The organism is Streptomyces niveiscabiei (genome assembly GCF_033794345.1).
Lineage (GTDB): Bacteria > Actinomycetota > Actinomycetes > Streptomycetales > Streptomycetaceae > Streptomyces > Streptomyces niveiscabiei.
In genome coordinates, this window is record NZ_JARAYJ010000018.1 from 29,677 (window position 1) to 84,164 (window position 54,488).

Genomic DNA, 54,488 nt, shown 5'->3' on the forward strand with positions numbered 1-54,488 from the left:
GGGAGAAGATCAGGGGCGGACCCGGGACCCCGCGGGGGGTCAGCCTCGCAGGACGCGGCCCTGCTTGTCCGTGCGGTCGTTGCTGACGAGGAAGATGATCCCGTCGATCAGGGCCCAGAGGCCGAGGCCGCCGCAGGTCAGGAGCTGGGCGATGCCGACGCCGACGTTGCCGACGTAGAACCGGCCGACGCCGAAGCCGCCAAGGAAGATCTGAAGGATGCCGGCGACGATCTTCGACTTGTCGGAGTACGGGCGGCCCTGCGGGTCGTAGCCGTACGGGGCCTCGGTCTTGGGGGCGGGGACGGTCATAGGAACTGCTCTCCTGACGGGGACTGCTCGGAATGCGAGAAGCCGGGGAGCGCGCACGTCAGCCCATGCCTCGGCCGTCCCCCCGGGTGAGCGCCGAGCGTAGGCAGGGGCGGGCGCCCAAAGGCAGCCCTGTCGAACTATCGTTCCCCGAACGTGACAAAACTCGCGCCAACTTCCGGCTGGTTCCGGCCACTTCCGGGGTCCGGCTCAACCCGTGCGCGGCACCGGGCGTGGCGTCGGTCGCGTCAGTGAAGGTTGCGGACGACGGTCCAGGCGACGGCGATCCCGAGGATCAACGCCTGTGTACGCACGCCGACTTGAGGCCGCCAGCGGCGCCCCCGCCCGATCCCCTCCCACATCCACCGCCCCAGCAGCGCGAGCGCGAACGGGGAGGCGAGCAGCAGCGCCCGGTTGTCGAGCCACGCCGCGTCCAGACGGCCGTGCATCAGGTCGTACACCATGCGGGTGCCGCCGCACGCGGGGCAGAGCAGGCCGGTGACGAGCCGGAAGGGGCACTGGGGGAGAAGGTGGCCCGGTTGGTGCGGGTCGGTGCCGTACAGGTACGCCGCCCCCGCGCCCCCGGCGACGAGCACCGCGAGGGGGGCTGTCGCCGGGCGCCGGAGGAAGGAGGCGAACGTGACGGGGTACGCGGGTGCGTCCCCGGTCGGCGCGGGTGGCGTTTCAGCCACGGAGGACGCGGCCCTGGCTGTCCGTCGTGCTGTCGCTGGTCAGCAGGATGATGCCGTCGATCAGGGCCCAGATGCCGAAGCCGCCGCAGGTGAAGAGCTGGGCGAGGCCGAGGCCGACGTGTCCGATGTAGAACCGGCCGACGCCGAGGGTGCCGAGGAAGAGCTGGAGGATCCCCGCGACGATCTTCGACTTGTCGGAGTAGGGGCGGCCGTAGGCGTCGTAGCCGTAGGGGGCGTACGGGTCGCCGGTGTACGTCCCGGGCGGCGGCTGGTAACCGACGCCGGGCGGCATCTGGCCGGCGGGGTAGCCGTAGCCCTGCGGGGGAGGCGGGTAGCCCGGTCCCGGCTGGCCCTGCGGCGGCGGGTAGCCCGGACCCGGCTGGCCCTGCGGGGGCGGCGGCGGGTAGCCCTGGCCCTGCGGCGGCTGCTGGTACCCGTACCCCGGCTGCTGCGGCTGGCTGTAGGGGTTGTTGCCCGGGTACCCGTACCCCGGCGGCTCGTAGGGCTGCTTCGGCTGTTCCGTCACGGTGGTGCTCCCCCAAGGTCTGACGATCGGATGCCGCCATCTTGCCCGACTCCCCTGTGCCGGAGCACACGGGTGGGGGCAGCGGCCTGGCACCGCCGCGCGCACTCCCTCACCCCGCCAGCACCCCCCGCAGCACCTTTGCCGTCCCCCTGTGCGTCACCGACCCCTCCAGCCGGCGGAGTTCCTCGACCGCCCCCGTCCGCCCCAGCGCCAGCACCCCCGCGTTGGCGACCTTCGCCCCCCGGGGCCCGACGCCCGGCACCTGGTCCAGGGACGTCTCCACCAGGGCGACGAGCGCACGGACCGTCGCGGTGTCCGGCGGCAGCAGGGACAGCAGCCACGCGAGCCCGCGCAGGGCGACGGCGTTGTGGGGGTCGTAGGTGCTGTCGGCGTCCGGTTCGAAGGGGGCGTACTCCAGGGGGAGCGTGCGCGGACGGCCCACCTGCGTGAACCAGGTGTGGACGGCCGCCCGGATGCGGTCCGCGCCGAGCGTCTCGATCAGCGAGCGCGCCTCCGTGTCCCACTTCGCGGTCGGCCGGGACCCCTTCGCCCTGAGCGCGTGGACGAGGACCGGCCGCAGCCCGGCGTCGGCCATCGCGGACTCCGCCCACTGCTCCCCGACGTCGAGGACGGGGTCCGTCAGCCCGGCGACCAGGCGCCCCGGCTGCTCCTCGCCCGGAGCGTCCAGCGCGGTGCGCCGCAGGACCGCGACGACGGCCGGTGCGAGGGCGCGCCCCGCGGAGAGTTCCGCCTCGGCGAGGAGGTCGTAGCGCGCCCAGGGGCGGTAGGCGCGGCGCCGGGCGAGGTCGGCGAGGGCGGGTGCGCGCGCGGGGGCGAGGGGGTCGGGGAGGTCGGCGCCGGCCACCCGCAGGCTCAGGACGAGCACCCCGCACCGGATCTCCGTACGGGCCCCGATCACCCCCGGCCCGAGCCGGTTCGGCCCGTCCAGTTCCGGATACCGCTCCGCCAGCGCCCGCAGCAGGTCCCGCCGCCGGTCGGCGGGCAGCGCGGCGAGCCGGTCCGGGATCTCTGCCCACGCCGCGTGCCACACCCCCCGGCTCACGACGGCCGCCCGCAACACCTCCTCCACCACTCCTTCCACCGCGCCGGCGGCGGCGCGGTGGGCGATGCGGTCCGAGTACGAGCGAGGTGTGCGCATGCGTTCGACTCTACGAGCCACCACTGACAATCATCCGATCCAGCCCGTATCACACCTATTGTGACGTTATGTCTGATGACGAGTCGTACGAGCTGCTCGGGTTCGACAACGTGCTGCTGCCGGTCGGGGATCTGGCCGAGGCGGTGGGTTTCTACGAGCGCGCCGGGTTCACGGTGGGGTTCAGGTTCGACGAGGGCGGGCTCGCCTCGCTGAAGGTGGGCCGGGAGACGCCGGGCATCCTGCTGCGGGAGGAGGAGGCGCTGGGCCACCGCCCGCCGCCGTGGGGCTGCGCGCGCGTGTGGGTGGAGGTCCCGGACGCGCGCGCGGCGGCGCGCAGGCTCGCGGCGGCGGGTGTCGCCGCGATCGACGAACCGGCGTCCGTGGCGACGGGCTGGACGGTGGAGATCGCCGACCCCTGGGGCAACGTCGTCGGCTTCACGGACTACACGAAGCGCCCGGAGCTGGCGAGGCGCTGAACCCGGCGGAACCCCCAGCCGCCGAGCCATGTTGAACGTGTTCAAAAACAGGTCTACAGTCATCCACGACAGCGTTTTGAACGCGTTCAAGAAAGTGGTGGGGACATGGACCGCACAGTCATCGCATACGTCGTCTACCTGGCCGTCAGCATCGCGCTGACCGTCTGGGTCGCCCGGACCCTCAGCCGCAACGGCCGGGTCTTCCTCGCGGACGTGCTGCGCGGCGACGAGAAGCTCGCCGACGCGGTGAACCACCTCCTGGTGGTCGGCTTCTACCTCGTGAACCTGGGCTTCGTCGCCCTCTACCTGAGCGGCGACGAAGCCCTGTCGAACACACGGGAGATCTTCGAGGCCCTGTCGACGAAGCTCGGCGTGGTCCTGCTGGTCCTCGGCGCGATGCACCTGGGCAACGTGTACGTCCTGAGCCGCATCCGGCGCCGGGGCATGCTGGAGCGCGAGGACGTGCCGCCGGTCGCCCCGCGCGCGTGGGTCGCGCCGACGAAGCCGGCCCAGGCGTGAGCACCGAACCGGACACCGGCCGCACGGCCACCGCCGACCGGGACGCCGCGCGCGTCCCGGTCCGCCGGCTGACCGTCCTGTACGACGCGGAGTGCGGCCTGTGCCGCGCGCTCAGCGGCTGGCTGGCCCGCCAGCCCCAGCTCGTCCCGCTGGACCTCGTGCCGGCCGCCTCCGACGCCGCCCGCGCCCTCTTCCCCGGCCTCGACCACGGGCTCACGCTCACCGAGATCACCGTCGTCGGCGACAGCGGCCAGCTCTACCGGGGCGCCGACGCCTGGGTCGTCGTCCTGTGGGCGCTGCGCGAGCACCGGCCCCTCGCGCACCGGCTCAGCACGCCGTCGGGGCGGCGGCTGGCCCGCAAGGCGGTGCTGGTCGCCGCGCGGCTGCGGGAGCGGGGGTGGGGGGACCCGGCGTACGAGCGGGGCGAGGAGTGGGGCGGCGGGGCGTACGACGGTGCCGGCGGGTGGGTGTACCGCCCCTCCCTGGGCTGGATGTATGTCTGTGACAGCGACTCCTGCCCCACTGACTAGGCTCGCGACCGTGTCCGCGAACAACGACGGCCCCGCCGCAGCCCCCAGCAAGTCCGAACAGACCCGTGCGCTCATCCTGGAGACCGCCATGCGGCTCTTCCAGGAGCGCGGGTACGACAAGACGACCATGCGGGCCATCGCCCAGGAGGCGGGGGTCTCCGTCGGCAACGCGTACTACTACTTCGCCGGCAAGGAACACCTCATCCAGGGGTTCTACGACCGGCTCGCCGCCGAGCACCGCGCCGCCGTCCGCCCCCTCCTCGCCCGCGAGACCGACTTCGAGGCCCGCCTCGCCGGGGTCCTGCGCCTGTGGCTCGACCTCGCGACGCCGTACCACGAGTTCGCGGTCCAGTTCTTCAAGAACGCGGCGGATCCCGACAGCCCCCTCAGCCCCTTCTCCCCCGAATCGGAGCACGCGCGCGAGGAGGCGATCTCGGTCCACCGGGAAATCCTGCGGGGCGCCACGAAGACGAAGGTCGCGGACGACCTGAAGGACGTCCTCCCCGAGCTGATGTGGCTCTCCCAGATGGGCCTGGTCCTCTACTGGATCTTCGACCGCACCCCGAACAGAGAACGCAGCTACCGCCTGGCGGAACGGGGAGCCCGCCTGACCGCACGCGGAGTGGCGTTGTCCCGCTTCCGGGTCCTGCGCCCGCTGGTGCGCGAGGTGCACGAACTGTTCACGGACTTCCTGCCGGGGATGACGAGAATGCTGCCGGACCCGGGACCGAAGGGGAGCGACAAATGATCACTTTTGATCAAGTAACTCATTCGGACATCGGGGACGCCGTCTGTCTACGATGATGCCCTCGACACCAGCCCATGGGAGGCACGTGATGTCCGCAGCATCCGTCGAGCAGCCTTTCGACGACGAGTTCTTCTCGACCGTCCCCGAAAAGCCGTTCTCCCTCGTCACCATCGCCGACGAGATCATGGAACGCCATCCGGGCTACCGCGTCGAGATCCTCGGAGGCCATCTCCTCGTGACACCTTCACCGGATGCTGCTCATTCGCGCGCGCTGACCAAGTTGATGCGTCCGTTCATCGCAGCCGGACTGGACGACGGCGACTCGGAAGTTCACCAGGGCATCAGTCTCTGGCTACCCGCCGCCGAGGACTACGTCATCCCGGATCTGGCGGTCGTGGACGCCGGCATCGACGACCACCTCATCGAGAGGAACGCGTACGACCCGGTCTGCTTCCGCCTCGTCCTGGAGGTCACCTCCGGAAACTGGAAGAACGACCTCAAGGCCAAGGTCGGCGCCTACGCCGAGGCCAGGGTGCCCGTGTACGTCGTCGTCGACCGCAAGCACCAGCGGCTCCACGTCCTGACCGAGCCGTCCGAGGGCGGGTACGGCGTCCACCGCGTACACGCCCCCGGCGAGACGGTCACGCTGCCCGACTCGATCGGCGCCGAAGTCACCCTCGACGTCGGCCAGATCATCGAAGCCGGGCAGCCCAAGGGCTAACTGACCGCGTCCACCTCCCCCTCCCGCAGCTCCACGTCCTGCACCACCGGCCCCTCCCCCACGTTCACGTGCCGCGCGGTCGAGCCGTACGCGGGCGCGGTGACCGCCAGGAGGTAGGTGCCCGGTGCCGGGACGGCGAGGACGTAGGAGCCGTCGGCCAGGGTGGTGACGTGGTCGAGCTGGCGGCCTCCTCCTGAGGAGAGGAGGGTGACCGCGGCGCCGGCGACGGGGGCGCCCTCCGGGTCGCGGACGAAGCCGTGGACGACGGAGGCGGGGCCGTCCGGGGCGACCGCCGGCGAGGACTCCTGGGGCTCGACCGCGAGGTGCGGCAGGCGCTTCTCCAGCCACGCCGGGAGCCACCAGTTCGACGTACCCAGCAGGTGCATCGCCGCGGGGACCAGTGCCGTGCGCAGGACGAACGCGTCGAGGGCGACGGCGACCGCGAGGCCGACGCCCGCCATCGCGGCCCCGGCGTCCCCGCTGAGGACGAACGCGAGGAACACGCACACCATGATGAGCGCGGCGGAGTTGATGACGCGGGAGGTCTCGGCGAGGCCGACGCGTACCGCGCGCGCGTTGTCGCGGGTGTTGACCCACTCCTCGTGCATACGGCTGACGAGGAAGACCTGGTAGTCCATGGAGAGGCCGAAGAGCAGGGACAGCATGATGACGGGGAGGAAGGCGTTGATGGGCCCTTCCTTGCCGAGGCCCAGCAGTTCGAGGCCCCAGCCCCACTGGAAGATCGCCACCAGGACGCCGAACGAGGCCGCGGCGGCGATGAGGTTCATGACGGCCGCCGTGAGCGGCACGACCAGCGACCGGAACGCCACCAGGAGCAGCAGGAACCCGAGCCCGATGATCGTGGCGACGAACAGCGGCAGCCGGTCGCCGGTGACGGTCGCGAAGTCCTTGGAGACGGCCGTGACACCGCCCACGTGCGCCTGCGCGCCCGCCTGCGGGATGACGCGGTCGCGCAGGGTGTCGATCAGCTCGTCGGTCTCCCGGGACTGCGGGGAGGTCGTCGGCACGACCTGGACGACGGTGACGCCGCCGGCCGGCGGCAGCGCGGCGACCCGCGCGACACCCTCCGTGGACGAGATGCCCCGCACGAGCGCGGCCGTGTCCCCGCCCTCGGCGACGACCTGGAGCGGCCCGTTGAACCCGGGCCCGAAGCCCTCGGCGAGGAGGTCGTAGGCCTGGCGGGTCGTCGTGGTCGTGTCGTCGTTGCCCTGGTCGGTGGCGCCGAGCCGCAGCGACAGCACCGGCAGCGCGAGGACGACCATGACGGCGAGGGCGAGGGCCGCGATGGACCGGGGCCGCCGCTGGACCTGCGTGGACCAGCGCGCGGCGGGCCCGCTCGTCACCTCCGGCTCGGGTCCGGAGGCCGCGAGCCGGCGCCGCTGCTTGCGGCTGAGCACACGCGTCCCGAGGAACCCGAGGAGCGCGGGCAGCAGGGTCGTCGCCGCGAGGACGCTGAGGACGACCGTCAGGGACGTGCCGATGACGACGCCGTCGAGGAAGCGCAGGTTGGTGACGAGCATCCCGGCCAGCGCGATGCAGACGGTGCCGCCCGCGAACAGGACGGCGCGCCCCGAGGTGTTGAGGGCGGTGACCGCCGACTCCTCGGGGTCGAGGCCGCGCAGGACGCCCTTGCGGTGGCGGGTGACGATGAACAGGGCGTAGTCGATGCCGACGCCGAGGCCGATCAGGGAGGCCAGCAGGGGCGCCAGGTCGGGGATGTTCGTGGTGTGGCTGAGGAGCTGCGTGCCGAACAGGCCCATGCCGACGCCGAAGACCGCGATGGCGATCGGCAGGAGCATCGCGAAGAACGAGCCGAACGCGAGGAACAGGACGATGGCCGCGGCGGCGAGCCCGACCATCTCGGCGAGGCCCGTGGGCGGCTCCTGGACACGCTGGATGGCCTGGCCCCCCAGCTCGACCTTCAGGCCGCCCTGTTCGGCCTTCTGAGCGGCGTCCACGACCTTCTCGATGAGCTCCTTGGGCACCTCGTTGGCCTGCTTGGTGAACGTCACCTGCGCGTAGGCGATCCTCCCGTCGCGGCTGATCTGCGCCGCCCCGCCCGCGCCCGCGTACGGCCCGGCGACGTCACCGACGCCGTCCATCGCCGCGATCTCCTTCAGCGCGGGCTCGATCCGCTGCCGTACGGCGTCGTCGCGGACGCTGCCGCTGTCGGTCTTCCACACGACGGTGTCGGTGTCGCCCGCGCGCGCGGGGAACGCCTTCTCCATCAGGTCGTACGCCTTCTTGGAGTCCGTGTCCGGTAGCGAGAAGACGTTCGCGTAATCGGTTCCGGCGGCCGACGCCGTGAACCCCATGCCGAACAGTGCCCCCACCCACAGCAACAGGACCACCAGCCGGTGCCGGTAGCACCAGCGTGCCAATGCCGCCACGCTTCAACTCCTCTTCGATGTCGGTCGGTTCGGTCGGTCCCCCAGGTCCTGACCGACAGCATCGACAGGAGCACGCGCGGCTGGACATCCACTGGCCATGACTCTCAAGGAACTCCAAAGAGAAACCCCGCGCGGCGGCCAAGTCGCCGTCGATACTGGGGACATGACGACGGCCCCTGGCACCGTGCTGGTCGTGGAGGACGAGCCGAGCATCGCGGACGTCCTCGCCATCGCCCTGCGCTTCCACGGCTTCGAGGTGATGGTCGCGGGCACGGTCCGCGAGGCGCTCGCCCTCGCCGGCCGCACCCGCCCCGACGTGGCGCTCCTGGACGTGATCCTCCCGGACGGCGACGGCCGCGCCCTGGGCCGCGAACTGCGCGCCCGCCGCGCCGACCTGGCGATCGTGTTCCTGACGGCGCGGGACTCGCCCGCCGAGATCGTGGGCGCGCTCGGCTTCGGCGACGACTACATCACCAAGCCGTTCGACATCGACGTCGTCGTCGCGCGCATCGGCGCGGTGCTACGGCGCACGCGCGCGGCCGACGTCCTCCAGCAGCGTCCGCCCCTGCGCTACGGCGACCTGGAGCTCGACGAGACGACGTACAGCGTGCACCGCGCGGGGCGCACGGTGGAGCTGACGCCGACGGAGTACGCGCTGCTGCGGTTCCTGGTGCGCAACGGCGGCCGGGTCGTCCCCAAGGAGCAACTCCTGCGCCACGTCTGGCAGTACGAGCACACGCCGCCCGAATCGACGGTCGTCGAGACGTACATCAGCTATCTGCGGCGCAAACTGGCCGCCCTGGGCCCGCCGGTGATCACCACGCGGCGCGGCGTCGGCTACGGGCTGGCGTGATGGGCCTCCCGCGCGCGTGGGCGATGCGTTCCCTGCGGGTGAAGCTGACGCTGGCGAACGTCGCGCTGCTCGCCCTCGGGATCACGGCGGCGACGGCCGTCAGCCTGATGGCGATGCGGCACTACCTGATCGGCCAGATCGACTCCGGGCTGACCAAGACGCGCTCCTCGCTGGAGAGTTCGCGGCTCACCCTGCGGGACGTCGACTCGCTGACCGTGCTGGCGTTCATCAGCGACCAGGTGCTGCCCGAGGCGGAGCGCGAACAGGCCACGCCGGACTCGGTGTTCGCCGCCGTCGACGCCGGGGGGAGCGCGCTGCCGCTGTTCGGCATCCAGCCGACCGAGGCGCAGAAGGGGATCGCGAAGGCGGTCGGCGCGCCCGCCGGGCTCGTCCGGCACAGCTCCCCGCAGGACGTCGACCTGCACGGCGCCCCCTACCGGGCGACGGCGACGCGCCTGCGGGACGGCACGTACGTCCTGATGGCGACCTCCACCGACGGCCTCCACAAGGGCATGGCGAAGGCGCTGAAGGCCGATCTCGCCGTCGGGACGCTGCTGCTGGCGCTGCTGGCGTGTCTGACCCTGTTCAACGTGCGGCGGCGGATGCGGCCCCTGGAGGACATGGTGGAGACGTCGTCGGCGATAGCGGAGGGCGATCTGACGCGCCGGGTGCCGTCCAGCTGCGATGCCACGCAGGAGGTCGAACAGCTGCGCCTCGCCCTCAACTCGATGCTGCACCAGGTGGAGACCGCGTACCGCACGCGCGAGCGCAGCGCCGCCCAGCTCCGGTCGTTCGTCGCGGACGCCTCGCACGAGCTGCGCACCCCGCTCGCGGCGATCCGGGGGTACCTCCAGCTGTACGACAAGGGGATGCTGCGCGAGGAGGAGGAGCGGCGGCGCTCCTGGGACCGGATGAACGCCGAGGTCGACCGGATGGGCCGCCTCGTGGACGAGCTCCTCACGCTGGCCCGCCTCGACCAGCACCCGGAGCTGCGGCTGCGGCCCGTCGACGTGACGCGCCTGGTGCGGGACGCGGCGCAGGACCTGCGCGCCCAGCAGCCGGCGCGCCCGGTGACCGTGGACGCCTCGGGCACCCTGCTGCTCCAGGCGGACGAGTCGGGGCTGCGGCAGATCCTCGGCAACCTCGTCGCCAACGTGCGCACCCATACGCCCGCCGACGTGCCCGTGCACCTCTCGGCGCGGCGCTCGGGCGACCGGATCACCCTGACCGTCGCCGACCAGGGGCCTGGCCTGTCCGCGGAGAACGCCGCCCGCGTCTTCGACCGCTTCTTCCGCACCGGCAGCGCGGCGGGCAGCGGCCTCGGGCTCGCGATCGTCCAGCGGGCGGTGGAGTCCCACGACGGCACGATCAGCGTCCGCACGGCGCCCGGTGAGGGGCTGACGGCGACGGTGGAGCTGCCCGAGCGTCCGGCCTGCTCCTGAAACGGACGACGGCACCCCGGAGTTCCCGGGGTGCCGTACGGAATGCCGCTGAGGCTAGATCCAGTTGAGGCTCCACAGCCGGAACACGCCGTTGCCGTCCGCAAGGTACTGGCTGCCGCCGACGTCCTCGGTGGCGACGACGTACTCCTTGCGCTGCCACAGCGGGATGACGGGCGCGTCCTGGGCGACGTCGTCCTGGAGGCGGCGGAAGTCGTCGGAGACGCGGCTGCGGTCGGCGTACTGCTGGCTGTCGAGGATGAGCTTGTCGACGGCCTTGCTGCTGTAGCCGGTGTTCATGGTGGAGTCGCTGCCGACGAGGGGCGCGGCGAAGGTGTCGGCGTCCGGGTAGTCGGCGACCCAGCCGACGGGGTACGCGTCGAGCTTGCCGGTGGCCCACTGCTTCTGGAAGTCGGTCCACTCGTACGCCTTGACGTCCACCTTGAACAGGCCGCCCGCCTCCAGCTGGGCCTTCACCGCGGCGGTCTCCTGCTCGGCGACGCCCCGCTTGCCGTAGCCGTAGGTGATCGTGACGGGCGTGGAGACGCCGGCGGCCCGCAGGAGGGCCTTGGCCTTGTCGACGTCCGGCTTGGGGTAGGCGTCGAAGAACGACGTGGCGTGGCCGGTGATGCCGGTCGGGATCAGCGAGTACAGCGGGTCGACGGTGCCGTCGTACACGGTCGTCGCGAGCTGTTCGCGGTCGATCAGCCAGGCGGCGGCCCTGCGCACGCGCGCGTCGTGCAGCGGGGAGCCGGCGCGGGTGTTGAAGTACAGGTTGCGCGTCTCGGAGCTCTCCGCCTCGGTGACCCGCTGGTCGGGGTCGCTGGCGTTGAGGGAGGCGAGCATCTTCGGCGGGAGCTGCCGGGTGGCGACGGAGACGTCCTTCGCCTTCCAGGCGCTCTCCAGCTGCGCGGAGTCCTTGTAGTACTTCAGCTCGACGGGTTCGCCGGTCTTGAAGGCGCCCTTGTAGTCGGGGTTGGGCTTGAGGTCGATCCGCTCGTCCTTGGTGTACCCGGTGATCGTGTACGGGCCGGTGCCGTCGATGGCGTCGTCCGTGCGGAGCTTGTTCTCGGGGTACTTGGTGCTGTCGACGATCGAGCCGACGCCGGTCGCCAGCTTGAACGGGAACGTCGCGTCGGCGGACGACAGGTGGAAGGTGACGGTGTCGTCGTCCGCGTCGACCGACTTGAGGGTCGACAGCAAGGGCGCGGGACCGACCTCGGAGTTGATCTTCTTGATGCGGTCGATCGAGTACTTGACGTCCTTCGGCGTGACCTTGCGCCCGCTCGGGAACTTCAGGTCGTCGCGCAGCTCGCACGCGTACGTCGTCAGCCCGCCGCCCTGGAAGGCGCAGCTCTTGGCCGCGTCCGGGACGGGCTGGACGCCGCCCGGCGCGAAGGTCAGCAGCGACTGGTAGATGTTGCTGTACAGCGCCCAGGAGCCCGAGTCGTACGAGCCCGCCGGGTCGAGGGACGTGATCGAGTCGGTCGTGCCGACCACGATGGCGTCGCCGTCGCCGCTGCCCGACGACGGCAGCAGCTGCCAGCCGCCCACGCCGACAGCGGCCAGTACGGCGAGCGCCGCGATGATCCGCATGCGAACAGATCGCATGGTGGTGCCCTGCCTCCCCAGGCCCGGTGAACGGGCCCAGCCTTACGAAAAAGAGGCCACTCCCCTGAATGGCCGGCTCACCTAATCACACACGGTTTCGCCCAGGGAAGGCTAATCGGATGAGATGAGAGAGAACTTACCCGAACAGTTGTTTCGGTCCGGTTTCACAGTTCCCTCACAGATGTGGGGTGGTTCAGGCCCTGAGGGACGCCAGTTCGATCACCGTGACGTCGGACTGCGCGCCCACGCGCGTGGGCATGCCCCAGGCGCCCGCGCCGTTGGACACGTACAGCTGCGTGTCGTCGTAGCGCTCCAGGCCGGAGACCGTGGGGTTGGCCAGCGCGGCGACGTACTTGCCCGGCCAGAGCTGGCCGCCGTGCGTGTGGCCCGAGAGCTGGAGGTCCACGCCGTGGTCCACCGCGTCGTGGATCTGCACGGGCTGGTGGGCGAGGAGGACGGCGGTGCGCGCGGTGTCGCGGTCGCCGAGCGCCTTCGCGAAGTCCGGGCCCTGGCCCTCGCTCTCGCCCGCGAGGTCGTTGACCCCGGCGAGGTCGAACCAGGGGAGTTCGGTGCGCTCGTTCAGCAGGGGGCGGATGCCGAGGCGGCGGACCTCCTCGATCCACTGCTCGGCGCCGGAGAAGTACTCGTGGTTGCCCGTGACGAAGAAGCTGCCGTGCCTGGCCTTCAGTTGGGCCAGGGGGGCGGCTGCCGGGCCGAGGTCCTTGACGCTGCCGTCCACCAGGTCGCCGACCACCGCGATCAGGTCGGGCTGGGTGCCGTTGATCGTGTCGACGACCTTCTGCGCGAAGCCCCGGCCCAGGACCGGGCCGAGGTGGATGTCGCTCACGACCGCGATGCGGTAGCCGTGCGCGGCGCGCGGGAGCTTCGCCAGAGGGACCGTGACGCGTTTCACCTTCGGGCCCCGCAGGACGCCGTAGGTGCCGTGGCCGACGGTGCCGACGGCGGCGGTGGCGGCGGCACCGGCGACGACGCGGGAGACGAAGAGGCGGCGGGTGGGGCCGGACGCGGCGGGTTCAGGGGTGTCGGCGGTTCCCTCGGGTGCCGAAGTCGCCGGTGCGGCCTCAGGGCCCTTCGGGGTGTCCGGTGAGGCCGGGACCTCGGAGAGGGTCCGCGCGGGCTCCTGAGGGGCCTTCAGGGGCTCGGGGGCGGCATCCGCGAGCCGCCTCGCCGCCCGCCGGTCCAGGAACAGCCGCAGCAGCGGGCGTACGGCCTCCCCCGCCAGGACCGCCAGCAGCAGGTACATCGCCACCGCCAGCCACAGGAAACCCGGCCAGGCCAGGACCTGTTGCAGCCGGAACGGCGCCCCCGCGCGCTCGGCGGCCAGAGCCGTGATCGCGAGGACCCAGCCGCCCACGACGAGGACGGCGCCCGCGCGGCGCACCCAGCCGGGGCCGCGCGTCGTGTCGCGGAACAGCCGGCGCCACAGGTACCAGTTGCCGGTCACCAGGACGGCCAGCGCGAGCGCGCCGAAGACGATCACCATGACGGTCGTAAACCCCTTGCTCCGCAGGCCACTTGCCCGGCTCGATCCGCTACGACGTGGCGCGCAGCGCGCGCAGGGAACGCAACCCGATGAGCCCGATGGCCGTCCCCAATACGAAGGACACCACCGCGAGCGTCAGGTGCACCCAGAAGTACGCCGTGGGATGTCCGTCGTCGAACGCCAGGCCGCTGCCGTCTTTGATCAGATTCTTCACGAAAGTGACCCAGATGACCCACGACCAGACCCCGAAGGCGAGCAGGAACCACGACAGGGGGCGGGTGAGCTTCATGCGCCCAGTATCGCCGTCGGGTGTCCGGTTCCCGGAGGCGGGTGGGGAGCGCGGTGGGACTTCCGCGGGACCGGCGGGTACGTTCGGCGTCGTGCCCGCACCCATGAAACGGGCCGTCAGGCGAACCCTGACGGTCACCGCCGCCACGCTCGCGACCGCCTCGCTCACCGCGCCCTTCGGTCACGCCGCGCCCAGTCCCTCGCCGGCCCCCTCCGTGACGCCGCCCGCGCGCATGTCCACCGTCGGGGGTGCGCGCCTGGGGCTGCCGGGGACCCAGGCCGATCTCGCGGGCGGGGCGCCCGTGCTGCCCAAGGACATCACCGCGCGGTCCTGGATCGTCGCCGACGCGGAGTCGGGGGACGTGCTCGCGGCGCACAACGCGCACTGGCGGCTGCCGCCGGCCAGCACGATGAAGATGCTGTTCGCGGACACGGTGCTGCCGCGGTTCCCCAGGACGACCCAGCACAAGGTGGCACCGGCCGAGCTGTCCGGCATGGGCGCCGGTTCCAGCACCGTCGGCATAAAGGAGAACGAGACCTACACCGTCCACGACCTGTGGCTCGGGGTGTTCCTGCGCTCCGGGAACGACGCGGTACGCGTCCTGTCCGCGATGAACGGCGGCATCCCCGCGACGGTGGCCGAGATGAACGCGCACGCGGAGGAGCTCCAGGCACTCGACACGCACGTCGTCTCTCCGGACGGGTACGACTCCCCCGGCCAGGTCTCCTCCGCCTACGACCTCACCCTCATCGCCCGCTCCGGCCTCCAGAAGAAGGACTTCCGGGAGTACGCGTCGACGGTCAAGGCGAAGTTCCCCGGCGAGACGAAGAAGGACGCGAAGACGGGCAAGGTGACCCGCACCCCCTTCGAGATCCAGAACACGAACCGTCTCCTCAGCGGCGACCGGGACCTCCCCCAGTACCCGGGCATCGCGGGCGTCAAGAACGGCAACACGACGAACGCGGGCGCGACCTTCACGGGCGTGGCGGAACGGGCGGGCAGGGTCCTCCTGGTCACCGTGATGAACCCCTCGAAGGAAGCCCACAACGAGGTCTACAAGGAGACCGCCGCCCTCCTGGACTGGGGTTTCCAGGCGGCCGGCAAGACCCGCCCCATCGGCGAACTGGTCCCCCCGAAGAACGCCGCCCCCCAGCAGGGCTCAGCGAACGGGTCGCCCTCCCCCGAGGCGACGGGCCAGGCGGGAGGCGCGGGAGACGCGTCGGGTTCCCCGGTCGCCGCGAAGACGGCCGCGGACGCCTCCGGCGGCATGGGGACGGCGATGGCCATCGCGGGCGGGGTCCTGGTCCTGCTCGCGGGGGGTGTGTTTCTGGTCAACCGCAAGTGGCCTTCGCGGAGGGCCTCGCGCGCGGGCGCCGAAGCCGAGGAGACGCCGGGTTCCTCCTGAGGGGTTCGCCCCTCAGGCCCCCTCCGTCTTCTCCGCCCCCTGCGCCCCTTGCGTCTCCTCCGGCTCCTGCGCGCCCGCGCTCGGTGTCGCCGTCCACGCCGCGCAGTACAGGACCAGCTTCGCCGTCAGGTTGATCCACAGCAGGAGGGCCACGGGGACGCCGAAGGCGCCGTACATCGTCTTCGTGGCGACGCCCTGGAGGTAGCCGCTCAGGAGGAGCTTGAGGAGTTCGAAGCCGAGGGCGCCGATCAGCGCCGCCTGGAGGAGGCGGCGGCGCGGGGGGTCGGCGCCCGGGAGGAGGGTCAGGACGTAGAGGAGGAGCAGGAAGTCCGCCAGGACCGCCACCGCGAACGCGGCCACGCGCAGGAGGGCACTGCCCCAGCCGTGTTCGTCCAGGCCCAGGGCGTCCGCGAGGGCGCCGACGGCCCAGGTGGCGACCGTGGACGCGGCGAAGGTCACCAGGACCGCGCCGCCGAAGCCCACGAGGACTCCCGCGTCCTTGGCCTTGATCAGGACGGGGTTGCCGTCGTCGTCGGGGAGTTCCCAGACCGCGCGCAGGCAGTCCCGTATCTGGGTGACCCAGCCGAGGCCGGTGAAGAGCAGGACCGCGCCCGCGATGAGGCCGACCGTGCCGGCGTTCTGGACGAGGGACGCGACGTCGAGCTGTCCGGAGATGCCGGGTACCTGGTCGGCGATGCGGTCTTCGAGGCGCTTCTGCTGGTCGTCGCTGAGGGCGGCGGCCGTGACGGCGGCGGCCAGCGTCAGCAGCGGGAACAGCGAGACGAAGCTGACGAACGTCATCGCGGCGGCGAGCCGCGTCCACTTCACCTTGTCGAGCCGCTCGTACGACCGCCACGCGTGCGTGGCCGCCAGCCGCACGGCGAGCGGCCCGACGACGGGGAGCCTCTTCAGCCAGTCCATGATCGGAACTCTGCCTCACCGGGGGACGGACATCCCCGTCCGGGTTCCCCGGAACCGGGGTTCGTCACCACTGGGCCACCGCGAGCCCGTACATGGCGACCCACGCGACGCCGATCAGCGCGAGCGCGCGGTCCCCGAGGACGACCTCCTCGGGCTCCCCGGCGCTCCCCCGGTCCGCGAAGACGGCGTACCGCAGCACCGCCAGGGTGAAGGCGACCATGGACAGTTGACGCCACGGCAGGGCGCTGGCGCCGCTCTCGCCCTCCAGCGCCCACAGGCAGTACCCGAGGACGGCGACCCCGGCGGCGAGCTGCCACACGAACCGCAGGTAGCCGGTCGTGTACTCGCTCAGCAGCGCGCGCGTGGCCCCCGCCTTCCCGGCCATCTGCACGGCCTCGGAGTACCGCTTGGCGGCGACCATGAACAGCGCCCCGAACCCGGTGGTGATGAGGAACCACCGGGACAGCGGGATGCCGAGCGCGAGCCCTCCGGCGGTGGCCCGCATGAGGAACCCGGTCGAGACGACGACGAGGTCGACGACGAGGACGTGCTTGAGGCTGACGCAGTACGCGAGCTGCATGGCCACGTACGCCGCCAGGAGGGCCGCGACGCCGGGTGTGGTGAGCCGGAGCGCCAGGAGGGGGCCGAAGGCCGCGAGAAGGCCGCCCACGGCGTACGCGAGGGGTACGGGGACCTGTCCGGCGGCGACGGGCCGCAGGCGTTTCGTGGGGTGGGCCCGGTCCGCGTCGGCGTCGCGCGCGTCGTTGACGAGGTAGACGGCCGCCGCGCAGGCGGTGAACAGGGCGAAGACGAGGGCGAGTTGCGTGACCGCGTGCCAGGACAGGAGCCGCCCGGCGGCGGCCGGCGCGGCGACGACGAGGACGTTCTTGACCCACTGTTTGGGCCGGGCGGTGCGCAGCAGGCCGACGAGGAGGCCCCCGCGCGGCGGAGCGGCCGAAGGCACCTGTCGTCTGCGCTGCTCATGGAGTTCGGGCGCCGTCTGCGTCATCCGGGAACGCCCCGCATCCACCGCGCCCCCACGCGCGCGGTGACGACACCGAGCACCGCCCCCGCGGCGACGTCCGACGGATAGTGCACGCCGACGACCAGCCGGGACACGCACATCGCGACGGCCACAGGGGCGACGGCGTACACGCCGAGCGCCCCGTACGCGTACGCGGCAGCGGCGGCGGACGTCGCGTGGGAGCTGGGGAAGGAGTGGCGCCCGGCGGTGCGGACCAGCGCGCGCACGTGGGAGGGCCGGGGGCGCCGTACGACGCGTTTCGCGCCGACGCTCAGCGCGTGCGCGCCCGCGCACAGGGCCGTCGCCCGCAGCCAGGCGTCGCGCCGGCCTCCGTCGAGGGCGGCGCCGGCGAGGCCCGCGGCGATCCACACCGCCCCGTGCTCGCCGGCCCACGACAGGGCGCGCGCGGCGTTCGCGACCCGGGGATCGGCGCCGCGCGCGTGGAGCGCGGTGAGCAGGCGCCGGTCGTAGTTCTCGTCCATATCAGCCCACTGTTCACGCCCGAACGGCCGCAGGACCGGCAATATTGGGCGAAATCCCATTTATCACCCATTTCGGGGAGGGGATTTGATGTTGACGAGGTTTCCGGACAAATAGGGGCGCTACGGTCACCGGCATGGCTGCCGAGACCGTTTCCGTGACCGGATGGGGCCGCACCGCCCCCTCAACGGCCCGTCTGATCCGCCCAGAGACCTACGAGGAGGCCGTTGAGGCCGTCCGGGGTGCGGGACCCCGGGGCGGCATCCCCAGGGGCCTGGGGCGGGCGTACGGCGACGCCGCGCAGAACGCCGGCGGCGCCGTCCTGGACATGACCGGCCTCGACCGGGTCCACGCGATCGACGCCTCCGAGGGGATCGTCCTGTGCGACGCGGGGATCTCCCTGCACCGCCTGATGGAGGTCCTCCTCCCGCTCGGCTGGTTCGTGCCGGTCACCCCGGGGACCCGGTACGTCACCGTCGGCGGCGCGATCGGCGCGGACATCCACGGCAAGAACCACCACGCGTCCGGCTCCTTCGCCCGCCACGTCCCGTCGTTCGAGCTGCTCACGGCGGACGGCACGATCCGTACGGTCCGCCAGGGCACGCCCCTGTTCGACGCGACCGCCGGCGGCATGGGCCTGACCGGCGTGATCCTCACCGCGCGCGTGCGCCTGCAACCCGTCGAGACGTCCCTGATGGCCGTCGACACGGAACGCGCCGCCGACCTCGACGACCTGATGGCCCGCCTCACCGAGGGCGACCGGCACCACCGGTACTCCGTCGCCTGGATCGACCTCCTCGCGCGCGGGGCGTCGACCGGGCGGGCGGTCCTCACGCGCGGGGACCACGCGCCGCTGGACGCGCTGCCCGCGCGCACGCGCGGAGAGCCGCTCGCCTTCCGTACGTCCCGGCTCCCCGCCGCCCCCTCCTTCGTCCCCGGCGGCCTCCTCACCCGCACGACCGTCGGCCTGTTCAACGAGCTCTGGTACCGGCGCGCCCCGCGCGCGCGTGCCGGTGAACTCCAGCGCATCCCGGCGTTCTTCCACCCCCTGGACGGCGTCCCGCACTGGAACCGGATCTACGGCCGGGGCGGCTTCGTGCAGTACCAGTTCGTCGTCGGACACGGCCGGGAGGAAGCCCTGCGCCGGATCGTCCACCGCATCTCCGGGCGCCGCTGCCCGTCCTTCCTCGCCGTCCTCAAGCGGTTCGGCGAGTCCGACCCCGGCTGGCTCTCCTTCCCGCGCCCCGGGTGGACCCTCGCCCTGGACATCCCGGCCGCCCTGCCCGGCCTCGCGGCGTTCCTGGACGAGCTGGACGAGGAGGTCGCCGGGGCGGGGGGCCGGGTGTACCTGGCCAAGGACTCACGCCTGCGGCCCGACCTCCTCACGGCGATGTACCCGCGCGCGGACGCCTTCCGCGAACTGCGGGCCCAGCTGGACCCGCGCGGGGTGTTCGTGTCGGACCTCGCACGCCGGTTGAGCCTCTGAAGGCCCGGAGATCGCCGCCCCCGCACGCCCCAGGGCCCTGTGAGAGGCCCCGCAAGCCCCCCAAGGTCCCGCGAGAGGCCCCGCAAGCTCCAGGGGCCCCGCGAGAGGCCCCGAGAGCCCCACCCCCGCGCCCCCGCGCCCCCGCCCAGCTAGGAGCCCCCGTGAAAGACGCCTTCGGCCTCCCCCAGTCCCTCCTGATCCTCGGCGGCACCTCCGAGATCGCCCTCGCCACCGCCCGCCGCCTGATCGCCCGGCGCGCGCGTACGGTGTGGCTCGCCGGGCGCCCCTCCCCCGCGCTGGAGGCCGCCGCCGCGGACCTCCGTGTGCTCGGCGCCGACGTCCGCACCGTCCCCTTCGACGCCCTCGACGCCGAGTCGCACGAGACAGCCCTCGGCAAGGTCTTCGCGGAGGGCGACATCGACGTCGTGCTGCTCGCGTTCGGCGTGCTCGGGGACCAGGCCAGCGACGAGCGCGAGCCCCTCGCCGCCGCGCGCGTGGCGCAGACGAACTACACCGGTGCCGTCACCTCCGGCCTGGTCGCGGCCCGCGCGCTCCAGACGCAGGGCCACGGCTCCCTCGTCGTCCTCTCCTCCGTCGCCGGGGAACGCGCCCGCCGCGCGAACTTCATCTACGGCTCCAGCAAGGCGGGCCTCGACGCGTTCGCGCAGGGCCTGGGCGACGCGCTGCACGGGACGGGCGTCCACGTCATGGTCGTCCGCCCCGGCTTCGTCCGGACGAGGATGACGGCGGGCCTGCCCGAGGCGCCCCTCGCGACCACCCCCGAGGCGGTCGCGACGGCGATCGAGGCGGGGCTGCGGCGGCGCGCGGAGACGGTGTGGGTGCCGGGGGTGCTGCGGGTGGTGATGTCGGCGCTGCGGCACGTCCCGCGCGGGGTGTTCCGCAGGCTGCCGGTCTAGAGGCTGGGGACGGAGTCCCTCGGCGCGGACGCCTGCGGCGGGACGACCGGACTGCCGAACGGATACTCGCGGAGTGTGCCCCACACCCCGTCCGGTCCCTGCGCGTAGAGCGCGAAGCCGGTGCAGGACCACTCGGCCTCGTACCCGGCCAGTTCCTCGTACGCGCGGTCCATCGCGGCCTCGTCGATGCCGTGGGCGACCGTCACGTGCGGGTGGTAGGGGAACAGCAGCTCGCGCGCGAGCGGGCCCGACGCGTCCCTGACCTGCTGCTGGAGCCGGGCGCACGGCTCGGCGCCCTCGACGACCCGCACGAACACGACCGGCGAGAGCGGGCGGAACGTACCCGTCCCCGACAGCCGCATCGGGAACGGCCTGCCCGCGCGCGCGACGTCCGTCAGATGCGCCTGTACGGCCGGCAGCGCCTCGCCGTCGACCTCCGTCGGCGGCAGCAGCGTGACGTGCGTGGGGATGCCGTGCGCGGCGGCGTCCCCGAAGCCCGTGCGCAGCTCCTGGAGCAGGCTGCCGTGAGGCTCCGGGACCGCGATCGACACGCCGATCGTTACGGTCCCCACGTCGTCTCCTGTCATCCGGTGTCCGGCGGTTCGGCTATCGACTGTACGGCCACGGTCGGCGTGTGGGCAGGCGCAGCCGTAGTGATGTGCAGCGCTCTTCCCCGGCGGACGCCGGCGGGTGTTCGTACGGTGCGTGCGCGCTCAGTGCTTCGCGGGCAGGAAGCCGACGCGGTCGTACGTGTTCGCGAGGGTCTCGGCGGCCACCGAGCGCGCCTTCTCCGCGCCCTTCGCGAGGATCGCGTCCAGCGTCTCCGGGTCGTCCAGGTACTGCTGGGTGCGCTCCCTGAACGGGGTCACGAAATCTACGACGACGTCCGCGAGGTCCGTCTTGAGGGCGCCGTACATCTTGCCCTCGTACTCCGCCTCCAGCTCGGCGATGCTCTTGCCGGTCAGCGTCGAGTGGATCGTCAGGAGGTTGCTGACGCCGGGCTTGTTCTCCGCGTCGTAGCGGACGACCGTGTCGGTGTCCGTGACCGCGCTCTTGACCTTCTTCGCGGTCGCCTTCGGGTCGTCGAGGAGGTTGATGAGGCCCTTCGGCGTCGACGCCGACTTGCTCATCTTGACCGCCGGGTCCTGGAGGTCGTAGATCTTCGCCGTCTCCTTCAGGATGTACGGCTTCGGGATCGTGAACGTCTCCCCGAACCGGCCGTTGAAACGCTCCGCGAGGTCCCGGGTCAGCTCGATGTGCTGGCGCTGGTCCTCACCGACCGGCACCTCGTTCGCCTGGTACAGCAGGATGTCCGCGACCTGGAGGATCGGGTACGTGAACAGGCCGACGCTCGCGCCGTCCGCGCCCTGCCGCGCCGACTTGTCCTTGAACTGCGTCATCCGCGACGCCTCGCCGAAGCCCGTCAGGCAGTTCATCACCCACGCGAGCTGCGCGTGCTCCGGGACATGGCTCTGCACGAACAGCGTGCAGCGCTCCGGGTCGAGCCCCGCCGCGAGCAGCTGCGCCGTCGCCAGCCGCGTGTTCGCCCGCAGCTCCGCCGGGTCCTGCGCGACCGTGATCGCGTGCAGGTCCACGACCGCGTAGAACGCGTCATGCGACTCCTGCAACGCCACCCACTGGCGCACCGCGCCGAGGTAGTTGCCGAGGTGGAACGAGCCGGCGGTGGGCTGGATGCCGGAGAGCACACGAGGACGAGCAGAGGCCATGGGTGCATTCTCTCAGGTTCCGGGGGGAGGTTCGGAACGGGTGGGGTATGCAGGAGGTGTCGGGAGGGGGGTCCCATGAGACGGATCGCGGTACTGGCACTCGCGTTGTCCCCGCTCTTCACCACCGGGGCCGCCGCCTCGGGTACGCCCGATGTGGCGATGCTCATCGACGGCACGTCCGGGCGGACCCTGTCCATCCGCTCCCGCGAACCCCTCTTCGACCGGCTCCGGGAACTCCTCGACCCGACCTACACGGGGACGGTTCCCGTGCCTTCGAGCTGGGACGAGGGCCACCATCCCCCCGTCCGGCTCACCGTCGTCTGGGGCCGCAGCGGGGTCGGCGGCTGGCCGCAGGACGATCTCCCGCCGAGTGGGGCCGTGACCGTCGAGCAGACGGACCAGGTGATCCTCGCGGACGACGGCACCCCGTGGATACGACGGGACGTCGCGCCGGAGTTCGAGGACGCGGACGTCCGCTGGCATCCGGCGCCACGCTCCGCCTACGAGCGGTGGGAGCGGGAGGGCGTGTTCCCAGGGGCCACCCCCTCGACGCCGGGCTCCGACTCCGGGTGGTGGGTGGTGCCGGGGGTTGTCGGGGTGGTGCTCGGTGCGGGCGGGGTGCTCCTGGTACGCCGCGCGGCGGCTCGCCGCGACGCCGGTCCGCCTCGGGAGGAGCCTCGGCAGGAGTTGATCGAACTGTGAATGCCGGTCAGCCGTGTTCTCTCCCTGCCCGTTCCGGGCGCCTGGCGACTAACGCCTATTCCCAGCCGTCCAGGGACACCTGGGGCCCTTCGGTGAGGTAGCTGTGGAGGGCACTGGAAGTGGTCTCGACGAAGTTGTCGGGAATGTCGTCGGCGTCGACCCAGCGGACCTGAGAATGCTTGCGGGGTTCACGGTTCTCGGGTTCGCCCGCCCACTCGTGAGCAGTGAAGACGACCGTGAGGAAGCCGTTGGGGGCTTCGACGCCCCAGGCACCGTGGATGATGTGGGCGACCTTGAGGGACTCGGGCTTCACCGTGAGGCCGGTCTCCTCGTAGAGCTCGCGGACGGCGGTCTCCGTGACGGGTTCGCCCGGTTCGCTCTTGCCGACGGGCAGGTCCCACATTCCCTGGGCGAACTTCGCGTTCTCGCCGCGCTGGAGGAGGACGACACGGTTGGTGGCCTTGTCGTGGACGATGACGGCGGCGACCAGCAGGGTCATCGATTCGAACGCCGGCTTGAGGGCCTTCGCCTGGTCGTCGGTCCGCTGAGTCACGGTGTTCCCTTCGTCGGGCGGGTTGTCAGGCATGTTAGGCGAGGGCCTCGCGGGCTCGGCGGGCGAGATCGGCAGCGCCGGGAACACGGCGGCGCTGGTAGACCGCGAGCGTGGAGCGGATCGACGTGATCGCCTTGCGGGTGCGGTCGGAGGTCATTCCCTCCATGAGGACCAGGGCCTGGGTCCAAGCGGCGACGGCTTCGTCGGCGCGGGCCTGGGCGGCGAGGCTGTCACCGAGGTCGGCGTGCGTGAGGGCGTGGACGCGCTTGTACTTCGCGGGGTCCCAGCGGGTGAGGGCGTCTCGGTGCTGCTGTTCGGTGCCGGTGTGGTCGGCGAGGTCGGTCAGGGTGCGGGCGGTGTGGCTGGCCACGGTGCCCGCGGCTGGGCCGCTGACGCGGGAGTAGCTGGGCTGGGAGCCATCGCCGCGGAGGAGGGCGTCTTCGGCGGCGAGCAGGGCGCGCGCGGCCGAAGGGTGCTCCTTCACGGCTGCGTAGGCGCGGGCGTGGGCGATGTGGAGGAGGGCTTCGGTCTGGCCGTCGACGTGGCCGAGGCCGCATCGCAGGGCGCCTTCGACGAGGTCCACGCAGTGGTGGGGCTGCTTGAGACTCAGCGCTTGGTGGGCGAGGGCGCGCATCATCCAGGCGGCGTGGCCGTGCGGGTCGGCTTCACAGGCGAGTTGGTAGCCGACCTGGTAGTAGCGCTGGGCGGCGCCTTCCTGGCCGAGGTCGTGGTGCTTCCACCCTGCGAGGTAGGCGAGTTCAGCGACCGCGCCGAACGCGGCCCGGCGTAACGGCTCGCTGGGGAAGCGCCCGCGCAGCATGGGCGCGGCAGTATCGGCGAGGTAGGCGCTGACGGTGGTCAGTCCGTGTCCGCCGCCGAGGCGCTCGTCGGCGGCGCTGAAGGCTGCGGTGATCTGGCGTACGACGTCCACGTCCTCCGCGCCGACCAGGGATGTGCCGGTGCGGGCGCGGAGCATGCGGGCGGTGGCGTCGTGGTCGTAACCAAGCGGCATGGCGACGCCGGTGGTGGTGAAGGCGGCGATCGCGAGGAAGCGGCGACGCTCGACGTCGGCCCGGCCGAGGCCAGTTGCGGCGAGGACGGGATCGGATTCGGCCGGCGTATCGGCGTCACCGGCCTGGAGGCCGATCTCGGTCAGGGTGATCACGCGTCCCGCCCGACGCGACAGCGCCTCGGCCAGGTACTGGTCCACCCGGCCCGAAGGCGTGCGGGTGCCGTTCACCCAGTGCGAGATGGCCGACTTGTTGGTGAGGAGGATCTCGCCGTTCTCGGCGGCGATACGCCGTACGTCTCTGGCGAGGACCTCGTAGGTGCAGCCGGTCGCGGAAATGGTGTCGCGCAGGCGGGAGTTGGGGTCTCTCGGTGCTGCCACGCTCGCCTCCCGTCCGGAGCTGTAAACCGCGTATACCGCTTCAACTCCCTCTCACCGTACCCACTGTGCGTGACGGAAGGTTCACTAATCATCAGCCGCCCGGCCTCGGTCCGACAGCGTGACCAGGCTCCCCCTTCGGCCGGGCGGCCCCCGAAGTTCCGTACGCCCACACCGGGTTCGGGCATTCCTGTGCCCGAACCCGGCCGATCAGAGACGGAGACACGGTGACCACCATCGACACCAAGGCCATCACGGTCGTACTGCCCGAGGCGTTCGACCCGCGCTGGAGCCGCCTGCCCGGCATCCGGGTCGACGGCCCGCGCATCACCATCGACCCGGCCGAGTACTTCTTCCGCTTCGAGTCGAACACCTGGCTCGTAGCTGACTGGGAGTTGGTCAAGGCTCAGCTCCTGGACGTGGAGGAGACGACCGAGAGCGCGGTCGAGCAGCTCGCGCTGGACTTCATCAGGGCTCACGCCGAGTCCACTTCGGATGCCGCCCGCGTCCTGGCCACCGCGTACGAGGTGTACGCGTACCTGTTCCGCGACGAGCACCTGACCGGCCTCGGCCTGCCGCAGATCACCGCCGACCACCTGCGGATGCTGCGCGAGGCGGCCACGCTGATGGCGCTCAACAAGGTCGAGCTCGACGGGCACATCTCCAACGTCGGCCCGTGCTGGTTCTTCCCGGCGGCCACCTCTGTCGTCTTCGACCTGGACGACGAGACGGGCGGGATGCTCGACGAGGTCTACCACGGCGGCTGGTTCAACGAGCACCGCCGGATCGAGTCCGTCAAGGCGCACGCCGCGCTCGGCGGACGGCTCGTGCACGGCTGCCAGTCCGTGCCGGACCAGACCGGTGGCGTGGTCGCGCCCTACGGTGCCTCGATGGCCGACTTCCGCGACGACCTCGCCGCGTTCAAGGCGGGCTGGATCGAGCAGGTCCGCGCCCACCGCGTGAACCCCGCTGCGTAAGCCCCGGGGTGAGCCGACGCATCCGGCTCACCCCCTCCCCCCTGGAGCCTCTGCATGACCGCGAACCCCAGCGCCGAACTCCTCGACAACCTGCTCACCATGGTCGGCCAGGCCACCGCCACACGTGAGGAGGTACGCGTGTGGTCCATGTCCGGGGTCGAGCGCGTGACCTTTCCCGACGGCTCCACGGCCGTCTTCAAGTACGCCAAGAAGCCCTTCGACAGCGAAGACCAGGCTCTCCGCCAGGCCCGCACCCTCGGCGTCCCCGTCCCCCAGGTCCACGCCTCCGCCGTCCTGGACGGCTGGCTCGGCATGCTCATGGAGGACCTCGGACCGTCCGTCCGCGACGCCGACGACCTGGACGGAGTCGCCGCGGCCGTGGTCCTGCACAGCACGCGTACGGCCGCCTCCCTGCCCGTCCTCGACCAGGATCGGCTGCTCATGCTCCCGGCCAGAGCTCTGGAGCATCTCGAACGGCTCCGCAAGGCCGACCGGTGGCAGGACGCCGACGACGTCGAGGACACGCTCGGCAGGATCGCCCGGGCCGCCGACGCCCGCTCGGGAGGAGCGACGCTGGAACCGTTCGGCTGGGTGCACTCCGAGTTCCACCCCACCAGCCTCCACATCGGCGAGCGCGGCTGGCGGCTGCTCGACCTCGCCCGCGCCTTCACCGGCCCCGGCCTGCTCGACCTCGCCAGCTGGCACGGCACCATCGACGCCCCCGACCCCGTACGCCTGCGCGTCCTCCTGGAGCAGTACGTCACGGCCGGCGGCACCCCCGACGCCCTCGCCCCGCGCGGTGGGCTCACCGCCGAGAGCTGGGCGCTGGGCTGGCACCGCATGTGGGCCGTCGAGTGGTTCATGGACCAGGCCGTCCGCTGGATCAACGACCCGGCCACCGACCCCGCCTACATCAAGGCCGTACGCCGCCACCTCACCGACGTCCTCCGCCTCCTGGAGATCTGACGTGCACGGCCAGGCATCCCCCTGGCACGCCCACGCCCTCCGGCGCCCCGCCACCGGCCCGCTCGCCGTACCCGCCCGGATGGAATGGACCACGAAGCCCGGCCAAGGCCCCAGCGCCGAGATCCTCGGTCCTGACCTGCGGGGAAAGCGGCTGCTGGAACTCGGCTGCGGCGCCGGCCGCAACGCCGCGCACCTGGCCGGACGCCACGGCGCACACGTCACCGGCGTCGACCTGGCCGGGCTCCAGGTCCACCGCGCCCGCGCCCACTACGGACGGCTGAACAACCTCACCCTCGTCACCAGCCACGCCCTGCGCCACCTGCGCGCCTCGGACGAGCCGTACGACGCGATCTACTCCGTCTTCGGCGCCGTAGGGCTCGTCGCTCCTCAACTCCTGCTGTCGGCCATCGCCCGGCACCTCACGCCCGGCCGGCTGCTCGCCTTCTCCGTTCCGCACCCGCAGCGCGGTGGCCGCAGCCCTTCCGGCGACGACCGGTCCCGCCGCGACTTCGTCACTCTCCCCGACCGCACCCGGCTCCCCATCGCCCGCTGGGAGTTCGACACCGACCGCTGGGAGAAGCACCTCAGCCAGGCCGGCTTCTGGCTCGCCTCGGCCCAGGAGTTCCACGACCCCCGCATGGGCCACTGGCCCACCACCTTGCTGATCCGCGCCCGCAAGCTCTGACCGCCCGTGGAGGACCGATGCGCCCGCCCTACCTGCTCCTCGACATCGACGGTGTCCTCATCCCCTTCCCCGGCGAGGACGGCTCGACCCCGGCCACCCACGCCCGGCACGCCGTCGTCCCCCTCGGCCGCAGCGCCGACGACCCGGTCACCGTCTGGCTCAACCCCGACCACGGCCGCCTGCTCATGGACGTCATCCGCACCGGCCTGGTCACCCCCGTCTGGTGCACCAGTTGGCGACAGGACGCCGCCACTCTCATCGGGCCTCTCCTGGATCTCCCGGCCTTGCCGTACCTCAACCTGCCGCGGCCCCGGATCACCACCAGCCACCCCAACGGCTACCTGTGGAAACGCGACCACGTCGACGCCTGGCTGAACGACGCCCCCGCCGTCTGGATCGACGACGACTTCACCAGCCTCGACCACGCCTGGGCGGCGGAGCGCACCGCCAGGGGGATGGCGACCCTCCTCATCCAGCCCGCCGGGCATCTCGGGTTGCAGCCGGAGCATCTGGCCGAACTCATGGCATGGGTCTCGCAGCCGCCTACAGCTTGTGCCGTTTGATGCGTTGGCGGACCGAGCACGGCGGCGCGCTCGACCCCGCGACATCGTGGTCGCCCTCGCGGCGCTCATTCCGATCAGACCCGACTGGTGAACCCGAGTCGGGCGGAGCAGCCTCCGTTGTCGCTCGGTCCCCTGCGTGTCAGCCGGCGTCCCGTTCGCGGCCCGGGAAGAAGTCCGCGCTCTGGACGTACTCCATGGCCCTCGTGAACTCCGGGTCGGTCAGGCGGGGTTCCATCTCCTCCAGGGTGAGGTCTTCCACGCGGGTCTGGATCCAGTAGAGGTTGCCGAGGGGGTCGCGTACGCGGCCGACGCGGTCGCCGAAGAAGAGGTGGGTGACCTCGGTGACCGAGGTGCCGCCCGCCGCGACGGCCCGGCGGTGGACGGCGTCGGCGTCCTCGACGTACAGGCGCAGGAAGCCGGGGGTCGGGGGCCACTTCGGGCGGGAGTCGAACAGCATGACGACCGAGTCGCCGATGCGGACCTCCGCGTGGGCGACGGAGCCGTCCTCGCCCTTGAGGCAGGCGAGTTCCTCGGCGTCGAAGGCGCGCTTCAGGTAGTCGATGAGCTGGACGGTGTCGCGGGAGATGAGCCACGGCGTGACGGTGGTGTAGCCGTCGGGGATCGGCTTGACGGACATGTGACCTCCTGGGTTCCCGATGACGCTAGGTCCCCTGTAGGTCAGATCCTGTCCGCTAGCGGGCGTACTCCCTGATCCGGTACCGCAGCCCCGACGCCGAGGTCAGCCAGTCGCCCTCCACGGTGACCCGCCACGACTCGTCCAGCGCGGGCGCGTACGTGTCGCCCGTCACCTGTACGTCGATCTCGGTCACCGAGAGCCGCGCAGCGAACTCCATCGCCGCCCGGTAGATCTCGCCCCCGCCGATCACCCACGCGTCCGGCGCCGAGGCGAGGGCCTCGGGGAGCGACGCGGCCCGCTGCGCGCCGTCCGCCGTCCACGAGGCGTCCCGGGTCAGGACGATGTTGCGGCGCCCGGGGAGGGGACGGAACCGGGGCGGGAGGGAGTCCCAGGTGCGGCGGCCCATCACCACGGGGTGGCCCAGCGTCGTCGCCTTGAAGTGGGCCAGGTCCTCGGGCAGCCGCCAGGGGATCGTGGAGTCCGCGCCGATCACGCCGTCCAGGGACTGCGCCCAGATGAGTCCGACGCTCATACCGCGACCGGCGCCTTGATGGCGGGGTGGTGCTTGTAGTCGACCACCTCGACGTCGTCGTAGGTGTAGGAGAAGAGGTCGTCGGCTTGGTGCAGCTTGAGCCGCGGGAAGTCCAGCGGCGTACGGGAGAGCTGTTCCGTCACCTGGTCGACGTGGTTGTCGTAGATGTGGCAGTCCCCGCCGGTCCAGATGAAGTCGCCCGGCTCGAGTCCCGTCTGCTGCGCGACCATGTGCGTCAGCAGCGCGTAGCTCGCGATGTTGAAGGGGACGCCGAGGAACAGGTCGGCGCTGCGCTGGTAGAGCTGGCAGGAGAGGCGGCCGTCCGCGACGTAGAACTGGAAGAACGCGTGGCAGGGCGCGAGGGCCATCTCGGAGAGCTGGGCGACGTTCCACGCGGAGACGATGATCCGGCGCGAGTCGGGGTCGCGGCGCAGCGTGTCGAGGACCTCGGTGAGCTGGTCGATGTGACCGCCGTCCGGCGTCGGCCAGGAGCGCCACTGGACGCCGTACACGGGACCGAGTTCGCCGTCGGCGTCGGCCCACTCGTCCCAGATCGTGACGCCGTTGTCCTGGAGCCACTGGACGTTGGAGTCGCCGCGCAGGAACCACAGCAGCTCGTACACGATCGACTTGAGGTGGACCTTCTTGGTGGTGATCAGGGGGAACCCCTGCGCGAGGTCGTAGCGCAGTTGGTGTCCGAAGACACTCCGGGTACCGGTGCCGGTCCGGTCGGCCTTGGCCGTTCCGGAGTCGAGCACTCGCCGCAACAGGTCTTCGTACTGGGTGTCCGCCACGTCGGCCGAGTCTACTGCGACGCCTGTGACAGGGACGTATCGGGCACTTCCTCCGGCGCCTCCCCGAACCGCGCCAGCGCCAGCGCCCCCGCCACGGCCACCCCGAACCCCAGCACCGCCAGCCACCCCAGCCCGTCCCGCGTCCGGTCGCCCAGCCAGATCACGCCGACGGCCGCGGGCCCGACCGTCTCCCCGATCACCATCCCGGCGGTGGCGGCGGTCACCGACCCCCGCTGGATGGCCGAGGTGAGCAGCAGGAAGGCCGCGCCGCCGCCGACGAGCAGCGCGTACGACGCCGGATTCGCCAGCAGCGACAGGGGGCCGAGGGAGTCGATCAGCCGCACCCCCACCTCCACCACCCCGAACCCGAACCCGGCACCGAGCCCGAGCGTCAGTGCGCGCCCCCGCTCCGGCAGCCGCCCCCCGACGGTCCCCAGCAGCAGGATGCACACGGCGGCCCCGAGCACCGCCCACCTCAGGACGCCGGAGCCGTGCCGCGAGCCTTCCGCGCCGGACGCCAGGCCCAGCATCGCAAGACCCGCGCAGACCACCGCGACCGCGCCCCACTCGGTCCGGCTCAGCCGCACCCTCAGCATCCGCGCCGCCACGACCGCCGTCACCGCGAGGCTCGCCGCGAGCGCCGCGCCGACCGCGTAGATCGGTACGGACCGCAGCGCCAGCACCTGGAACACGAACCCGAGCCCGTCGAGCCCGAGCCCGGCGAGGTACCGCCACTGCCGTACGGCACGCAGGAGCAGCGCCGCGTCACCGTGCGAGGAACCGCCCGCCGCTTCCCTGGTCGCCACCGCCTGCCACACCGTCGCCGTACCGAAGCAGACCGCCGCGGCGAGTGCGCACACCATCCCAAACATCACAAACGGACTGTAGGGGAGCGGCGGGAGCCGGGGGTAGTCGAACCGGGACTCTCACCGATCTCTAGGCTGACCGTCGAACACACGCATTCATTACACGGGGAGAACAGGACATGGCGGACACGACCAGAAGGCTGCGCTCGAACGCGGTCGTCCTCGGCGGCGTGGGGATCCTCGCGGTGGCGCTCACCGCGTGCTCCTCCGATCCGGACAAGCGGTGCGTCGACCGCGACAGCTACGACTCCGTGAAGGGCTACAAGGTCGTCGCCGACAAGGACTGCAAGTCGTCGGGGAGTTCGTCGTCGTCCCACGCCGTCTGGTACTACGGCGGCAAGAAGCGGAGCGGGTACGTGGACGGCGGCTCGCTCACCAAGTCCCGTAAGTCGTCCGGGGGTTCGTCCTCCAGCTCCAGCGGCGGGTCGGGCGGCGTCGACCGGGGCGGCTTCGGCGGGAGCGACGGCGGCCACGGCAGCTCCGGCGGCTGAGCGCCGACGTGATACGCCACCGCATCGAACCCCGCCCCGACTGGCAGCGGACGGTCGAGGCGCAGGGCCTCGTCTACCCGCTCTCCCGGCACCCGGACGGCGAGCTGTACCCCTACTGGGACGAGAGCGCCTACTACTCCTTCACCCTCGACGAGGTCGAGGCGCTGGAGGAGACGGTCGAGGAACTGCACCGGATGTGCCTCGCCGCCGCCGAACACATCGTCGCCGAGGGCCGTTTCACCGACCTCGGCATCACCGATCCTCAAGTCGCCGACGCCGTCGCCGAGTCCTGGCGGCGACGGGCCGAACTGCCGTCCGTGTACGGCCGGTTCGACCTGCGCTACGACGGCTCCGGGCCCGCGAAGATGCTGGAGTACAACGCGGACACGCCCACGTCCCTCGTCGAAGCGGCGTCCCCCCAGTGGTTCTGGATGGAGGACCGGTTCCCCGGCGCCGACCAGTGGAACTCCCTCCACGAGCGGCTCGTCGCCGCCTGGAAACGGCAGGGCGACCTGCTGCCGCCCGGCAGTCCCCTCTACTTCGCGCACTCCACCGCCGACGAACTCGGCGAGGACCTCATGACCGTCGCCTACCTCAAGGAGACGGCCGAACAGGCGGGGCTCGACACGGAGTGGATCCCCGTCGAGGACATCGGCTTCGACCGGCTCTCGGGGCGGTTCGTCGACAACCGGCTCCGGTTCATCCGGAGCTGCTTCAAGCTCTACCCCTGGGAGTGGCTCACGACCGACCGCTTCGGCGTGCACGTCCTGGACACCCTCGACAACGGCGGCGGCACCGGCTCCACCCTGTGGATCGAGCCGGCCTGGAAGATGCTCCTCAGCAACAAGGCGCTGCTGGCGGTCCTCTGGGAGCTGTACCCCGGCCACCCCAACCTCCTCCCCGCCTACCTCGACGGGCCCCGCGAACTGACCGAGTACGTCTCCAAGCCGCTGCTGGGCCGGGAGGGCGCGGGGGTCGTGGTGCATCAGAAGGGCGCCTCGGTGCATCAAAAGGGCGCTGAGCCCCTCGTACCTGTAGAGCCTTGCTGCTACCAGCAGTTGGCGCCCCTCCCCGCCTTCGACGGCAACCACGTCGTCCTCGGCGCGTGGACCGTCGAGGGGGAGGCGGCGGGGCTCGGCATCCGGGAGTCGTCCGGGTTGGTGACGGACGTGTACGCGAGGTTCCTGCCGCACGTCATCCGGTGAGTTGCACACCCCTTTGAGACTTTCCGGCAGCCTTCCTCGGGTGATCGCCGAAAAGTCTCACAGGGTGCGTCAATGAAACGATAGAAGGCATGACGACCGCGAAATTCGTGCTCGAAGTCTCCGTCGACCCCGAACGTCCCGTCGAGGAACTCGGGCGGATCCTGCGCTACTGGGGCGGCAACCTCCACCACTACGAGCTGGAACCCGGCGACGGGAGTGCCGTGTACGACTCCGCGTACCGGGAAGTGGGCCGGTGGCGGATCGAGGCCACCGGGTAGGCTGGCCGAGGGCCGTGACTGGCGCGCTGGGATGGGACCGACCATCGGGGAGCGGCCCGGAGTGACCGAGTGCCGTGCGCCTGGGCCGAACCTGAACGCCGAACGCCGTAGCCCTACGTCCGGAGGTCTCATGTCCGAGCCCCTGTCCACCCAGTCCACCGCCTTTCGCGCCGCCCTCGACGTCATCCGCGCGGTCGAGCCGCGGGTGGCCGACGCGATCGGCCAGGAGGTCCACGACCAGCGCGAGATGCTGAAGCTGATCGCGTCGGAGAACTACGCGTCTCCGGCGACGCTGCTGGCCATGGGGAACTGGTTCAGCGACAAGTACGCGGAGGGGACGGTCGGGCGGCGCTTCTACGCCGGGTGCCGGAACGTCGACACGGTCGAGTCGCTGGCCGCCGAGCACGCGCGCGAGCTGTTCGGGGCGCGGCACGCGTACGTCCAGCCGCACTCCGGGATCGATGCCAACCTCGTCGCCTTCTGGGCCGTCCTCGCCGACCGCGTCGAGGTGCCGTTCCTGGAGAAGTCCGGCGCCCGCCAGATCAACGACCTCTCCGAGGCGGACTGGGCCGAGCTGCGGCAGGCCTTCGGCAACCAGCGGATGCTGGGCATGTCCCTCGACGCGGGCGGCCACCTCACGCACGGCTTCCGCCCCAACATCTCCGGCAAGATGTTCGACCAGCGCTCCTACGGCACGGACCCGGCGACCGGCCTCATCGACTACGACGCGCTGCGTGCCCAGGCGCGTGAGTTCAGGCCGCTGATCCTGGTCGCGGGGTACTCCGCGTACCCGCGCCTGGTGAACTTCCGGGTCATGCGGGAGATCGCGGACGAGGTCGGCGCGACCCTCATGGTCGACATGGCCCACTTCGCGGGCCTGGTCGCGGGCAAGGTCCTCACCGGCGACTTCGACCCGGTCCCGCACGCGCAGATCGTCACGACGACCACCCACAAGTCCCTGCGCGGCCCGCGCGGCGGCATGGTCCTGTGCGACGACTCCCTCAAGGACCAGGTCGACCGGGGCTGCCCGATGGTCCTCGGCGGCCCCCTCCCGCACGTCATGGCCGCGAAGGCGGTCGCCCTGGCCGAGGCCCGCCGGCCGTCCTTCCAGGACTACGCCCAGCGCATCGTGGACAACTCCCGCGCGCTGGCGGAGGGCCTCATGCGCCGGGGCGCGACCCTGGTCACGGGCGGCACGGACAACCACCTCAACCTCATCGACGTATCCACCTCGTACGGCCTCACCGGCCGCCAGGCGGAAGCGGCTCTGCTGGACTCCGGCATCGTCACCAACCGCAACGCCATCCCCGCCGACCCGAACGGCGCCTGGTACACGTCCGGCATCCGCATCGGCACCCCCGCCCTCACGACCCGCGGCCTCGGTACGTCCGAGATGGACGAGGTCGCCGGCCTCATCGACCGCGTCCTCACGGCGACGCAGCAGGGCACCACCAAGTCGGGCGCGGTCTCCAAGGCGGCGCACGTCCTGGACACCAAGGTCTCCGAGGAGATCGCCCAGCGCGCGACGGACCTCGTCCAGGGCTTCCCGCTGTACCCGGAGATCGACCTGGGCTGACAGACCTGACCGAAGCTCCGTCGCCGGAGTCGCCTTCCTGCGATGGAGCTTCGTGCTGTTCACGGCAGCACCCTGCACAGCGCCGCCAGCGCCGCAGGCCACGTGTGGTCCGACGGCGTTCCGTACCCGACGACGAGGGCGTCGCGGGATGTGGTGAGGGTCGCGTGGCGGAAGCGGGTCAGGCCGTAGAGGGCGAGGCTCTGCCAGGCCGCCGCGTGGATGACGGAGTCCTCCGTGCCCGGGGGGAGGCTGAGGACCGCGTGGAGGCCGGCGGCGATGCCGGTGACGCGGACGTCGGGGGCGTGGGTGGTGACGGCGGTGACGAGGTCGTCGCGGCGGCGCCGGTAGCGGAGGCGGGAGGCGCGTACGTGGCGGTCGTACGCGCCGGATTCGATGAACTCGGCGAGGGTCAGCTGTTCGAGGGCGCTGGTGGACTGGGCGCCGCCCAGGCGGGCCGCCTCGGCCGTGAGGGACGGGGGGAGGACCAGCCAGGCGATGCGCAGTCCGGGGGCGAGGGACTTGCTGGCGGTGCCGAGGTAGACGACGTGGTCGGGGGCGAGGTCCTGGAGCGCGCCGACCTGCTGCCGGTCGTAGCGGAACTCGCCGTCGTAGTCGTCCTCCAGGATCAGGCCGCCGGTGCGGCGGGCCCAGTCGACGATCTCGGCGCGGCGCTCGGGGCGCAGGGCGACGCCGAGGGGGAACTGGTGGGAGGGGGTGAGGTGGACGGCGCCCGTGCCGGGAGGCAGGTGCTCGACGCGGGTGCCGTGCTCGTCGAAGGGGAGGGGGACGGTGGTGAGGCCGGTGTTCTCCAGGATCGCCCAGTGGGGCGGGAGGCCGTACGACTCGACGGCGAGGGTGCGGACGCCGCGCGCGTGCAGGAGTTCGCCGAGGAGGCGCAGGCTGTGGGAGAAGCCGGTGGAGATGAGGATGTGCTCGGGGTCGGTGCGGACGCCGCGTACGCGGGCGAGGTAGCCGGCGAGGGCGGCGCGCAGTCCGGGCAGGCCGCGGGGGTCGCCGTAGCCGAGGACGTCGTTCGGCGCGGCGGTGAAGGCCCGCCGGGCCGCCTTGAGCCACTCGGCGCGCGGGAACGCGGCGAGGTCGGGGCTGCCCGGCAGCAGGCTGTAGCGCGGCTTCCCGGGGGCCCGCCGGTGCCCGCCGCCCCTGGTCTCCCGCCGCGGTACGGCCCGCTCGGCGACGCGGGTCCCGGACCCCTGCCGGGCGGTCAGCCAGCCCTCGGCGACGAGGTCGGCGTACGCGTCGGCGACGGTGTTGCGGGCGATCCCGAGATCGGCGGCGAGCGCCCGCGAGGACGGCAGCCGTGTGCCCGGCCCGAGCCGCCCGCTGCGTACGGCCTCGCGCAGGGCGTCGGTGAGTCCGCGCCGCAGGTGGGGGCCGGTGGGGGCGAGGTGGAGGTCGATGCCGAGGCCGGCGGGGGGTGGGGCGGGGGGTGCTTGCGGTGGCTCGTCGGGGCCGGTGTCGTCGTACACGGGGACGGCCTCGGAGGTGGGGATGCCGGCCAGGCCGGTCAGGACGACGGGTTCGTCGGCGTTGTCGGCCACGCTCGGCCCCTCCTGGTCGGCCCCTCCCGATTGGCCCACGTTTTCGGTCACGGAATGGACCATATCCGTGGGCTGCTTGGATCTTAGGGTCGGTTTCATGAGCGCAGCGGAGCGGGAGCGGGCGGCGCACTGTCCGCGGATGGTGCTGGCGGAGCGGGTGCCGGAGGTCTATCGCGCGTTGGTGAGACTGGACGCGGCGGCGCAGCAGGGTGTCGACGCGACGCTCAGGTACCTCGTCAAGGTGCGGGTGTCGCAGCTCAACGGGTGCGCGTTCTGCGTGGACATGCACAGCAAGGACGCGCTGGCGAACGGCGAGAGCGTCGAGCGGCTGATGCAGCTGACCGTGTGGGAGGAGTCCCGGCACTTCTACACCGAGCGCGAGGTCGCGGCGATCGGGCTGGCCGAGGCGATGACGCGGCTCACGGAGGGCCCCGTGTCGGACGAGGTGTACGGCACCGCGGCGAAGCTGTTCGGGGAGACGGAGCTGGCACGGCTCATCTCGGTGATCACGGTGATCAACGCGTGGAACAGGATCGGCGTGACGACGCGGATGGTCGCGGGGACGTACCGGCCGGGGGACGCCGGATGAGCAAGACGGAGATCTTCCGCGCGCTGCACTCGCGGCGCCGCCCGGACGACCCCCTCGTCCTGGCCGGCGCCTGGGACGCGGTGAGCGCGGGCGTGTTCGCGGACGCGGGGTTCCCGGCGCTGGCGACGCCGAGCGCCGGGGTGGCGGCGAGCCTCGGGTACGCGGACGGGAAGACCCCGGCCCTGGAGATGTTCGCGGCGGTGTCACGGATCGCGCGCGCGGTGGACGTCCCGGTGTCGGCGGATGTCGAGGACGGGTACGGGCTGGCGCCGAGGGAGCTGGTGGCACGGCTCCTGGAGGCCGGTGTCGTGGGGTGCAACCTTGAGGACTCACGCGGGGAAGTCCTCAAGGACCCGCACGAGCACGCCGACTGGCTCGCGGAGGTGTGCGCGGTGGCGGACGGGAGCCTGTTCGTCAACGCGCGCATCGACACCTTCGTACGCGGCGTCGCCTCTCCGGAGGCGGCGATCGAGCGGGCCGCGCTGTACGTGGCGGCCGGCGCGGACTGCGTGTACCCGATCCTCGCACCCCCGGTCGCGCTGCCGCTGCTGCGGGCGGGGATCAAGGGGCCGATCAACGTCCTCGGCCACCCGCGGGAGGGGCCGACGCCCGCGGACCTGGGCACGCTGGGGGCGACCCGGGTGACGTTCGGGCCGGGGATGCAGCGGTGTGCGACGGCGGCGCTGCGGGAGTTCGCGGCGGGCCTCGCGCCCCGGCCATGACCTTCGCCGGCCCTGCGGATCGGGTTCAGCCGCTCTCGCCTCCACCCCGATCCGCGGGTCCGGCCTTCCCGAGGGTGCCTTCCGGACGTACCTGAATCGTCCGGGAGGCACCCTCACATCCGGTGGGGCAGCGCGTCGCGCAGCCGTTCGCGCACCAGCCCCCGCAGCCACGCGTGCGCGGGGTCGGCGTCGTAGCGGGGATGCCAGGCCATCCCGAGCCTCAACGGCGGGAGCGGCAGCGGCACTTCGAAGTGGGCGAGCCCCAACGTCCGCGCCAGCGGCAGCCCCCAGCCCGTGTTGAGGCCGACGAGGTCGGTGTCGCGCAGGACGAAGAGGGACGCGGGCAGCGAGCCGACGCTGGCGACGACCCGGCGGTGCAGGCCGAGTTCGGCGAGGGCGGCGTCGACGGGCCCGTGCAGCTTGCCGCGCCGGGACACGGTCAGGTGATCCGCCTCGACGGCGAACCGTTCCGGCGTCAACTCCCCCTCCAGCAGGGGGTGTCCGGCCCGTACGACCCCCACCATCCGGTCCTCGGCGAGGAGTTCGGTGCGCACCTCGGGCGAGGTGCTGTCGACGACGCCCACTTCGAGGTCGGCGGTGCCCTCGCGCAGGAACGGCGCGTCGAGGTGGCTCTCGCTGAGGAACCGCAGCCGGATGCCGGGCGCCTCGGTGGCGGCGCGGGCGAGGAGGGCGGGGCCGTGCGAGGCCGCTATGGCGTCGTGGCCGAGGATCGAGAAGGTCCGCACGACGGTACGGAGGTCGGTGCCGGCCGGGGTGAACACCGCGCGGGCCCGCTCGACGACCGCGCTCACCTCGGCGCGTACGGCGAGCGCGCGCGGCGTGGGGACCATCCGCCGGCCCGCCCTGACCAGCACCGGGTCGCCGAGCGCCGTACGGATGCGGCCGAGGGTGCGGCTCATCGCGGGCTCGGAGAGGTGCAGGCGGCGGGCGGCGCCCTGGACGCTGCACTCCTCCAGCAGGACGTCCAGGGCGACGAGCAGGTTGAGGTCCACGGATTGCGTCACACGCATTCGTCCCTTGCGAAGGTTGCACTGGAAAGCAGGCCAGGGTCGAGCCTACGGTGAAAGGGCCCGCCGACCGGGAATCCCACACCGTCCAGCTCCCTGGAGGAGCCGTGCCCTCGCCTGCCCTGAAACGCCCGACCCTCCTCGCGCTGTGCGCCTGCGTGCTCGTCGCGCAGAGCATGGTCGCGGCGATCAACCTGCTCATCCCGCAGCTCGCGGCGTCCGGTCTGCGGCCCTCCCACGCCGAGATCCTGTGGACCGTCGACGCGTACGTCATCGCCTTCGCCGGGCTGCTGATCCCGGCGGGGGCCCTGGGGGACCGGTACGGGCGCAAGGGTGCCCTGCTCGCCGGGCTCGCGCTGTTCGCGGTCGGCGCCGGGGTCAGCGCGTCGGCCCCGGCGCCCGCGCTGCTCATCGCCGGGCGGGGCGTCTCCGGCGCCGGCGCCGCGCTCATCACGCCGGCGACGATGTCCCTCGTCGTCCACCTCGCGGGGCCCGCGCGCAGGGCGCAGGCGATGGCGTCGTGGACGCTGGCGATCGGGCTCGGCGGGATGGCGGGGAACCTCGGGGGCGGGCTGGTGGGGCAGTTCCTCACGTGGCGCTGGCTGTTCGGGGCGATGGTCCCGCTCGCCGGGCTCCTGGCGGTCGCCGTCGCGGTGACCGTCCCGCGCACACCCCGCTCGCCGCGCAACTCCCTTGACCCCGTGGGGACTTCGCTGCTCACCGCCGGGTTGGTGGCGGTGCTGTTCGGGATCATCGAGAGTCCCGGGCACGGGTGGACGTCGGGGGTGATCCTGACGGCGTTCGGGGTGGGCGCCGGGCTGATCGGGGGGTTCGCGTGGAGGTCGGTGAGGGCGGCGCGCCGGGGTGAACTCATGGATCAGGAAACGGACTTGGCCCCGCACCCCTCGCACGGAGCCCCCCTCTTCGACCCCCGCCTCTTCCGCTCGCCCCGACTCCGGGCCACCGTCCTCGGGTTGGCCACCGGGTTCTTCGGCCTCTTCGCCCTCTTCTTCGTCAACTCGCAGTACCTGCAAGACGTCAAGGGGTACGGGCCCGGTGTCACCGGCGTCGCGATCCTCCCCGTGATCGTCGGCATGGCGCTGGTCCCGAAGTTCGCGGCACGCTGGTCCGCGCACCCGCGTCCGGTGGTCGGCGCGGGCCTCGCGCTGATCGGCCTCGGCCTGCTGGGCGCGTCGACGGCGGACGCGGGAACGCCGTATCCCCTGTACGCCTGCTGGCTGTTGACGATCTCGGCGGGTACGGGCCTGGCGATGCCGGCGCTGACGCTGGGCGTCGCGACGTCCCTCCCCCCGCACCGGGCCGGCCTGGGCTCCGGGCTCGGCACTTCAGCCCGCGAGATCGGCGCGGCCCTCGGAGTGGCCGTCTCCGGCACCCTGCTGGCCCACCACCCCGACCTGGCGTCGGGGATGGGCTCGGCCCTGCGGGTCGTCGGCGTCACGGTGCTGGTGTCGACGGCCTTGGTGGTGACGGAGTTCAGGGGCGAGCGCGAGGCCGGGACCCCGGTATCCGCACCGGCGGACGCCCCTCAAGCCGCACCCGGCGCCGAAGTCCCCCCTCGACGCCAGGGCACCGCTACCTGTCCAGATCCCGCATCCCCCTGGCCTTCCGCCAGGCCCGCTTCCGCTCCTTCTCCGCCTCCCACAACTTCCGGTACTCCTCCATGCTCGCGCTGACCTCCGGATCGACCGGCGTGTCGTCCTCCTCCTCGTTCCACAGCCCCGCGTCCTTGAGCCGCTTGACCTGGACGTCGGACGGTTCCTCGGGGTCGTAGTCGGAGCGGCGCGGCGGCTCGGGGCCGTCGGGGCCCATCCGGACGAGGCGTTCCACGCGGGTGACGCGGTAGCGGACGCCGTCCACGACGAGCGCGTTGGCGCGGGTCTCGTCGAGCCGGTCGGCGTGCGCCGCCCACTCCGCCTTCGTCTCCTCGTCGAGGCCGAGCTCCCACGGGCCGTGCAGGCGGAGGTACGTGGCGAGGGCGTCGCGGGCGCCCTGCGCCGTCGCGTACGAGGTGGCGATGTTGAAGGCGCCCCACTGGCCGTCGCGGCGCTCGGAGACCGTGAACACGGGGGGCATGAGGACGCCGCCGGGGTACTCGCGGCGGGCCCTGCGGGAATCCTCGTACCCCTCCTCGGTCGTGTGGTCGCGGGCGTTCACGTAGTCGACGAGTTCCATCTTCAGGATGCCTTCGGAGAGGCCGGTCCAGGCGAAGACGTCGACGATGTGGCCCTGGTCCTTCGCGCGGGGGACGTCGCCGCCGCCGACCTCGCCCGTGTCGCGGTCCGAAGGACGGGGCGGCTCGGGGCCGTTGGGGCCCATCCGCAGGAAGCGGCTGACCCGGACGATGCGGTAGCGGCGCCCCTGGACGGTGAGGTCGTTCACGACCTCCCGGTCCATCCGCTTCGCCGCCACCATCCACTTGCGGCGGTTCTTCTCGTCGCCGGCGTCCTGGGCCTCCTTCGCCTGCATGCGGAAGTAGCTGCCGAGGGAGTCGCGAGCGGCCTGGGGGGTGATGTTGCCGAACCCGAGCACCTCCCACCCCCCTTGCTCGCACTCCCCCATGTGGAAGAACTCCGGCAGTCCCAACCCCATCACCTGCGGGTACCGGTCCCGTGCCCGCCACGCCTCCTGGTCCGCGAACTGCGCGAGGGGGCTCTCCGGGACGGTCATCCGGAACGTGAGGTAGGCCGGATGGTTGTCCTGGTAATCGGTCATGCACGTACCGTGCCCGGTCGAGGGGGTGGGCAGACATCTCAATCGTTCCTAGTTCGGGTCCCGCAGCCCCCGGGCCTTCCTCCACTCGCGCCGCCTCTCCTCCTCCTGCTCCATGAGGGCCTGGTACTTGAGGGTGCGTTCGTCGAGTTCGATGGGCTTGTGCTCGTCGTCCTCCCACAGGCCCGCGTCCTTGAGCTGCTGGACGTGGACGGTGATGGGGGGCTCGGAGTCGTGGTCGGAGGGGCGGGGGCCCTCGGGGCCGTCGGGGCCCATGCGGATGATGCGGTCGACCCGGGTGACCCGGTGCCGGAGGCCGTCGACGACCAGGACGTTCTTGCGGGTCTCGTCGAGGCGGTCCGCGAGCGCCGCCCACTCCGCCTTCCTCGCGTCGTCGAGGTCCCTGCTCCAGGGGCCGGTGACGCGGAGCCAGTGGGCCAGGGAGTCGCGGGCGCCCTGGGGGGTCGCGTGCGTCCCGCCGAGGTTCGTCGGGGCCCAACTGCCGTCGCGCTCCCGCCGGGAGATCACGAAGACCGGCGTGAGCAGGACCCCGCCGGGATGGCCGTGCTGCGCCGCGACGGCGTCGTCCCGCACCTCCTGCGGCACGTCGCCGACCGGCCCGGCGAGGCTGAGCAGCTCCAGCTTGAGGAGTCCGTCGGACAGGCTCGTCGGGGTGTAGGGGTCGATGACGAACCCCTCGTCCCGGTGGTCGAGGCGGTACGCCGCACCGACGTCGGCGGTGTCGAGGTCGGAAGGCCGGGGCGGCTCGGGACCGTTGGGCCCCAGCCGGACGAACTGCCCCGCGCGGGCGATCCGGAACCGCTCCCCCCGTACCCGGATCTCGTCGACGACCTCGCGGTCGATCCGCTCCGCCGCGGCCGTCCACTTGCGGCGTACGGCCTCGTCCTCGGCCTCGCTCGCGCTCATACGGAAGTGGTGGCCGAGGCCGTCCCGCGCGCCCTGCGGCTCACCGCACCCGGGGCCGAGGATCTCCCAGCCGCCCGTCTCGCGCTCGCGGGTGGGGAAGAACTGCGGCACCCCGAGGCCGACGACCATCGGGTACCGCTCCATCGCCTCCGCCGCCTCCTGCTCCGCGAACGCGGCGATCGGGCCCGCCTGCCGGGCGACCCGGACGGTCAGGTAGGACGGCGCGCTGTCCCGGAAATCACGCATGGCTCCACCGTGCCCGAAAGAGCCGTACCGCAGCCCCGGTTCGCCCAAAACGCCGGCCCCTGGGCGACGGTTCGGTCACCCAGGGGCCGGGAATCGGTCGTAACCGATCAGACTCAGATCAGGCCGAGCGCGCGGACCGCCTCGCGCTCCTCCTCCAGCTCCTTCACGGACGCGTCGATGCGCGCGCGGGAGAACTCGTTGATCTCCAGGCCCTGGACGATCTCGTACACGCCGTCCTTCGTGGTGACCGGGAAGGAGGAGATGAGGCCCTCGGGGACGCCGTAGGAGCCGTCCGACGGGATGCCCATGGAGACCCAGTCGCCGTCGGCGGTGCCGTTGACCCAGGTGTGGATGTGGTCGATCGCGGCGTTCGCGGCGGACGCGGCGGAGGAGGCGCCACGGGCGTCGATGATGGCCGCGCCGCGCTTGGCGACGGTCGGGATGAAATCGTCCGCGAGCCACTGCTCGTCGTTGACGACCTCGGCCGCGTTCTTGCCCGCGACGGTCGCGTGGAAGATGTCCGGGTACTGCGTCGCCGAGTGGTTGCCCCAGATGGTGAGGCGCTTGATGTCGGCGACCGTCGTGCCGGTCTTCTTCGCCAGCTGCGTCAGCGCGCGGTTGTGGTCCAGGCGGGTCATCGCCGTGAAGCGCTCCGCCGGTACGTCCGGGGCGGCGGCCTGCGCGATGAGCGCGTTCGTGTTCGCCGGGTTGCCGACGACCAGGACCTTGACGTCGTCCGCCGCGTTGTCGTTGATCGCCTTGCCCTGCGGCTTGAAGATGCCGCCGTTCGCGGAGAGGAGGTCACCGCGCTCCATGCCGGCCGTGCGGGGGCGGGCGCCGACGAGGAGGGCGACGTTCGTGCCGTCGAAGGCCACGTTCGGGTCGTCCGTGATGTCGATGCCCTGGAGCAGGGGGAACGCGCAGTCGTCCAGCTCCATGGCGGTGCCCTCGGCGGCCTTCAGCGCCGGGGTGATCTCCAGGAGGCGGAGCTTGACCGGCACGTCCGCGCCGAGCAGCTGGCCGGAGGCGATGCGGAAGAGCAGGGCGTAACCGATCTGGCCGGCCGCGCCGGTGACGGTGACGTTCACGGGAGTGCGGGTCATGGCGTTCTCCGTATGACAGCTGGCGGTGGGGCGTCCCTGCCCCGGATGATCGATCTCTTGGCATCAAGAGAATCCAGCGGTCAGGCTATCGCGCATCCGCGATGTGGGACGCGCGGGGTTGTGTGGCTCAGCCCACAGATCTTGATGTGCGCGGGGTGGGTGGGGTGGGCAGGGGGGTGGGCGAGGGGTGGCGTGCGCGAAAGGGCGGCCGTCGGTCCGGGAGAGGAGTGACCGACGACCGCCAGGACGGGCGCTGCGGCCGGGCGAGCCGAACTCCCGTGGGGTTGTAGTGCGCGTGCCCCGGAGTCGGGGGGACAAACACGGGGTGCCGGAAATTTCGGGGGCGGGTTTGGGGGACGGGATCCGAGGGGGCGGGTCTGTGGAGGGGGCGGGTTTGTGGGGAGCGGATTTGCGGAGGGGGCGGGATCTGAGGGGACGGGACTGTGTGGGGGGCGTGTTCCGAGGGGACGGGACTGTGCTCGGCGGAGTGCGGGTGCGTTGCGCCTTGTCCCGTGACCCCCTACCCCGTACACCCCCGCCTCCCCGACGCCAGCTCCGCGCACGCCCTCGCCTCTCCCGGCGTCCGGACCGCGACCATCGGCGTGTACGCGCTCGTGTCACCCGCGACCGTGATCTCGCCCCTCTGCCGGACCTTCCCCACGGCCACCTGTACGACGTCCCCCGGCCCCGCCCGCACGATCCGCCCCCACGCCGCCCCGCACGTCCTGCTGTACCGCACCTCGACCCGCGCCCCGGCGACCCGCGCGCTCGTGGTCGTCGTCACGAGGTCGTCGGCGCAGCCCATCGCTTCCGCGTCCTTGCCGGTGCAGGTGGGGCCGCTGCACTTGACGCCGGGCGGGAGGGCGGGGCGGGAACTCGTGGACGGGGAGGGGGAGTCGGCGGCGGCGACGGGGGTGTCGCCGGGTCCGCTGTCCGTCAGGAGGAACGCGGCACCGGCGAGGGCAACGACGCCGAGCGCGCCCGCGACGAAGGTGAGCAGGCGGGGGATGGACTTGACGCCGGTTTCGGAACGGACGGCCGTGGCGACGGAACTCCCGTACTCCACCGCCTCCTTGCCACGCCCCTCCCCCGAACCCCCGGCCCCCACCGCCTCATTGCCCCCGTTCTCCCCCGAACCCCCCACCCTCGACGGCCCTTTGTACCCCGCCAGCCCCCACGAGTTGCCCTCGGTCGGCCCGCCCACCTCCCTCGTCGGCAACGCCGTCGGCGGGACCCGGAGTGGTGTGGTCACGGGGTCGTGGGAGCCGGGGCTCCAGGACTGTTCCGCGAGTTCCCAGAGCGTCGTGAGGTGGACCGGCGAGGTCCCCGTGGCCTCGGCGAAGGCGTCGACCGCCCGGCGCGGAGCCAGGAGGCGGCCGTCCAGGAAGCGTTCCCATGACGTACGGCTGTAGCCCGTCCGCTCCGCCAGCGCCGTCGCGCTCAGCCCGCTGCGGTCGACCGAGCGCCGCATGTGGACGACGAACTCGGCCATCCGCGGGTCGAGTTCGTCCGGCAGAGGCTTCCAGCGAGCCATCGTGTCCCCCCAGTGACAGTCCGTCCCGTTCAGAGACGTTAGTCCGGTTCAGCGCCGGAATCGACAGGCACCGGGAGGGAATTGTCGACGTGTCGACGGGGCCTCAGGTCTTGACCGTGAAGTGCAGGGTGTCCTTGAGGAAGGGGATCTGGAGCAGGGGGTTCGGCTGGGCCATCAGCGCGAGCAGCACGATCGCGAGCCCCAGCACCCCGTACGTCACGATGTCGGTGAACCGCGACCGCACGGCCAGCATCCCCACGCCGGGCAGCAGCCACCGCATGACGGCCCCGCCCAGCAACGCCACCCCGATGAGGATCGTCCCCACCCGGAACTGGTCCAGCGCGGTGATCAGCAGCCCGAGCGCCACCGTCCCGAACACCGCCAGCATCGGCCACTGCCGCGCCGGCACGGACGACGCCCCGGCGACCGCCCGCCCACTCCCCTCGGGCCGCGCCGTGTCCCGCGTGATCCGCGGAAACCTCCTGCTGCCACGCCGGTTGACTGCCTCTTCGGCCACGGGCTCCTCACCTCGGTCGTTCGTACGCTGCTGTCCGGTACCACGCGGACGGGATGCCTCACCGTTAGGGAGGTCGGCGGCGGGGGGTTCGGTTGCGGAGGGCTCCGTCACGAGCGGCTCGGTCGCGGCGGGTTCGGTCGCGAGCGGCTCGGCGGCATGGGATTCGACGGTACGCGGCTCCCCCGCACGGGACCTCGCCGCGGCCTCCCCCTCCGTACCGCCCTCCCCCTTATCGCCCGGCACCGCGCTCCGCCGCCTCGACCACGTTGACCAGCAGATGCGCGCGGGTCATCGGGCCCACTCCGCCGGGGTTGGGGGAGATCCACGCGGCGACCTCGCGGACGTCGGGATGGACGTCCCCGACGATCTTGCCGTCGGCCCCCCGCGACACCCCCACGTCCAGCACGGCCGCCCCCGGCTTCACGTCCTGCGCGCGGACCAGGTGCGCGGAGCCCGCCGCCGCGATGACGATGTCCGCCCGGCGCAGGTGCGCGGCGAGATCCCGCGTACCCGTGTGGCACTGCGTCACCGTCGCGTTCTCGCTGCGCCGGGTCAGCAGCAGCGGCATCGGGCGGCCGATGGTGACGCCGCGTCCGACGACGACCACCTCCGCGCCGTCGATCGCGACGCCGTGGCGGCGCAGGAGGGTGAGGATGCCGTTCGGCGTGCAGGGCAGGGGCGCCGGTTCGCCGAGGACGAGGCGGCCGAGGTTGGTGGGGTGCAGGCCGTCCGCGTCCTTGTTGGGGTCCATGAGGCCGAGGATGCGGTTCTCGTCGATGCCGGCGGGGAGCGGGAGCTGCACGATGTAGCCGGTGCAGGCCGGGTCCTCGTTCAGCTCGTGGACGACCTTCTCGATCTCGTCCTGCGTGGCCGTCGCGGGGAGTTCGCGCTGGAGGGAGGCGATGCCGACCTCCGCGCAGTCCCGGTGCTTGCCGGCGACGTACTTGCGGCTGCCGGGGTCGTCGCCGACGAGGACGGTGCCGAGGCCGGGCGTGACGCCCCTGTCTCTCAGCGCCGCCACGCGCGTGGTCAGCTCCGACTTGATCTCGGCCGCGGTGGCCCGGCCATCGAGAATCTGGGCGGTCATGCGGCCATCCTCGCGGATGACCGGCCCCCGCTTCCAATCCGGTCACTCCTGTCACCGATGTTGCACTTGCACAACACCCGGCGAATCGGGCTGGACAAGAACTCGCCCGACAATCAACGATGAAAACCGCACATCAGCGGTCAGGTCGGGGGAAGAACCGCTCACGAATCGACATTCCTCCGTCTTGCCCGCGCCGTCCCCGCGCAGTCCAACGGAGGAATCCAGCCATGAGTTTCGGCGCGCCGCCGCCCGGCAACCCCTACGGCCAGCAGCCCCAGCAGCCGCAGCCCGGCGGCTACGGCCAGCCGCAGCAGCCCGGGTACGGCCAGCCCCCGCAGGGCTACGGCTACCCCCAGGACCAGCAGCAGTACGGGCAGCCGCAGTACGGGCAACAGCCGCCGGGTTACCCGAGCTACCCGCAGGGCCCCGGAGGCTACCCCGGCTACGACACGGGCGCCCCGCAGGTCGCGTCGATGGGACGGCGTCTCGGTGCGCGCCTCATCGACGGCGCCGTCATCTTCGTCGTCTACCTGGCGTTCCTGATCGCCGGTGTCGCGGGCAGCATCAGCTCCGTCAACAAGTGCGACGCGAACGCCTCCTCGGCGGTGTACGAGGCGTGCGTGAACGACGCCGCCAGCGATCTCGGGGGCAAGATCACCGCGATAGTCCTCCTGCTGACCGTCGTCAGCTTCGTGTACGAGTGGCTGATGGTCGGCCTCAAGGGCGCCACCCTCGGCAAGCTCGCCGTGGGGCTGCGGGTCGTGAGCGTCGAGACCGGCCAGAAGCCCGGCATGGGGTCCTCGTTCATCCGCTGGGTCATCCCGCTGGTCGGCAGCTTCGCCTGCGGCATCGGGCAGCTCCTCGTCTACCTGTCCCCGTTCTGGGACAAGTCGGGCCGCCAGCAGGGCTGGCACGACAAGGCGTCCAAGACGATGGTCATCCACAACCGCTGACGCGACCGCCGGGTACGGCCCCTCAGGCGTGCACAACCGGACCCGTTCCGGGCGTGCACGCCTGAGTGCTGTTCGCGCCCGCGGATCCGCCGGTATCGGGCAAAGCGTGGCGGACACCTTGAACCTCCCTTTACCCTCACCCCATCGGACCGGGGGCCGTGCCCCCTGTCTTGCCCGGAGAAGGGGGACGACTCCATGCACAGCCTCATCGTCGTACCACCGTCGTGTGCGAGCGCGAACGGCCAGCTCAGACTCGGTGCCGGGGACCGGCTGCCGTTCGGGAGGGCGGACGGCGGGCTCGTCATCGCGCACGAGGGGGTGCCCCGGGTCGCCGGGGAGATCGTTCCCGACCGGACGTTCTGGCTGCTCAGCAACCACAGCGAGGACCAGACGTACGTCGTCGAGAACCCCGAGGGCGCCGGTGAGCACGTCAAGGTCGCGCCGGGCAGGCTGGAGGCCCCCGTTCCCTTCGAGTTCTCCCGCGTGGTGCTGCCCGCGGCGGGGGACCTCCTCGCCTTCGACGTCTGGGCCCCGCGCCACGTCTTCCACAGCGTGTCCCGGCGGGGGCTGGGCGGGGCGGTGACGACCCCGGCGTTCTCCCTGGACCGTACGAAGCGCTACTTCGCCGTCCTCACCGCCCTGTGCGAACCCCGGCTGCGCGGCGACTTCTACGCCCCCCTGCCCGCCGTGGAGGACCTGGTGGACCGCCTCCGCGACACCTGGCCCGGCGTCACCCGCTCCGCCGTCTACTGGAACATCGACTACCTCGCGGTGAAGCTCCGGCTGCGCGAGGACACCGCCGAACCCGGCGGCCGACGCCTCAACGGCAAGAAGGAAACCCTCGTCTCCCTCGCCCTGCGCTTCGACCTGGTCCAGGAGGACGACCTCGTCCTCCTCTCCGCCCCAGCCCTCCGGGAGGCCCGGTGAGCGTCACCGTACCGAAGGGGTACCGGGTCGGAGCCTGGGAGGTACGCGAGGAACTCGCCTCGGGGGCGTTCGCGACGGTGTACGCGGGGCGGCGGGCGGCGGATACGGCGGTGCCGGGCGGGCGTTTCGACGGCGCGGACCGTGCGGGAGGCCCGGGCGGCGCGGCGGGCGCGGGAGGCGCGGGCGGCATCGGTGGCGCTGACGGCACCGATGGCTCAAGCGCCCGTGCCCTCCCCCGTGACGTCGCCCTGAAGTTCCTCCCCACCGGCACCCGTACCCCCCGCCAACTCCGCCACCTGCGCGAACTCGCCGACCGCGAGGTCGAGTTGCTGTCCCGGCTGCGGACGCCCCGGCTGATCCGGCTGTACGACGTCGTCATGGTGGAGGACCCCGACCTGCCTGAACTGGACGGCGCCACCGTCCTCGTGCTCGAACGCGCCGAGGGCTCCCTCGACACGCTCCCCCTGCGGGACACCCGGACCCTGGCCCAGATCTGCGAGGGCCTGCACCAGCTGCACCACGCGGGCTGGGTCCACGGCGACCTGAAACCGGCCAACGTCCTGCTGATGAAGGACGGTTCGGTACGCCTCGCGGACTTCAGCACGGCGGCGGAACTGGAGGGCACCCACGCCTACGCGCCCCTCTTCACCACCCCCGACTACACCCCGCCCGAGCTGCTCTGGCCAGAGGTCAGCGAACGCGGCACCCGCATCCGCCCCACCGCCGACATCTGGGCCTTCGGCATCCTCGCCCACGTCCTCCTCACCGGCACCCACCCCCTCCCGGGCGCCACCCCCCAGGCCCGCACGGACGCCGCCCTCCGCTACACCCGCGGCACACAGGACCTACGCCTCAGCGCCGAACTCCCCCCAGAGTGGCGGGAGATTATCCAGTCCTGCCTGACCCCGGACCACACCTCCCGCCTCACCGCGAAGGAACTGCTGCGCCGGGTGGAGTCGGCGACGGAATCCACCCGTTCACCCCGGCTGCCGCGCCTGCGCCCCCTGCGGTGGCGGCGGCCCGCCCTCGCCGCCGCGCTCGCCGTGGCCCTGCTGGGGGCCGGTTCCGCGACGTACGCGGCCCTGCGCGACCGGGAACCTGTCGCCACAGCCCCGCCGACCTGCGAGAAACCCGCGCTGTACTCCGACGCGAAGCACGGCAGCGGCTACACCGCCGGCTGGAACGGCACCTGGGACTTCACCATCAAGCGCGGCGACGGCGGCAGCCAGGTCCGCGAGCTCCAGTGCCTGCTGCGGAACCTGCACGGGATCCCCGAAGTCGGCGAGGTGGACGGGGACTTCGGTCCGCTGACCCACGGCGCGGTCGTCACCTTCCAGAAGCGCGCGGGGCTGGACGCGGACGGGGTGGTGGGGCCGCGCACGTGGGCCGCGCTGCGGAAGGGGTCCTGATCCGCCGGCCCTACTCGCCGGCGCCCGCCCTACGCGTGCGCGTCGGCGAACCGGGCGAACGCCGCGCGGGTCAGCGGGCCGGCGTACCCGTCGATCGGGCCGGTGTAACCCGACGTCTCCTTCAGCTGGGTCTGCAAGGCCCTGATCGTGCCGTCGCCGACGATTCCGTCGATCGGGCCCTCGTAGCCCCAGTTCTGGAGGCAGCGCTGGTACGCCTTCCAGCTCTTGGGGCCGAGCAGACCGTCGATGGCGTCGTCGTACTCCCAGAACTCGGCCAGCCAGCGCTGGACGTTTCTGGCCTGCGCACGGGTCAGGCCGAGGTTGACGACGGCGTGCGTGGAGGCCGACTCGGCCACCGCCGCCCGCTCCTGCGCGGCCGGTGCCGCGAAGCTCGGGGCCGCCGTCGCGAGCCCTCCGGCGGTGAGACCGACCACTGCTGCCGCGCTGACCAGCGCTTTCGACAGAACGAGGCGACGCATTCCGGGTTCCTTCCCTCGGACTCGGTGTGACGCCTGCCAGTCTCCGGGCTGGGGCGGGTCCTGGGTACCTGACAGGTATCAGGGACCCACCCGCAGCCTCGGACCGGCGTTCCCGTGCGGCTCAGTGGAAGAAGTGCCGCGTCCCCGTGAAGTACATCGTCACGCCCGCCTTCTGCGCCGCCTCGACGACGAGTTCGTCGCGGACCGAACCGCCGGGCTGGACGACCGCCTTGACGCCGGCCGCGGTGAGGATCTCCAGGCCGTCGGGGAAGGGGAAGAACGCGTCGGACGCGGCGTACGAACCCCGCGCCCGCTCGGCCCCGGCCCGCTCGACGGCCAGCTTCGCCGAGTCGACCCGGTTGACCTGCCCCATGCCGACCCCGACGGACGCCCCGTCCTTCGCCAGCAGGATCGCGTTGGACTTGACCGCCCGGCACGCCTTCCACGCGAACGCCAGCTCGGCCAGCTCCTCGGCGGAGAGGGCCTCACCCGTCGCCAGCGTCCAGTTCGCCGGATCGTCGCCGTCGGCCTGGAGCCGGTCGGCGACCTGGAGCAGCGCCCCGCCCCCGATGGGCTTCAGCTCGACCGGCGCGGACGGCCCCTGCGGAGCCTTCAGCACCCGGATGTTCTTCTTCTTGGCGAGCGCTTCGAGCGCGCCCTCCTCGTAGTCCGGCGCCACGATGACCTCCGTGAAGATCTCCGCGACCTGCTCGGCCATCTCCTTGGACACCGGCCGGTTCACGGCGATGACCCCACCGAACGCCGACAGCGGGTCACACGCGTGCGCCTTGCGGTGCGCCTCCGCGACGTCCGAACCCACCGCGATCCCACACGGGTTCGCGTGCTTGATGATCGCGACGGCCGGCTCGTCGTGGTCGTACGCGGCCCGGTGCGCGGCGTCCGTGTCCGTGTAGTTGTTGTACGACATCTCCTTGCCGTGCAACTGCTCGGCGACCGCGAGCCCGGTCCCGCTGCCGTCGACGTACAGCGCGGCCGGCTGGTGCGGGTTCTCCCCGTAGCGCAGCGTGTTCTCGCGGGCCCAGGTCGCCCCCAGGAAGTCGGGGAACTGCGACTCGTCGGCGGGGGCGTAGTCGGACGCGAACCATGACGCGACGGCCACGTCGTACGCGGCGGTGTGCTGGAACGCCTCCGCCGCGAGCCGCTTGCGCGTGGCCAGGTCGAACCCGCCGTCCGTGACGGCCTTGAGGACGTCCGCGTACCGCGCCGGGCTCGTCACCACGGCCACCGACGGGTGGTTCTTCGCGGCGGCGCGCACCATGGACGGCCCGCCGATGTCGATCTGCTCCACGCACTCGTCCGCGCTCGCCCCGGACGCCACCGTCTCCCGGAACGGGTACAGGTTGACGACCACCAGGTCGAACGGCTCGACCCCGAGCTCGGCGAGCTGCTCGCGGTGGCTCTCCAGCCGCAGGTCCGCGAGGATCCCGGCGTGCACCTTGGGGTGGAGGGTCTTGACCCGCCCGTCGAGGCACTCGGGGAACCCGGTCAGCTCCTCGACCTTCGTGACGGGGACGCCGGCGCCTGCGATGCGCGCGGCGGTGGAGCCGGTGGAGACGAGCTGGACGCCGGCCGCGTGCAGGCCCTGGGCCAGCTCCTCCAGGCCGGTCTTGTCGTACACGCTGACGAGCGCGCGGCGGATCGGACGCTGGTTCGCAGCGGTCACGTTCTCGGCGGTCACGGGATAACTACCTTTCGTCCCTCAATGCGGTGGCCGTTGCGGGCGATCCGCCCCACGACCTCGACGAGCAGCCTTCGCTCGACTTCCTTGATGCGCTCGTGCAACGTGCTCTCGTCGTCCTCGTCCCGGACCTCGACCACGCCCTGGGCGATGATCGGGCCGGTGTCGACGCCGTCGTCGACGAAGTGGACGGTGCAGCCGGTGACCTTCGCCCCGTACGCGAGCGCGTCCCGCACTCCGTGGGCGCCGGGGAAACTCGGCAGCAGCGCGGGGTGCGTGTTCACGAACCGGCCGCCGAACAGGGCCAGGAACTCCTTGCCGACGATCTTCATGAACCCCGCCGAGACCACCAGGTCCGGTTCGTACGCGGCGACGGCCCCGGCGAGCGCGGCGTCCCACCCGTCCCGCGTCTCGTGGTCCTTCACGCTGACGACGAACGTCGGGATCCCCGCGCGCTCGGCCCTGGCGAGGCCCTCGATCCCGGCGCGGTCCGCGCCGACCGCCACGACCTCGGCGCCGTACTCCCGCGCTCCGGTTCCGGCGATGTGGTCCAGCAGGGCCTGGAGGTTCGTACCGGAGCCGGAGACCAGGACGACCAGGCGTTTGGGGGCGGGGGCCGGGTCGGCCACGTTCGGGGACCTTTCTCACGGTCGGTCTTTGTGCGGTCGTACGAATGCTTCGCGCCCCCGGATACGGGGAAGTCTACGAAGCGGCCGACCGTCAGCAACGATACCGGCACACCCGGCGGCCCCCACGGGACGGGGGCGGGGCCGGGAGGTAGCGTCTGCGGGGAGCGGACTCGGGAACGCGGCGGTGGTGTGGCACGTTTCCGGAGTGACAGCTCATTTCAGACCGATCGGCACAGGGGAGGTGGGGGCGGCCCCCCTCCTCGCCGGCCGGCCCGAACAGGGAGTCCACCGGACCGCCCTGCCCGTCCGACTGACCTCCGACTCACCTAGGGAAGACGCTCACTTGATGCCGGACCGCAGTCTGCGACCCTCCACCCACTCCCCCCTCCTGCGCGAGGGCCACCTCCCCTCCGACACGGGCCGGGTCCCCCAGGGCACCGACGAGAGCCGGGCTCCCCAGGCCCCCGGGCCGCAGACCCCGGGGCCGGGTGAGGGGCCTGACGGCCAAGGGGCTCGGGGTTCGGAGGGCCAGGGGGCTGAGGCTCAGGCACTCTCTGGAGTTGACAAGGATCAGGGTTCGGAGGGGCGGGGTCCCTCCGGAGCCGAGGGGGGTCAGGAGGGCCGGGGCGTTCAGGAGGGGCGTGAGGGGCAGGGCGGTCGGGACGGGCGGGGTGGGAATCCCTTCGCTCCGCCGCCCGAGGGTGCTCCGGACCAGCCCTGGCGGCCCCGGGAGCCCTCGCGGGGCGAAGGCGGCGACGGCGAGGGGGGTTCGCCGTGGGGCCGGTGGAGCGACCGTCAGCCGGGGCGGTCGCAGGGCGGGTTCGGGGATCGGCCCGGTGCGGGGCCCGAGGGACAGGGGGGCAACCAGGCTCCCGGTCCTCGGTGGGACCCGACCGATCCGGCTCAGCGCCGCGCGCGGTACTCCTTGCTCGGCGGTATGTGGGCTTTCTTCTTCGTCCTGTTCGGCTGGGCCTATGTCGCCCTCCTTCTCGGTGCGCTCTCCCTCTACTGGGCGATCAGTGCTCTCAGAGCCCGCCCCCGCCAGAACGGCTCCGACAGCCCCGCCGCGAACGGCCCCGCCAACCCGGCCGCCCCCGGCAACTCCCTCGGCTCCTCCGGCGGTCGGCCCCAGACGACCGCCGCGATCACCGGGCTCGTCACCGCGTCCCTGGCCCTCGCTCTCGTCGGCGCCGGCTTCGCCGCTCAGCTCGTCTACCGGGACTACTACACCTGCCGGGCCGACGCCCTCACCAACGAGGCCCAACAGTCCTGCGACGACCTCCTTCCCAAGCAGCTACGGGAATTGCTGGGTACTACCGACTGAGGGTCGTGGGCCTCACCTCCTCCTTGTCCGGCCGCTCCGCCCGGCCCCTCTACCCCCTCATCGTTCCGACCCCGCCGACCGGTTCACATCTCCGCGAAAAAATTTTCCGCCCGCCGCATCCGGTCCCTCACCGCTCCCTTTTCTCCCCCGGCGCTTCCGTCTCCGGCCCCGCCTCCGCCTCCTCCCACGGCCTCGAAGCCTCCCGCAACGCCGCCCACCGAGCCTCACGAGCCGAGTCGTCGTGCCAGGCGGGATCGGGGGGCGTCGCGAGGAAGTCGTACGGCTCGAAGAGGGTGCCGGAGGCGCCGGCGTCGTGCGAGGTGTCTTCGAGAAGGGACGCGTAGACGGGATCGTCGGCGCGGGGAACGGCGGCCTCGGACAGGCCGGGCGCCTTCTTCGCCGTACGGAACAGCCCGGCCGGCGACGGGAACCACGTACGACGCCGCCGCGCCCCCTCCCCTTCGTACCCGTCCTCGGACGCTCCCGGCTCGCTGCCGCTCTCCGACGCCTCGGGCTCCGGCGTGCGCCCCCGCTGCCACCACCGTCGGCCGCTCCCCTCCCGACCGGCCGCCTCCGCCCCCTTCTCCTGGCGGCTCTCCGGCACCCCCGCTTCCCAAGCCGCCCCGTCGACCAGCAGCTCCCACTCCCGCCCGTTCTCCGGACCTTCCGCGTTCCGTCCGCTCTCCCCGCCGTCCGACGCCTTCCGAACCCCCCACCACCGCACGGTTCCAGCGCCCCGTTCCCGGCAGGACCACCCCCGTACCCCGAGGGCCACGGGCACCCCGATCCCCACCCCCCAGACGAGGGCGGCGCCCCCGACCTGCCACCACACGGGCCCGAACCGGGACAGCGCGCCCACCCCGAGCGAGCCCCCGGCGACCCCTGCCGCGACGGCCATGACCACGGCGAGCACGACGGCCGCCGCGACGGCGCCCCCGGCGGTCCGCCCCCAGGACCACGCGGCGCCCGCGCGCGCGAGGAAGCACCCGACGGTCAGCGCGCCCGCGAGGGCGACGCCGGCGGCGGCCCAGGTCGACGGTCCGCCGCTGCCCGCGTCGGGGACAGCGGCG

Annotated in this window: 57 protein-coding genes and 1 riboswitch (1 of these 58 running past the window's edge); of the genes, 26 read left to right on the forward strand and 31 right to left on the reverse strand. The window is 72.2% G+C overall.

Annotated elements, in window-relative coordinates; all coding sequences use genetic code 11:
* Positions 1 to 39: 39 nt before the first annotated feature.
* The 4 genes from PV682_RS24050 to PV682_RS24065 all read right to left on the reverse strand — a co-directional run bounded on the left by PV682_RS24050 (position 40) and on the right by PV682_RS24065 (position 2,683).
* Positions 40 to 309 (reverse strand): TM2 domain-containing protein, encoded by a 270-nt coding sequence (locus PV682_RS24050; protein WP_319733175.1) that lies wholly within the window; start codon positions 307 to 309, stop codon positions 40 to 42.
* A 245-nt stretch (positions 310 to 554) separates the two neighbouring features.
* Positions 555 to 902: a DUF2752 domain-containing protein gene (locus PV682_RS24055; protein ID WP_319733394.1), complete on the reverse strand. Its 348-nt coding sequence runs from the start codon at positions 900 to 902 to the stop codon at positions 555 to 557.
* 88 nt (positions 903 to 990) lie between these two features.
* Positions 991 to 1,524 carry a TM2 domain-containing protein gene (locus PV682_RS24060; RefSeq protein ID WP_319733177.1) on the reverse strand — a complete coding sequence of 178 codons (534 nt, stop codon included), beginning with the start codon at positions 1,522 to 1,524 and terminating at the stop codon, positions 991 to 993.
* A 109-nt stretch (positions 1,525 to 1,633) separates the two neighbouring features.
* The gene (locus PV682_RS24065) at positions 1,634 to 2,683 is read right to left on the reverse strand and encodes a hypothetical protein (protein ID WP_319733179.1); all 1,050 of its coding nucleotides are present in this window, start codon (positions 2,681 to 2,683) and stop codon (positions 1,634 to 1,636) included.
* A gap of 68 nt (positions 2,684 to 2,751) precedes the next feature.
* On the opposite strand from PV682_RS24065, the gene PV682_RS24070 reads away from it, so the two are divergent.
* The 5 genes from PV682_RS24070 to PV682_RS24090 all read left to right on the forward strand — a co-directional run bounded on the left by PV682_RS24070 (position 2,752) and on the right by PV682_RS24090 (position 5,677).
* Entirely contained in the window at positions 2,752 to 3,159 is a 408-nt protein-coding gene (locus tag PV682_RS24070; RefSeq protein WP_319733181.1) for a VOC family protein, read from the forward strand.
* 105 nt (positions 3,160 to 3,264) lie between these two features.
* A complete protein-coding gene (locus PV682_RS24075) occupies positions 3,265 to 3,678 on the forward strand; it encodes a hypothetical protein (protein ID WP_319733183.1) in 414 nt (137 codons plus the stop codon).
* A complete protein-coding gene (locus tag PV682_RS24080; RefSeq protein ID WP_319733185.1) occupies positions 3,675 to 4,208 on the forward strand; it encodes a thiol-disulfide oxidoreductase DCC family protein in 534 nt (177 codons plus the stop codon). Before PV682_RS24075 ends, PV682_RS24080 begins: the two co-directional genes overlap by 4 nt.
* A gap of 10 nt (positions 4,209 to 4,218) precedes the next feature.
* Positions 4,219 to 4,956 carry a TetR/AcrR family transcriptional regulator gene (locus PV682_RS24085; protein WP_319733187.1) on the forward strand — a complete coding sequence of 246 codons (738 nt, stop codon included), beginning with the start codon at positions 4,219 to 4,221 and terminating at the stop codon, positions 4,954 to 4,956.
* An 88-nt stretch (positions 4,957 to 5,044) separates the two neighbouring features.
* A complete protein-coding gene (locus PV682_RS24090) occupies positions 5,045 to 5,677 on the forward strand; it encodes a Uma2 family endonuclease (protein WP_319733189.1) in 633 nt (210 codons plus the stop codon).
* Here PV682_RS24090 and PV682_RS24095 read toward each other — a convergent pair.
* Complete coding sequence (locus tag PV682_RS24095) at positions 5,674 to 8,079, reverse strand: MMPL family transporter (protein WP_319733396.1); 2,406 nt, start codon at positions 8,077 to 8,079, stop codon at positions 5,674 to 5,676. The two genes, PV682_RS24090 and PV682_RS24095, sit on opposite strands and share 4 nt — an antisense overlap.
* 172 nt (positions 8,080 to 8,251) lie before the next feature.
* On the opposite strand from PV682_RS24095, the gene PV682_RS24100 reads away from it, so the two are divergent.
* The gene (locus PV682_RS24100) at positions 8,252 to 8,941 is read left to right on the forward strand and encodes a response regulator transcription factor (protein ID WP_319733191.1); all 690 of its coding nucleotides are present in this window, start codon (positions 8,252 to 8,254) and stop codon (positions 8,939 to 8,941) included.
* Positions 8,941 to 10,383 carry a HAMP domain-containing sensor histidine kinase gene (locus PV682_RS24105; protein WP_319733193.1) on the forward strand — a complete coding sequence of 481 codons (1,443 nt, stop codon included), beginning with the start codon at positions 8,941 to 8,943 and terminating at the stop codon, positions 10,381 to 10,383. Before PV682_RS24100 ends, PV682_RS24105 begins: the two co-directional genes overlap by 1 nt.
* A 54-nt stretch (positions 10,384 to 10,437) precedes the next feature.
* Here PV682_RS24105 and PV682_RS24110 read toward each other — a convergent pair whose 3' ends face one another.
* From PV682_RS24110 to PV682_RS24120, 3 genes are all read right to left on the reverse strand, one after another.
* Positions 10,438 to 11,991, reverse strand: a complete 1,554-nt coding sequence (locus PV682_RS24110) for an ABC transporter substrate-binding protein (protein WP_319733195.1) — start codon at positions 11,989 to 11,991, stop codon at positions 10,438 to 10,440.
* Positions 11,992 to 12,184: 193 nt separating this feature from the next.
* The gene (locus tag PV682_RS24115) at positions 12,185 to 13,495 is read right to left on the reverse strand and encodes a metallophosphoesterase (RefSeq protein WP_319733197.1); all 1,311 of its coding nucleotides are present in this window, start codon (positions 13,493 to 13,495) and stop codon (positions 12,185 to 12,187) included.
* 49 nt (positions 13,496 to 13,544) lie between these two features.
* Positions 13,545 to 13,784, reverse strand: a complete 240-nt coding sequence (locus PV682_RS24120) for an SCO4848 family membrane protein (RefSeq protein ID WP_010351845.1) — start codon at positions 13,782 to 13,784, stop codon at positions 13,545 to 13,547.
* A gap of 91 nt (positions 13,785 to 13,875) precedes the next feature.
* Here PV682_RS24120 and PV682_RS24125 point away from each other — a divergent pair, with 91 nt between their 5' ends.
* The gene (locus tag PV682_RS24125) at positions 13,876 to 15,189 is read left to right on the forward strand and encodes a D-alanyl-D-alanine carboxypeptidase family protein (RefSeq protein ID WP_319733201.1); all 1,314 of its coding nucleotides are present in this window, start codon (positions 13,876 to 13,878) and stop codon (positions 15,187 to 15,189) included.
* 12 nt (positions 15,190 to 15,201) lie between these two features.
* Here PV682_RS24125 and PV682_RS24130 read toward each other — a convergent pair whose 3' ends face one another.
* The 3 genes from PV682_RS24130 to PV682_RS24140 form a co-directional block, all read right to left on the reverse strand.
* On the reverse strand, positions 15,202 to 16,110 hold the full coding sequence (locus tag PV682_RS24130; protein ID WP_319733203.1) for a YihY/virulence factor BrkB family protein: 909 nt from the start codon (positions 16,108 to 16,110) through the stop codon (positions 15,202 to 15,204).
* A 64-nt stretch (positions 16,111 to 16,174) separates the two neighbouring features.
* A complete protein-coding gene (locus PV682_RS24135) occupies positions 16,175 to 17,119 on the reverse strand; it encodes a decaprenyl-phosphate phosphoribosyltransferase (protein ID WP_319733205.1) in 945 nt (314 codons plus the stop codon).
* Complete coding sequence (locus PV682_RS24140; protein ID WP_319733207.1) at positions 17,116 to 17,616, reverse strand: phosphatase PAP2 family protein; 501 nt, start codon at positions 17,614 to 17,616, stop codon at positions 17,116 to 17,118. Before PV682_RS24140 ends, PV682_RS24135 begins: the two co-directional genes overlap by 4 nt.
* A 134-nt stretch (positions 17,617 to 17,750) precedes the next feature.
* Between PV682_RS24140 and PV682_RS24145 the strand changes: the two genes are divergently transcribed.
* Together PV682_RS24145 and PV682_RS24150 are read left to right on the forward strand one after the other, a co-directional pair.
* Positions 17,751 to 19,100: an FAD-binding protein gene (locus PV682_RS24145; protein ID WP_319733209.1), complete on the forward strand. Its 1,350-nt coding sequence runs from the start codon at positions 17,751 to 17,753 to the stop codon at positions 19,098 to 19,100.
* A gap of 161 nt (positions 19,101 to 19,261) precedes the next feature.
* Positions 19,262 to 20,017, forward strand: coding sequence for a decaprenylphospho-beta-D-erythro-pentofuranosid-2-ulose 2-reductase (locus PV682_RS24150; protein ID WP_319733211.1), 756 nt, complete (start codon positions 19,262 to 19,264; stop codon positions 20,015 to 20,017).
* Here PV682_RS24150 and PV682_RS24155 read toward each other — a convergent pair.
* Positions 20,014 to 20,589: a 2'-5' RNA ligase family protein gene (locus PV682_RS24155; protein ID WP_319733213.1), complete on the reverse strand. Its 576-nt coding sequence runs from the start codon at positions 20,587 to 20,589 to the stop codon at positions 20,014 to 20,016. The two genes, PV682_RS24150 and PV682_RS24155, sit on opposite strands and share 4 nt — an antisense overlap.
* A 141-nt stretch (positions 20,590 to 20,730) precedes the next feature.
* Complete coding sequence (gene trpS / locus PV682_RS24160; protein ID WP_319733215.1) at positions 20,731 to 21,744, reverse strand: tryptophan--tRNA ligase; 1,014 nt, start codon at positions 21,742 to 21,744, stop codon at positions 20,731 to 20,733.
* 75 nt (positions 21,745 to 21,819) lie between these two features.
* On the opposite strand from trpS, the gene PV682_RS24165 reads away from it, so the two are divergent.
* Positions 21,820 to 22,446, forward strand: coding sequence for a hypothetical protein (locus tag PV682_RS24165; RefSeq protein WP_319733218.1), 627 nt, complete (start codon positions 21,820 to 21,822; stop codon positions 22,444 to 22,446).
* A 55-nt stretch (positions 22,447 to 22,501) separates the two neighbouring features.
* On the opposite strand, the gene PV682_RS24170 is transcribed toward PV682_RS24165, so the two are convergent.
* Complete coding sequence (locus PV682_RS24170) at positions 22,502 to 23,032, reverse strand: NUDIX domain-containing protein (RefSeq protein ID WP_319733220.1); 531 nt, start codon at positions 23,030 to 23,032, stop codon at positions 22,502 to 22,504.
* Between the two features lies 1 nt (position 23,033).
* Positions 23,034 to 24,389, reverse strand: coding sequence for a tetratricopeptide repeat protein (locus tag PV682_RS24175; protein WP_319733222.1), 1,356 nt, complete (start codon positions 24,387 to 24,389; stop codon positions 23,034 to 23,036).
* Between the two features lie 224 nt (positions 24,390 to 24,613).
* Between PV682_RS24175 and PV682_RS24180 the strand changes: the two genes are divergently transcribed.
* Genes PV682_RS24180 through PV682_RS24195 form a run of 4 tightly spaced genes read left to right on the forward strand, consistent with a single transcriptional unit; the run spans position 24,614 to position 27,577 of the window.
* Positions 24,614 to 25,363: a hypothetical protein gene (locus PV682_RS24180; protein ID WP_319733223.1), complete on the forward strand. Its 750-nt coding sequence runs from the start codon at positions 24,614 to 24,616 to the stop codon at positions 25,361 to 25,363.
* Positions 25,364 to 25,417: 54 nt separating this feature from the next.
* Positions 25,418 to 26,329: an aminoglycoside phosphotransferase family protein gene (locus PV682_RS24185; protein WP_319733225.1), complete on the forward strand. Its 912-nt coding sequence runs from the start codon at positions 25,418 to 25,420 to the stop codon at positions 26,327 to 26,329.
* A gap of 1 nt (position 26,330) precedes the next feature.
* Positions 26,331 to 27,014, forward strand: coding sequence for a class I SAM-dependent methyltransferase (locus PV682_RS24190; RefSeq protein ID WP_319733227.1), 684 nt, complete (start codon positions 26,331 to 26,333; stop codon positions 27,012 to 27,014).
* Positions 27,015 to 27,031: 17 nt separating this feature from the next.
* A complete protein-coding gene (locus PV682_RS24195) occupies positions 27,032 to 27,577 on the forward strand; it encodes an HAD domain-containing protein (protein ID WP_319733229.1) in 546 nt (181 codons plus the stop codon).
* Between the two features lie 139 nt (positions 27,578 to 27,716).
* On the opposite strand, the gene PV682_RS24200 is transcribed toward PV682_RS24195, so the two are convergent.
* From PV682_RS24200 to PV682_RS24215, 4 genes are read right to left on the reverse strand one after another with little or no spacing between them, the layout of a single operon-like run.
* Positions 27,717 to 28,214 carry a VOC family protein gene (locus PV682_RS24200; RefSeq protein ID WP_319733231.1) on the reverse strand — a complete coding sequence of 166 codons (498 nt, stop codon included), beginning with the start codon at positions 28,212 to 28,214 and terminating at the stop codon, positions 27,717 to 27,719.
* A gap of 55 nt (positions 28,215 to 28,269) precedes the next feature.
* Positions 28,270 to 28,746 carry a dihydrofolate reductase gene (locus PV682_RS24205; protein ID WP_319733233.1) on the reverse strand — a complete coding sequence of 159 codons (477 nt, stop codon included), beginning with the start codon at positions 28,744 to 28,746 and terminating at the stop codon, positions 28,270 to 28,272.
* Positions 28,743 to 29,540 carry a thymidylate synthase gene (locus tag PV682_RS24210; RefSeq protein ID WP_319733235.1) on the reverse strand — a complete coding sequence of 266 codons (798 nt, stop codon included), beginning with the start codon at positions 29,538 to 29,540 and terminating at the stop codon, positions 28,743 to 28,745. The genes PV682_RS24205 and PV682_RS24210 overlap by 4 nt, the downstream gene beginning before the upstream one ends.
* 11 nt (positions 29,541 to 29,551) lie before the next feature.
* The gene (locus tag PV682_RS24215) at positions 29,552 to 30,403 is read right to left on the reverse strand and encodes a DMT family protein (protein WP_319733237.1); all 852 of its coding nucleotides are present in this window, start codon (positions 30,401 to 30,403) and stop codon (positions 29,552 to 29,554) included.
* 122 nt (positions 30,404 to 30,525) lie between these two features.
* Here PV682_RS24215 and PV682_RS24220 point away from each other — a divergent pair, with 122 nt between their 5' ends.
* From PV682_RS24220 to PV682_RS24235, 4 genes are all read left to right on the forward strand, one after another.
* Positions 30,526 to 30,897 carry a hypothetical protein gene (locus tag PV682_RS24220; protein ID WP_319733239.1) on the forward strand — a complete coding sequence of 124 codons (372 nt, stop codon included), beginning with the start codon at positions 30,526 to 30,528 and terminating at the stop codon, positions 30,895 to 30,897.
* 8 nt (positions 30,898 to 30,905) lie between these two features.
* Positions 30,906 to 32,102 (forward strand): glutathionylspermidine synthase family protein, encoded by a 1,197-nt coding sequence (locus PV682_RS24225; RefSeq protein ID WP_319733240.1) that lies wholly within the window; start codon positions 30,906 to 30,908, stop codon positions 32,100 to 32,102.
* A gap of 89 nt (positions 32,103 to 32,191) precedes the next feature.
* Positions 32,192 to 32,380: a hypothetical protein gene (locus tag PV682_RS24230; protein WP_319733241.1), complete on the forward strand. Its 189-nt coding sequence runs from the start codon at positions 32,192 to 32,194 to the stop codon at positions 32,378 to 32,380.
* 4 nt (positions 32,381 to 32,384) lie between these two features.
* Positions 32,385 to 32,473, forward strand: a riboswitch (ZMP/ZTP riboswitch).
* A 37-nt stretch (positions 32,474 to 32,510) separates the two neighbouring features.
* Positions 32,511 to 33,956 (forward strand): glycine hydroxymethyltransferase, encoded by a 1,446-nt coding sequence (locus PV682_RS24235; protein WP_319733243.1) that lies wholly within the window; start codon positions 32,511 to 32,513, stop codon positions 33,954 to 33,956.
* A 59-nt stretch (positions 33,957 to 34,015) separates the two neighbouring features.
* On the opposite strand, the gene pdxR is transcribed toward PV682_RS24235, so the two are convergent.
* Positions 34,016 to 35,374 carry a MocR-like pyridoxine biosynthesis transcription factor PdxR gene (gene pdxR, locus PV682_RS24240; protein ID WP_407705734.1) on the reverse strand — a complete coding sequence of 453 codons (1,359 nt, stop codon included), beginning with the start codon at positions 35,372 to 35,374 and terminating at the stop codon, positions 34,016 to 34,018.
* Positions 35,375 to 35,612: 238 nt separating this feature from the next.
* Between pdxR and PV682_RS24245 the strand changes: the two genes are divergently transcribed.
* Both PV682_RS24245 and PV682_RS24250 read left to right on the forward strand, forming a co-directional pair.
* On the forward strand, positions 35,613 to 36,104 hold the full coding sequence (locus PV682_RS24245) for a carboxymuconolactone decarboxylase family protein (RefSeq protein ID WP_319733245.1): 492 nt from the start codon (positions 35,613 to 35,615) through the stop codon (positions 36,102 to 36,104).
* Positions 36,101 to 36,826 (forward strand): isocitrate lyase/PEP mutase family protein, encoded by a 726-nt coding sequence (locus PV682_RS24250; RefSeq protein WP_055721096.1) that lies wholly within the window; start codon positions 36,101 to 36,103, stop codon positions 36,824 to 36,826. The genes PV682_RS24245 and PV682_RS24250 overlap by 4 nt, the downstream gene beginning before the upstream one ends.
* Positions 36,827 to 36,939: 113 nt before the next feature.
* Here PV682_RS24250 and PV682_RS24255 read toward each other — a convergent pair whose 3' ends face one another.
* The gene (locus PV682_RS24255) at positions 36,940 to 37,857 is read right to left on the reverse strand and encodes a LysR family transcriptional regulator (RefSeq protein WP_319733248.1); all 918 of its coding nucleotides are present in this window, start codon (positions 37,855 to 37,857) and stop codon (positions 36,940 to 36,942) included.
* A gap of 104 nt (positions 37,858 to 37,961) precedes the next feature.
* Between PV682_RS24255 and PV682_RS24260 the strand changes: the two genes are divergently transcribed.
* Positions 37,962 to 39,548 carry an MFS transporter gene (locus PV682_RS24260; protein ID WP_319733250.1) on the forward strand — a complete coding sequence of 529 codons (1,587 nt, stop codon included), beginning with the start codon at positions 37,962 to 37,964 and terminating at the stop codon, positions 39,546 to 39,548.
* Here the strand turns inward: PV682_RS24260 and PV682_RS24265 are convergent.
* From PV682_RS24265 to PV682_RS24290, 6 genes are all read right to left on the reverse strand, one after another.
* Positions 39,448 to 40,587, reverse strand: a complete 1,140-nt coding sequence (locus tag PV682_RS24265) for a DUF5954 family protein (protein WP_319733252.1) — start codon at positions 40,585 to 40,587, stop codon at positions 39,448 to 39,450. The genes PV682_RS24260 and PV682_RS24265 overlap by 101 nt on opposite strands.
* A 48-nt stretch (positions 40,588 to 40,635) precedes the next feature.
* Positions 40,636 to 41,757 carry a DUF5954 family protein gene (locus PV682_RS24270; protein ID WP_319733254.1) on the reverse strand — a complete coding sequence of 374 codons (1,122 nt, stop codon included), beginning with the start codon at positions 41,755 to 41,757 and terminating at the stop codon, positions 40,636 to 40,638.
* A 113-nt stretch (positions 41,758 to 41,870) separates the two neighbouring features.
* Positions 41,871 to 42,860, reverse strand: a complete 990-nt coding sequence (locus PV682_RS24275) for a malate dehydrogenase (protein WP_319733255.1) — start codon at positions 42,858 to 42,860, stop codon at positions 41,871 to 41,873.
* Positions 42,861 to 43,380: 520 nt separating this feature from the next.
* A complete protein-coding gene (locus PV682_RS24280) occupies positions 43,381 to 44,394 on the reverse strand; it encodes a helix-turn-helix domain-containing protein (protein ID WP_319733256.1) in 1,014 nt (337 codons plus the stop codon).
* Positions 44,395 to 44,497: 103 nt separating this feature from the next.
* Positions 44,498 to 44,911 carry a DUF3017 domain-containing protein gene (locus tag PV682_RS24285; protein ID WP_109364760.1) on the reverse strand — a complete coding sequence of 138 codons (414 nt, stop codon included), beginning with the start codon at positions 44,909 to 44,911 and terminating at the stop codon, positions 44,498 to 44,500.
* Between the two features lie 229 nt (positions 44,912 to 45,140).
* The gene (locus tag PV682_RS24290) at positions 45,141 to 45,998 is read right to left on the reverse strand and encodes a bifunctional methylenetetrahydrofolate dehydrogenase/methenyltetrahydrofolate cyclohydrolase (RefSeq protein WP_319733259.1); all 858 of its coding nucleotides are present in this window, start codon (positions 45,996 to 45,998) and stop codon (positions 45,141 to 45,143) included.
* Positions 45,999 to 46,225: 227 nt separating this feature from the next.
* Here PV682_RS24290 and PV682_RS24295 point away from each other — a divergent pair, with 227 nt between their 5' ends.
* The 3 genes from PV682_RS24295 (at position 46,226) to PV682_RS24305 (ending at position 49,287) form a co-directional block, all read left to right on the forward strand.
* Entirely contained in the window at positions 46,226 to 46,951 is a 726-nt protein-coding gene (locus tag PV682_RS24295) for an RDD family protein (protein ID WP_319733261.1), read from the forward strand.
* Positions 46,952 to 47,146: 195 nt separating this feature from the next.
* Positions 47,147 to 47,878 (forward strand): FHA domain-containing protein, encoded by a 732-nt coding sequence (locus PV682_RS24300; protein ID WP_319733263.1) that lies wholly within the window; start codon positions 47,147 to 47,149, stop codon positions 47,876 to 47,878.
* A complete protein-coding gene (locus PV682_RS24305) occupies positions 47,875 to 49,287 on the forward strand; it encodes a protein kinase domain-containing protein (RefSeq protein ID WP_319733265.1) in 1,413 nt (470 codons plus the stop codon). Before PV682_RS24300 ends, PV682_RS24305 begins: the two co-directional genes overlap by 4 nt.
* Before the next feature lie 29 nt (positions 49,288 to 49,316).
* On the opposite strand, the gene PV682_RS24310 is transcribed toward PV682_RS24305, so the two are convergent.
* From PV682_RS24310 to purN, 3 genes are all read right to left on the reverse strand, one after another.
* A complete protein-coding gene (locus PV682_RS24310; protein ID WP_319733268.1) occupies positions 49,317 to 49,766 on the reverse strand; it encodes a peptidoglycan-binding domain-containing protein in 450 nt (149 codons plus the stop codon).
* Between the two features lie 121 nt (positions 49,767 to 49,887).
* Positions 49,888 to 51,450 carry a bifunctional phosphoribosylaminoimidazolecarboxamide formyltransferase/IMP cyclohydrolase gene (gene purH, locus PV682_RS24315; RefSeq protein WP_407705735.1) on the reverse strand — a complete coding sequence of 521 codons (1,563 nt, stop codon included), beginning with the start codon at positions 51,448 to 51,450 and terminating at the stop codon, positions 49,888 to 49,890.
* Between the two features lie 11 nt (positions 51,451 to 51,461).
* A complete protein-coding gene (purN, locus tag PV682_RS24320) occupies positions 51,462 to 52,094 on the reverse strand; it encodes a phosphoribosylglycinamide formyltransferase (RefSeq protein ID WP_055725292.1) in 633 nt (210 codons plus the stop codon).
* Positions 52,095 to 52,440: 346 nt separating this feature from the next.
* Between purN and PV682_RS24325 the strand changes: the two genes are divergently transcribed.
* Entirely contained in the window at positions 52,441 to 53,418 is a 978-nt protein-coding gene (locus PV682_RS24325) for a hypothetical protein (protein ID WP_407705730.1), read from the forward strand.
* 127 nt (positions 53,419 to 53,545) lie between these two features.
* On the opposite strand, the gene PV682_RS24330 is transcribed toward PV682_RS24325, so the two are convergent.
* A protein-coding gene (locus PV682_RS24330) for a cell division protein PerM (RefSeq protein ID WP_319733272.1) crosses the window boundary here: on the reverse strand, positions 53,546 to 54,488 show its final stretch. The gene runs 1,103 nt beyond the window's last position; 943 of the gene's 2,046 nt are visible here — the last part of the coding sequence; its start codon lies beyond the right edge, outside the window; its stop codon occupies positions 53,546 to 53,548.

What these genes read in the sequence shown, in the direction of transcription:
- PV682_RS24245 (WP_319733245.1), top strand. Translation starts at nt 35,613, where the DNA reads ATGAGCGCAGCGGAGCGGGAGCGGGCGGCGCACTGTCCGCGGATGGTG.
- PV682_RS24130 (WP_319733203.1), bottom strand. Translation starts at nt 16,110, where the DNA reads ATGGACTGGCTGAAGAGGCTCCCCGTCGTCGGGCCGCTCGCCGTGCGG.
- PV682_RS24230 (WP_319733241.1), top strand. Translation starts at nt 32,192, where the DNA reads ATGACGACCGCGAAATTCGTGCTCGAAGTCTCCGTCGACCCCGAACGT.
- PV682_RS24165 (WP_319733218.1), top strand. Translation starts at nt 21,820, where the DNA reads ATGAGACGGATCGCGGTACTGGCACTCGCGTTGTCCCCGCTCTTCACC.
- PV682_RS24115 (WP_319733197.1), bottom strand. Translation starts at nt 13,495, where the DNA reads ATGGTGATCGTCTTCGGCGCGCTCGCGCTGGCCGTCCTGGTGACCGGC.
- PV682_RS24090 (WP_319733189.1), top strand. Translation starts at nt 5,045, where the DNA reads ATGTCCGCAGCATCCGTCGAGCAGCCTTTCGACGACGAGTTCTTCTCG.
- PV682_RS24265 (WP_319733252.1), bottom strand. Translation starts at nt 40,587, where the DNA reads ATGACCGATTACCAGGACAACCATCCGGCCTACCTCACGTTCCGGATG.
- PV682_RS24250 (WP_055721096.1), top strand. Translation starts at nt 36,101, where the DNA reads ATGAGCAAGACGGAGATCTTCCGCGCGCTGCACTCGCGGCGCCGCCCG.
- PV682_RS24255 (WP_319733248.1), bottom strand. Translation starts at nt 37,857, where the DNA reads ATGCGTGTGACGCAATCCGTGGACCTCAACCTGCTCGTCGCCCTGGAC.
- PV682_RS24065 (WP_319733179.1), bottom strand. Translation starts at nt 2,683, where the DNA reads ATGCGCACACCTCGCTCGTACTCGGACCGCATCGCCCACCGCGCCGCC.
- PV682_RS24200 (WP_319733231.1), bottom strand. Translation starts at nt 28,214, where the DNA reads ATGTCCGTCAAGCCGATCCCCGACGGCTACACCACCGTCACGCCGTGG.
- PV682_RS24215 (WP_319733237.1), bottom strand. Translation starts at nt 30,403, where the DNA reads ATGGTGTGCGCACTCGCCGCGGCGGTCTGCTTCGGTACGGCGACGGTG.
- PV682_RS24270 (WP_319733254.1), bottom strand. Translation starts at nt 41,757, where the DNA reads ATGCGTGATTTCCGGGACAGCGCGCCGTCCTACCTGACCGTCCGGGTC.
- PV682_RS24100 (WP_319733191.1), top strand. Translation starts at nt 8,252, where the DNA reads ATGACGACGGCCCCTGGCACCGTGCTGGTCGTGGAGGACGAGCCGAGC.
- PV682_RS24235 (WP_319733243.1), top strand. Translation starts at nt 32,511, where the DNA reads ATGTCCGAGCCCCTGTCCACCCAGTCCACCGCCTTTCGCGCCGCCCTC.
- PV682_RS24135 (WP_319733205.1), bottom strand. Translation starts at nt 17,119, where the DNA reads ATGACGCAGACGGCGCCCGAACTCCATGAGCAGCGCAGACGACAGGTG.
- PV682_RS24275 (WP_319733255.1), bottom strand. Translation starts at nt 42,860, where the DNA reads ATGACCCGCACTCCCGTGAACGTCACCGTCACCGGCGCGGCCGGCCAG.
- PV682_RS24295 (WP_319733261.1), top strand. Translation starts at nt 46,226, where the DNA reads ATGAGTTTCGGCGCGCCGCCGCCCGGCAACCCCTACGGCCAGCAGCCC.
- PV682_RS24110 (WP_319733195.1), bottom strand. Translation starts at nt 11,991, where the DNA reads ATGCGATCTGTTCGCATGCGGATCATCGCGGCGCTCGCCGTACTGGCC.
- PV682_RS24205 (WP_319733233.1), bottom strand. Translation starts at nt 28,746, where the DNA reads ATGAGCGTCGGACTCATCTGGGCGCAGTCCCTGGACGGCGTGATCGGC.
- PV682_RS24290 (WP_319733259.1), bottom strand. Translation starts at nt 45,998, where the DNA reads ATGACCGCCCAGATTCTCGATGGCCGGGCCACCGCGGCCGAGATCAAG.
- trpS (WP_319733215.1), bottom strand. Translation starts at nt 21,744, where the DNA reads ATGGCCTCTGCTCGTCCTCGTGTGCTCTCCGGCATCCAGCCCACCGCC.
- PV682_RS24185 (WP_319733225.1), top strand. Translation starts at nt 25,418, where the DNA reads ATGACCGCGAACCCCAGCGCCGAACTCCTCGACAACCTGCTCACCATG.
- PV682_RS24310 (WP_319733268.1), bottom strand. Translation starts at nt 49,766, where the DNA reads ATGCGTCGCCTCGTTCTGTCGAAAGCGCTGGTCAGCGCGGCAGCAGTG.
- PV682_RS24075 (WP_319733183.1), top strand. Translation starts at nt 3,265, where the DNA reads ATGGACCGCACAGTCATCGCATACGTCGTCTACCTGGCCGTCAGCATC.
- PV682_RS24300 (WP_319733263.1), top strand. Translation starts at nt 47,147, where the DNA reads ATGCACAGCCTCATCGTCGTACCACCGTCGTGTGCGAGCGCGAACGGC.
- PV682_RS24145 (WP_319733209.1), top strand. Translation starts at nt 17,751, where the DNA reads ATGGCTGCCGAGACCGTTTCCGTGACCGGATGGGGCCGCACCGCCCCC.
- PV682_RS24120 (WP_010351845.1), bottom strand. Translation starts at nt 13,784, where the DNA reads ATGAAGCTCACCCGCCCCCTGTCGTGGTTCCTGCTCGCCTTCGGGGTC.
- PV682_RS24170 (WP_319733220.1), bottom strand. Translation starts at nt 23,032, where the DNA reads ATGCCTGACAACCCGCCCGACGAAGGGAACACCGTGACTCAGCGGACC.
- PV682_RS24105 (WP_319733193.1), top strand. Translation starts at nt 8,941, where the DNA reads ATGGGCCTCCCGCGCGCGTGGGCGATGCGTTCCCTGCGGGTGAAGCTG.
- PV682_RS24280 (WP_319733256.1), bottom strand. Translation starts at nt 44,394, where the DNA reads ATGGCTCGCTGGAAGCCTCTGCCGGACGAACTCGACCCGCGGATGGCC.
- PV682_RS24195 (WP_319733229.1), top strand. Translation starts at nt 27,032, where the DNA reads ATGCGCCCGCCCTACCTGCTCCTCGACATCGACGGTGTCCTCATCCCC.
- PV682_RS24070 (WP_319733181.1), top strand. Translation starts at nt 2,752, where the DNA reads ATGTCTGATGACGAGTCGTACGAGCTGCTCGGGTTCGACAACGTGCTG.
- PV682_RS24050 (WP_319733175.1), bottom strand. Translation starts at nt 309, where the DNA reads ATGACCGTCCCCGCCCCCAAGACCGAGGCCCCGTACGGCTACGACCCG.
- PV682_RS24140 (WP_319733207.1), bottom strand. Translation starts at nt 17,616, where the DNA reads ATGGACGAGAACTACGACCGGCGCCTGCTCACCGCGCTCCACGCGCGC.
- PV682_RS24220 (WP_319733239.1), top strand. Translation starts at nt 30,526, where the DNA reads ATGGCGGACACGACCAGAAGGCTGCGCTCGAACGCGGTCGTCCTCGGC.
- PV682_RS24325 (WP_407705730.1), top strand. Translation starts at nt 52,441, where the DNA reads ATGCCGGACCGCAGTCTGCGACCCTCCACCCACTCCCCCCTCCTGCGC.